At 72.3% G+C, this 54,797-nt stretch carries 52 protein-coding genes, 1 other RNA gene and 2 pseudogenes; 28 read left to right on the plus strand and 27 right to left on the minus strand.

The annotated features are described in order from the left end of the window. Window positions 1–378: 378 nt before the first annotated feature. Window positions 379–1,077, minus strand: coding sequence for a M48 family metallopeptidase (locus DRV84_RS09285; RefSeq protein ID WP_115979609.1), 699 nt, complete (start codon window positions 1,075–1,077; stop codon window positions 379–381). A gap of 150 nt (window positions 1,078–1,227) precedes the next feature. Between DRV84_RS09285 and DRV84_RS09290 the strand changes: the two genes are divergently transcribed. Further along, the gene (locus DRV84_RS09290; protein WP_115979610.1) at window positions 1,228–1,695 is read left to right on the plus strand and encodes a GyrI-like domain-containing protein; all 468 of its coding nucleotides are present in this window, start codon (window positions 1,228–1,230) and stop codon (window positions 1,693–1,695) included. 3 nt (window positions 1,696–1,698) lie between these two features. On the opposite strand, the gene DRV84_RS09295 is transcribed toward DRV84_RS09290, so the two are convergent. From DRV84_RS09295 to DRV84_RS09315, 6 genes are all read right to left on the minus strand, one after another. Continuing rightward, the gene (locus DRV84_RS09295; protein WP_115979611.1) at window positions 1,699–2,304 is read right to left on the minus strand and encodes a DedA family protein; all 606 of its coding nucleotides are present in this window, start codon (window positions 2,302–2,304) and stop codon (window positions 1,699–1,701) included. Beyond that, the gene (locus DRV84_RS09300) at window positions 2,301–2,645 is read right to left on the minus strand and encodes a hypothetical protein (protein WP_115979613.1); all 345 of its coding nucleotides are present in this window, start codon (window positions 2,643–2,645) and stop codon (window positions 2,301–2,303) included. The genes DRV84_RS09295 and DRV84_RS09300 overlap by 4 nt, the downstream gene beginning before the upstream one ends. 103 nt (window positions 2,646–2,748) lie before the next feature. Then, window positions 2,749–3,933 (minus strand): vWA domain-containing protein, encoded by a 1,185-nt coding sequence (locus tag DRV84_RS09305; protein WP_115979616.1) that lies wholly within the window; start codon window positions 3,931–3,933, stop codon window positions 2,749–2,751. A gap of 4 nt (window positions 3,934–3,937) precedes the next feature. Further along, complete coding sequence (locus DRV84_RS15785) at window positions 3,938–4,105, minus strand: hypothetical protein (RefSeq protein WP_192881411.1); 168 nt, start codon at window positions 4,103–4,105, stop codon at window positions 3,938–3,940. 4 nt (window positions 4,106–4,109) lie between these two features. Beyond that, complete coding sequence (locus DRV84_RS09310; protein ID WP_115979618.1) at window positions 4,110–5,342, minus strand: DUF2927 domain-containing protein; 1,233 nt, start codon at window positions 5,340–5,342, stop codon at window positions 4,110–4,112. Between the two features lie 223 nt (window positions 5,343–5,565). Beyond that, window positions 5,566–6,405, minus strand: a complete 840-nt coding sequence (locus DRV84_RS09315; RefSeq protein ID WP_115979621.1) for an AAA family ATPase — start codon at window positions 6,403–6,405, stop codon at window positions 5,566–5,568. A 276-nt stretch (window positions 6,406–6,681) separates the two neighbouring features. Between DRV84_RS09315 and dksA the strand changes: the two genes are divergently transcribed. Then, window positions 6,682–7,104 carry an RNA polymerase-binding protein DksA gene (gene dksA, locus DRV84_RS09320; protein WP_115979798.1) on the plus strand — a complete coding sequence of 141 codons (423 nt, stop codon included), beginning with the start codon at window positions 6,682–6,684 and terminating at the stop codon, window positions 7,102–7,104. Window positions 7,105–7,182: 78 nt separating this feature from the next. Then, window positions 7,183–8,358 carry an FAD-dependent monooxygenase gene (locus tag DRV84_RS09325; RefSeq protein ID WP_115979624.1) on the plus strand — a complete coding sequence of 392 codons (1,176 nt, stop codon included), beginning with the start codon at window positions 7,183–7,185 and terminating at the stop codon, window positions 8,356–8,358. Window positions 8,359–8,985: 627 nt separating this feature from the next. Here the strand turns inward: DRV84_RS09325 and xth are convergent. Together xth and DRV84_RS09335 are read right to left on the minus strand one after the other, a co-directional pair. Beyond that, entirely contained in the window at window positions 8,986–9,768 is a 783-nt protein-coding gene (gene xth / locus DRV84_RS09330) for an exodeoxyribonuclease III (protein ID WP_115979626.1), read from the minus strand. A gap of 1 nt (window position 9,769) precedes the next feature. Continuing rightward, window positions 9,770–11,446, minus strand: coding sequence for an NAD+ synthase (locus DRV84_RS09335; protein ID WP_115979629.1), 1,677 nt, complete (start codon window positions 11,444–11,446; stop codon window positions 9,770–9,772). Between the two features lie 150 nt (window positions 11,447–11,596). Here DRV84_RS09335 and DRV84_RS09340 point away from each other — a divergent pair, with 150 nt between their 5' ends. The 3 genes from DRV84_RS09340 (at window position 11,597) to DRV84_RS09350 (ending at window position 15,276) form a co-directional block, all read left to right on the plus strand. Continuing rightward, window positions 11,597–13,048 carry an MORN repeat-containing protein gene (locus tag DRV84_RS09340; RefSeq protein WP_115979632.1) on the plus strand — a complete coding sequence of 484 codons (1,452 nt, stop codon included), beginning with the start codon at window positions 11,597–11,599 and terminating at the stop codon, window positions 13,046–13,048. Beyond that, window positions 13,003–14,328, plus strand: a complete 1,326-nt coding sequence (locus tag DRV84_RS16160) for a PhnD/SsuA/transferrin family substrate-binding protein (RefSeq protein WP_115979635.1) — start codon at window positions 13,003–13,005, stop codon at window positions 14,326–14,328. The genes DRV84_RS09340 and DRV84_RS16160 overlap by 46 nt, the downstream gene beginning before the upstream one ends. Before the next feature lie 477 nt (window positions 14,329–14,805). Continuing rightward, window positions 14,806–15,276: a DsrE family protein gene (locus DRV84_RS09350; protein WP_115979637.1), complete on the plus strand. Its 471-nt coding sequence runs from the start codon at window positions 14,806–14,808 to the stop codon at window positions 15,274–15,276. A gap of 35 nt (window positions 15,277–15,311) precedes the next feature. On the opposite strand, the gene DRV84_RS09355 is transcribed toward DRV84_RS09350, so the two are convergent. Both DRV84_RS09355 and DRV84_RS09360 read right to left on the minus strand, forming a co-directional pair. Further along, window positions 15,312–16,838 (minus strand): cryptochrome/photolyase family protein, encoded by a 1,527-nt coding sequence (locus DRV84_RS09355; RefSeq protein WP_192881412.1) that lies wholly within the window; start codon window positions 16,836–16,838, stop codon window positions 15,312–15,314. Then, window positions 16,835–17,500 carry an SDR family NAD(P)-dependent oxidoreductase gene (locus DRV84_RS09360; RefSeq protein WP_115979642.1) on the minus strand — a complete coding sequence of 222 codons (666 nt, stop codon included), beginning with the start codon at window positions 17,498–17,500 and terminating at the stop codon, window positions 16,835–16,837. Before DRV84_RS09360 ends, DRV84_RS09355 begins: the two co-directional genes overlap by 4 nt. Window positions 17,501–17,761: 261 nt before the next feature. On the opposite strand from DRV84_RS09360, the gene DRV84_RS09365 reads away from it, so the two are divergent. Beyond that, window positions 17,762–19,330 (plus strand): 2-isopropylmalate synthase, encoded by a 1,569-nt coding sequence (locus DRV84_RS09365; RefSeq protein ID WP_115979645.1) that lies wholly within the window; start codon window positions 17,762–17,764, stop codon window positions 19,328–19,330. A gap of 90 nt (window positions 19,331–19,420) precedes the next feature. Here the strand turns inward: DRV84_RS09365 and DRV84_RS09370 are convergent, their stop codons facing one another. The 3 genes and pseudogenes from DRV84_RS09370 to DRV84_RS09380 form a co-directional block, all read right to left on the minus strand. Continuing rightward, window positions 19,421–20,518: a THUMP domain-containing class I SAM-dependent RNA methyltransferase gene (locus DRV84_RS09370; RefSeq protein WP_115979647.1), complete on the minus strand. Its 1,098-nt coding sequence runs from the start codon at window positions 20,516–20,518 to the stop codon at window positions 19,421–19,423. Window positions 20,519–20,552: 34 nt separating this feature from the next. After that, window positions 20,553–20,759: pseudogene (locus DRV84_RS09375) on the minus strand (D-glycerate dehydrogenase); the annotation flags it as partial. A 142-nt stretch (window positions 20,760–20,901) separates the two neighbouring features. Continuing rightward, a pseudogene (locus tag DRV84_RS09380) lies at window positions 20,902–21,889 on the minus strand (2-hydroxyacid dehydrogenase). Between the two features lie 111 nt (window positions 21,890–22,000). On the opposite strand from DRV84_RS09380, the gene DRV84_RS09385 reads away from it, so the two are divergent. The 5 genes from DRV84_RS09385 to DRV84_RS09405 all read left to right on the plus strand — a co-directional run bounded on the left by DRV84_RS09385 (window position 22,001) and on the right by DRV84_RS09405 (window position 26,896). Further along, window positions 22,001–22,507 (plus strand): SH3 domain-containing protein, encoded by a 507-nt coding sequence (locus DRV84_RS09385; RefSeq protein WP_115979649.1) that lies wholly within the window; start codon window positions 22,001–22,003, stop codon window positions 22,505–22,507. Window positions 22,508–22,682: 175 nt separating this feature from the next. Then, window positions 22,683–23,999, plus strand: coding sequence for a sn-glycerol-3-phosphate ABC transporter substrate-binding protein UgpB (gene ugpB / locus DRV84_RS09390; protein ID WP_115979652.1), 1,317 nt, complete (start codon window positions 22,683–22,685; stop codon window positions 23,997–23,999). Between the two features lie 62 nt (window positions 24,000–24,061). Then, window positions 24,062–24,940 (plus strand): sn-glycerol-3-phosphate ABC transporter permease UgpA, encoded by an 879-nt coding sequence (gene ugpA / locus DRV84_RS09395; protein ID WP_115979655.1) that lies wholly within the window; start codon window positions 24,062–24,064, stop codon window positions 24,938–24,940. Then, window positions 24,940–25,788 (plus strand): sn-glycerol-3-phosphate ABC transporter permease UgpE, encoded by an 849-nt coding sequence (gene ugpE, locus DRV84_RS09400; protein WP_115979658.1) that lies wholly within the window; start codon window positions 24,940–24,942, stop codon window positions 25,786–25,788. Before ugpA ends, ugpE begins: the two co-directional genes overlap by 1 nt. Window positions 25,789–25,792: 4 nt before the next feature. Then, window positions 25,793–26,896, plus strand: a complete 1,104-nt coding sequence (locus tag DRV84_RS09405; protein ID WP_115979661.1) for an ABC transporter ATP-binding protein — start codon at window positions 25,793–25,795, stop codon at window positions 26,894–26,896. On the opposite strand, the gene guaD is transcribed toward DRV84_RS09405, so the two are convergent. The 5 genes from guaD to DRV84_RS09430 all read right to left on the minus strand — a co-directional run bounded on the left by guaD (window position 26,857) and on the right by DRV84_RS09430 (window position 33,378). Beyond that, on the minus strand, window positions 26,857–28,158 hold the full coding sequence (gene guaD, locus DRV84_RS09410) for a guanine deaminase (protein ID WP_115979663.1): 1,302 nt from the start codon (window positions 28,156–28,158) through the stop codon (window positions 26,857–26,859). The two genes, DRV84_RS09405 and guaD, sit on opposite strands and share 40 nt — an antisense overlap. Further along, a complete protein-coding gene (locus DRV84_RS09415; protein WP_115979667.1) occupies window positions 28,151–28,549 on the minus strand; it encodes a PaaI family thioesterase in 399 nt (132 codons plus the stop codon). The genes guaD and DRV84_RS09415 overlap by 8 nt, the downstream gene beginning before the upstream one ends. Before the next feature lie 132 nt (window positions 28,550–28,681). Next, window positions 28,682–30,313 carry a long-chain-fatty-acid--CoA ligase gene (locus DRV84_RS09420; RefSeq protein WP_115979670.1) on the minus strand — a complete coding sequence of 544 codons (1,632 nt, stop codon included), beginning with the start codon at window positions 30,311–30,313 and terminating at the stop codon, window positions 28,682–28,684. 290 nt (window positions 30,314–30,603) lie between these two features. Then, complete coding sequence (locus tag DRV84_RS09425; RefSeq protein WP_115979801.1) at window positions 30,604–32,127, minus strand: ATP-dependent DNA helicase; 1,524 nt, start codon at window positions 32,125–32,127, stop codon at window positions 30,604–30,606. 72 nt (window positions 32,128–32,199) lie between these two features. Beyond that, on the minus strand, window positions 32,200–33,378 hold the full coding sequence (locus DRV84_RS09430) for a deoxyguanosinetriphosphate triphosphohydrolase (protein ID WP_115979673.1): 1,179 nt from the start codon (window positions 33,376–33,378) through the stop codon (window positions 32,200–32,202). A 138-nt stretch (window positions 33,379–33,516) separates the two neighbouring features. On the opposite strand from DRV84_RS09430, the gene DRV84_RS09435 reads away from it, so the two are divergent. Then, complete coding sequence (locus tag DRV84_RS09435) at window positions 33,517–33,840, plus strand: HesB/IscA family protein (protein WP_115979676.1); 324 nt, start codon at window positions 33,517–33,519, stop codon at window positions 33,838–33,840. A gap of 237 nt (window positions 33,841–34,077) precedes the next feature. On the opposite strand, the gene DRV84_RS09440 is transcribed toward DRV84_RS09435, so the two are convergent. Then, window positions 34,078–34,470 carry a metallopeptidase family protein gene (locus DRV84_RS09440; protein ID WP_115979679.1) on the minus strand — a complete coding sequence of 131 codons (393 nt, stop codon included), beginning with the start codon at window positions 34,468–34,470 and terminating at the stop codon, window positions 34,078–34,080. Between the two features lie 135 nt (window positions 34,471–34,605). Here DRV84_RS09440 and wrbA point away from each other — a divergent pair, with 135 nt between their 5' ends. After that, window positions 34,606–35,199 (plus strand): NAD(P)H:quinone oxidoreductase, encoded by a 594-nt coding sequence (wrbA, locus tag DRV84_RS09445; protein ID WP_115979682.1) that lies wholly within the window; start codon window positions 34,606–34,608, stop codon window positions 35,197–35,199. 111 nt (window positions 35,200–35,310) lie between these two features. On the opposite strand, the gene DRV84_RS09450 is transcribed toward wrbA, so the two are convergent. From DRV84_RS09450 to DRV84_RS09470, 5 genes are all read right to left on the minus strand, one after another. Beyond that, the gene (locus DRV84_RS09450) at window positions 35,311–37,131 is read right to left on the minus strand and encodes a M3 family oligoendopeptidase (RefSeq protein ID WP_115979684.1); all 1,821 of its coding nucleotides are present in this window, start codon (window positions 37,129–37,131) and stop codon (window positions 35,311–35,313) included. A gap of 64 nt (window positions 37,132–37,195) precedes the next feature. Then, window positions 37,196–38,785, minus strand: coding sequence for an ATP-dependent DNA ligase (locus DRV84_RS09455; RefSeq protein ID WP_115979687.1), 1,590 nt, complete (start codon window positions 38,783–38,785; stop codon window positions 37,196–37,198). A gap of 111 nt (window positions 38,786–38,896) precedes the next feature. Continuing rightward, window positions 38,897–39,910, minus strand: coding sequence for a ligase-associated DNA damage response exonuclease (locus tag DRV84_RS09460; RefSeq protein WP_115979690.1), 1,014 nt, complete (start codon window positions 39,908–39,910; stop codon window positions 38,897–38,899). A 36-nt stretch (window positions 39,911–39,946) separates the two neighbouring features. Continuing rightward, entirely contained in the window at window positions 39,947–40,882 is a 936-nt protein-coding gene (locus tag DRV84_RS09465; protein WP_115979693.1) for an alpha/beta fold hydrolase, read from the minus strand. A gap of 10 nt (window positions 40,883–40,892) precedes the next feature. Then, the gene (locus DRV84_RS09470) at window positions 40,893–41,177 is read right to left on the minus strand and encodes an SCP2 sterol-binding domain-containing protein (RefSeq protein WP_115979697.1); all 285 of its coding nucleotides are present in this window, start codon (window positions 41,175–41,177) and stop codon (window positions 40,893–40,895) included. A gap of 69 nt (window positions 41,178–41,246) precedes the next feature. Between DRV84_RS09470 and DRV84_RS09475 the strand changes: the two genes are divergently transcribed. The 5 genes from DRV84_RS09475 to DRV84_RS09495 all read left to right on the plus strand — a co-directional run bounded on the left by DRV84_RS09475 (window position 41,247) and on the right by DRV84_RS09495 (window position 46,402). Beyond that, a complete protein-coding gene (locus DRV84_RS09475) occupies window positions 41,247–41,807 on the plus strand; it encodes a tetratricopeptide repeat protein (RefSeq protein WP_115979700.1) in 561 nt (186 codons plus the stop codon). A gap of 46 nt (window positions 41,808–41,853) precedes the next feature. Further along, window positions 41,854–44,850: a helicase-related protein gene (locus tag DRV84_RS09480; RefSeq protein WP_115979704.1), complete on the plus strand. Its 2,997-nt coding sequence runs from the start codon at window positions 41,854–41,856 to the stop codon at window positions 44,848–44,850. Next, window positions 44,847–45,233 (plus strand): RNA-binding S4 domain-containing protein, encoded by a 387-nt coding sequence (locus DRV84_RS09485; protein WP_115979708.1) that lies wholly within the window; start codon window positions 44,847–44,849, stop codon window positions 45,231–45,233. Before DRV84_RS09480 ends, DRV84_RS09485 begins: the two co-directional genes overlap by 4 nt. A gap of 51 nt (window positions 45,234–45,284) precedes the next feature. Then, window positions 45,285–45,623 carry a ferredoxin FdxA gene (gene fdxA, locus DRV84_RS09490; protein WP_115979711.1) on the plus strand — a complete coding sequence of 113 codons (339 nt, stop codon included), beginning with the start codon at window positions 45,285–45,287 and terminating at the stop codon, window positions 45,621–45,623. 269 nt (window positions 45,624–45,892) lie between these two features. Then, entirely contained in the window at window positions 45,893–46,402 is a 510-nt protein-coding gene (locus DRV84_RS09495; RefSeq protein ID WP_115979714.1) for a CarD family transcriptional regulator, read from the plus strand. A gap of 57 nt (window positions 46,403–46,459) precedes the next feature. On the opposite strand, the gene DRV84_RS09500 is transcribed toward DRV84_RS09495, so the two are convergent. After that, the gene (locus tag DRV84_RS09500; RefSeq protein ID WP_115979717.1) at window positions 46,460–46,915 is read right to left on the minus strand and encodes an Lrp/AsnC family transcriptional regulator; all 456 of its coding nucleotides are present in this window, start codon (window positions 46,913–46,915) and stop codon (window positions 46,460–46,462) included. 139 nt (window positions 46,916–47,054) lie between these two features. Between DRV84_RS09500 and hppD the strand changes: the two genes are divergently transcribed. Then, window positions 47,055–48,155 carry a 4-hydroxyphenylpyruvate dioxygenase gene (gene hppD, locus DRV84_RS09505; RefSeq protein ID WP_115979720.1) on the plus strand — a complete coding sequence of 367 codons (1,101 nt, stop codon included), beginning with the start codon at window positions 47,055–47,057 and terminating at the stop codon, window positions 48,153–48,155. Between the two features lie 90 nt (window positions 48,156–48,245). On the opposite strand, the gene DRV84_RS09510 is transcribed toward hppD, so the two are convergent. Then, a complete protein-coding gene (locus DRV84_RS09510) occupies window positions 48,246–48,941 on the minus strand; it encodes a metal-dependent hydrolase (RefSeq protein ID WP_115979722.1) in 696 nt (231 codons plus the stop codon). Window positions 48,942–49,149: 208 nt separating this feature from the next. Between DRV84_RS09510 and DRV84_RS09515 the strand changes: the two genes are divergently transcribed. The 8 genes from DRV84_RS09515 to DRV84_RS09550 all read left to right on the plus strand — a co-directional run bounded on the left by DRV84_RS09515 (window position 49,150) and on the right by DRV84_RS09550 (window position 54,681). Continuing rightward, the gene (locus DRV84_RS09515; protein ID WP_115979725.1) at window positions 49,150–49,812 is read left to right on the plus strand and encodes a ceramidase domain-containing protein; all 663 of its coding nucleotides are present in this window, start codon (window positions 49,150–49,152) and stop codon (window positions 49,810–49,812) included. Between the two features lie 35 nt (window positions 49,813–49,847). Then, entirely contained in the window at window positions 49,848–50,135 is a 288-nt protein-coding gene (gene gatC, locus DRV84_RS09520; protein WP_115979728.1) for an Asp-tRNA(Asn)/Glu-tRNA(Gln) amidotransferase subunit GatC, read from the plus strand. Beyond that, window positions 50,132–51,613 carry an Asp-tRNA(Asn)/Glu-tRNA(Gln) amidotransferase subunit GatA gene (gatA, locus tag DRV84_RS09525; protein WP_115979730.1) on the plus strand — a complete coding sequence of 494 codons (1,482 nt, stop codon included), beginning with the start codon at window positions 50,132–50,134 and terminating at the stop codon, window positions 51,611–51,613. Before gatC ends, gatA begins: the two co-directional genes overlap by 4 nt. Before the next feature lie 37 nt (window positions 51,614–51,650). Then, the gene (locus DRV84_RS09530) at window positions 51,651–52,361 is read left to right on the plus strand and encodes a hypothetical protein (RefSeq protein WP_115979732.1); all 711 of its coding nucleotides are present in this window, start codon (window positions 51,651–51,653) and stop codon (window positions 52,359–52,361) included. Beyond that, entirely contained in the window at window positions 52,358–53,050 is a 693-nt protein-coding gene (locus DRV84_RS09535; protein WP_275668749.1) for an N-acetylmuramoyl-L-alanine amidase, read from the plus strand. Before DRV84_RS09530 ends, DRV84_RS09535 begins: the two co-directional genes overlap by 4 nt. Window positions 53,051–53,148: 98 nt before the next feature. Beyond that, window positions 53,149–53,529, plus strand: an RNA gene (gene rnpB / locus DRV84_RS09540) — RNase P RNA component class A. A 214-nt stretch (window positions 53,530–53,743) separates the two neighbouring features. Beyond that, a complete protein-coding gene (rpmG, locus tag DRV84_RS09545; protein WP_005856346.1) occupies window positions 53,744–53,911 on the plus strand; it encodes a 50S ribosomal protein L33 in 168 nt (55 codons plus the stop codon). 80 nt (window positions 53,912–53,991) lie between these two features. Continuing rightward, window positions 53,992–54,681: a VIT1/CCC1 transporter family protein gene (locus tag DRV84_RS09550; protein ID WP_115979737.1), complete on the plus strand. Its 690-nt coding sequence runs from the start codon at window positions 53,992–53,994 to the stop codon at window positions 54,679–54,681. The last annotated feature ends 116 nt before the right edge of the window (window positions 54,682–54,797 follow it).

A 54,797-nucleotide genomic window follows, 5' to 3' on the forward strand; every position in this document is an offset into this window, starting at 1 on the left:
CGTCTCCGCAGACGGCGGATGCGTGGTCACCCCGGTTTCGTCGCTGTCCCTCATGCGAGCCTCCTCTGCATCGCCTCGCAGGGCGCATGTCGCCCTGCTGTCCCGGCGGCACTGTATCATTTATGGAAAATGAGAAAACAAATACCTGATAAGGCATGTTTTTCGTGTCAACGATTTTGCAGAGAGAGGCGCAGGCTGTAAAAATCGCCGCCGGCCTGCCGTCAAGGCACCGTCAGGGGACGGCGACACCTGTCAAGAACGACGGACGGTCGCGCCGATTTCGGCATGCAATCGCATACCGCCCGCGTGTCCCGGCGACATCCGGGGGTCGGGCGCGCAGGGGACGGGGCGCGCCGCCGCGGCCACGATTCGCGCGCCTCAGCGCGGCGTGTCGAGTCGCTGCCAGCGCGCCTCGAGGCGCTCGAGCGCGGCGATGCGGTCGGCGGTCTTCGGGTGGCTCATCAGCCAGGCGGGCATGACGCCCGCGCGCGCCTCGGTCAGCTTCTCGAGCTTCTCGAACATCGATTTCTGCGGGGCGACGCCGATGCCGGCCTTCGTCAGGAGCGCCGCGGCGTAGGCGTCGGCTTCGTATTCATCGCCGCGCGAGAGCCGCGCGGACAGAAGCGTCGTCACCCCGTTGGCGATCCAGACGCCGATGCCCGGCAGAAAGCGCGACAGCACCATGGCGAGGGCCGTGCGCAGCGCGTTCTGCCCGGAAAAGTCGATCATCCGCCGCCGGGCGTGGCCGAGCGCGACATGGCCGAGTTCGTGCGCGATCACGCTCGCCATCTCCTCGGCCGAGACCTCGCCGCTCTGGTACTTCCGGTAGAAGCCGCGAGTGACGAAGATGCGCCCGTCCGGCGCGGCGAGCCCGTTCACCGGGTCGATCTCGTAGATGTGCACCCGGATTCGATCGACGCCGAGCGCCTCGGCCATGCGGTCGGTCAGCCGCTTGAGCCGCGCATCGGCGAGCTCGGTCGAGCGCGCGTCGAGCTCGCGTTTCGTCCGCCACATGGAGAAGCGGTAAATCACCAGCGCGTAGAGCACCGCGAGCAGGATCGGCGTGATCTTGATCATGGGGGAAATATGGGGCGCCGCGCGCCGGTCGGCAATGTATCGCCGGCGGCCTCGGCGCGGCGCGTCGGCGATAACGCCCGTCAATGTGCGCGCCGCCGTCCCCCGCGAGTGTCGCAGGCGTGAGTCGCATCAAAAGGGGGGAGCGTCGTCATGTCCGACTACCACGTCACCGAGACCGAACCGCGGCCGTATCTCTACGCCGCCCGCATCTGCGGCATGGACCCGGCCGATGTCGCCGACGCCATGGCCGGGGCCTTCGCCGAGGTGAGGGCCTTCATGGAGCGCCACGGCATCGCGCCGGCCGGCCCGCCGCTCACGGTCTTCGAGGGCGACGATCCGGCGCTCGTCCATTTCCGGGCCGGCGTCTTCGTCTCCGAGGCCGACGCGGCGCGCGCGGGCGAGGGGGTCGCCGCCGGCTGGACGCCGGGCGGGCGGGCGCTGCACTTCACCCATGCGGGGCCATGCGCGCTGCTCGGCGCGCACGAGGCCGCCGCGATGGCCCGCGTCGGGCGGCGCGGGCTGCGGCCCGAGGCGCCGACCTGGGAGGTCTATCCGGACGCGCCGGTGGCGGCGGCCCGGCGCGGCGAGCGGGCGGAGGTCTACTGCGCGCTCGGCTGAGGCTCACTTGCGGCGGCGGCGTTCCCGGCGGAGCGCCGCGCGCAGCCAGAGCGCGAGGCCGAGCGCGACCACCGTGCCGGCGAGGATGCCCGAGACGTCGGCGGCGATCTCGGCGACGGCGTCGATGTATTCGGCGAAGGCCCGGCCGAGCCCGACGTAGAGCGCCACCCAGACGCATTCGCCCGCCACGGCCCAGAGCGTGAAGCGCGCGCGGTTCATCTCGGCCGCGCCGGCCACGAGGTTGACCCATGGGCCGAGGGGGCTGACGAGCCAGCGGCTGAGGAACACGCCCGCGCCGCCGCGCTCCTCGACCAGCCCGCGCGCGCGGGCGAGCGCGGCGGCCCGGCGCGGCCTCGCGGCGATGCGGGGCGCGAGCGCCGCGCCGCCCCGCCAGCCGAGCGAATAGCCCGCCTGATCGCCGAGCACCGCGCCGGCGAGCGCGCCCCCGGCCACCGCCCAGAGCGCCAGATCGCCGGTCGCCGTGAAGGCGCCCCCGGTCAGCATCACCATGGAGGCCGGGACGGGCAGGGCGAGGCAGCTGAGGAACGTCGTGAGCGCGATCACCGCCACGCCCCAGTCCGCCACGAGGCCGGGAAGCCAGTCGGTCATTCGGGGGCCTGCGCGTCGATGAGCCGGCGCACCTCGTCGAGGACCACCTCCACCGGCACCTCGCGGCGCCGCGCGATCTCGGCCAGCGTCGGCCGCCGGTCGGGGCGGTCGGCCACGCCGAGGGCGCGCATGACCTCGCCCGGGGGAATGTCCCAGGCGAGGGAGATGTAGCGCGGCGTCATCCAGGCCTGCGGCGGCTGGCGGCGGTGGTCCGGGTCCGCCCAGTAGAGCGAGAAGGCCACGAAGCGCGCGACGAAGAAGGCCACGACCGCGAGCGCGACGACGAGCCCCACGAGCGCGGGGCGGTGCCGGGTCCAGAGATGGCGCAGCGCGCCGCGCATCACGTCTCCCTCGTCTCGAGCGGCGCCCCCGCCCGCGTCGTTCATGCCCCGCCGCACGGGGCGCGCCGCCCCGGCCGCATCGCCCGGGCGCCGCGCGGCCGCGCTAGCGCACCAGCTCGCGCATGCCGCGTTCGAGCCCCTCGAGCGTCATCGGCACCATGCGGTCCGCGAAGATCTCGCGGATCATCTGGATCGACTGCGTGTAGCGCCAGTGCCGCTCGCGCACCGGGTTGATCCAGAGGTTGTCGGGCCACTGATCCCGCGCGCGTTCGAGCCAGACCTGCCCCGCCTCGGCGTTCCAGTGTTCGTTCGCGCCGCCCGGAAAGGCGATCTCGTAGGGCGACATGCTCGCGTCGCCCACGAAGATGCACTTGTAGTCCGATCCGTAGGTGTGCAGCACCTCCCAGGTGGGCGTGACCTCGTCCCACCGCCGGCGGTTGTCGCGCCAGACGCCCTCGTAGAGGCAGTTGTGGAAGTAGTAATATTCGAGGTGCTTGAACTCCGCCCGCGCCGCGGAGAAGAGCTCCTCGACCACGCGGATGTGCGGGTCCATGCTGCCGCCCACGTCGAGAAACAGGAGCACCTTGACGGCGTTGCGTCGCTCCGGCCTCGTCTTGACGTCGAGATAGCCCTGCTCGGCGGTGGAGCGGATCGTGCCGTCGAGGTCGAGCTCCTCGTGCGCGCCGTCGCGCGCCCATTGCCGCAGCCGCTTGAGCGCGAGCTTGATGTTGCGCGTGCCGAGCTCGACCGAGTCGTCGAGGTTGCGGAACTCCCGCTTGTCCCAGACCTTCACCGCGCGGCGGTGGCGGCTTTCGTCCTGCCCGATGCGCACGCCTTCCGGGTTGTAGCCGTAGGCGCCGAAGGGCGAGGTGCCGGCGGTGCCGATCCACTTCGAGCCGCCCTGGTGGCGCTTTTCCTGTTCCTTCAGCCGTTCGCGCAGCGTCTCCATCAGCTTGTCGAAACCGCCCATCGACTCGATCTCGGCCTTCTCCGCCTCGGAGAGGTGCTTTTCGGCCATCTTCTCGAGCCAGTCGCGCGGGATTTCGGCCTGCTCCAGCATCTCGCCCACGCTCAGATGTTCGAGCCCGGAGAACGCCTCGGCGAAGGCGCGGTCGAACTTGTCGAGGTTGCGCTCGTCCTTCACCATCGCCGCGCGGGCGAGGTAATAGAAGCCGTCCACGTCGTAGGTGACGAGATCTGCGCGCATCGCCTCGAGAAAGGCGAGATACTCCCGGAGCGAGACCGGCACCCCCGTCCGCCGCAGCGCGTCGAAGAAGGGCAGGAACATCGCGCTACCCCGAGAGCCGGTCGATCGCGATGGTCGCCACCAGCCCGAGGAGCGTGAAGGCGATGCCGTAGACCGCGCCGTAATGCAGGACGTCCGCGCCCGTCCCCTTGCGCCGGCGGGCGGTGACGACGCCGAGGGTGATGCCCAGAAGGGCGCCGAGAAGGACGATCATGCGGTCAGCCTCCGGAAGCCGAGGGGTCGAGGGCGGCGATCTCGCGCAGCTTGGCGCGCACCGCCCCATCGGGGCCGAATCCGTAGCGCGCCCGGTCGAGGCTGTCCAGCCGCGCCGCCCGCGCCTCCGCGCGCCGCCCCTGCATCTCGAGTGCCTGCGCGCGCAGCATCAGCAGCGTCGCCTCGAGCATCGCGTTCCCGTGGCGCGCGGCCACCGGCAGATGCGCGGCAGCGATCGCGCGCACGCGGTCCGGGTCGCCGTCGGCCAGCGCGTAGGCGGCCAGCTGCGCGCCGACGAAGGCGCGGTGGAGCGCCGTGCCCGTGGAGGCGGCGTAGATCCGGTCGGCCCGCCGGAACGCGGCGCGCGCCTCGCCCGGCGCGCCGGCCTGCGCGACGCGCCCCAGCGCGAAATACGCGAAGGCGAGGCGGTGGTCGCGCCAGCCCTCCGCCTCGGCGATCCGCACCGCCCGCGCGGCCGCCGCGCGGCGCGCGGCGGGCCGCGCCCCCGGCCCGAGCGCGGTCTTTATCGCCTCGACCCAGGGGGCGGGCGTGGGCGGCAGCGGGGCCGGGGCCACCGCCTCGCCCGCCGGATTGAGCCGCGCGAGGATCGCCGGCAGGCGGGCCGCCACCTCGGCCCGCGACATGCCGTTGGCGAGCTCGGGGGCGTAATGCGCGCGCAGGACCAGCATGTCGAAGCCGGTCAGCACCGTGTGCATGTTGTCGTCGTTGAACACGCTGTCGGGCAGGCGGTAGAGATCGTTGAGCGGCCCGAGGGCCTGCGCGAGCTCCTCGTGCAGGCAGTCGCGCGTCTCCTGCGGGCTCGTGTCCATCGGCACGAAGACCGCGACGCGCGTCCGCCGCGCCAGATCGGCCCAGCGGGTCACGCCGCCGCGGCGTCGTGCGGCGCGGTAGTCCGAGAGGCTCGAGACCTCGGGCACGACGAAGCAGGCCGCCTGCGGCAGGACGCGGCGGATGCGCGCGCGGGGCACCGCCTCCACCGTGACGGCGGCGCGCCCCGCGGCGACGCGGCGGATGTCGAGCCCCGCCTCCGCGCGCAGCCGCGCGAGCAGACGGTCGAGATCGGCCGCGAGCCCCGGCGTCGGCCGACCCGTCAGGCGCAGGGTGATCGGCGCCTCGAACCGGGTGAGCACCGGCAGCCGCCGGCCGCTTTCCAGCCGGAAGGCGAGATCGAGGACATCCCGCGCGATGTCGGCGTTGGCACGCGCCGGCGGCGGCATCGGGCGGACGGAGGCACCGCGTGCCGGCGGCGCCCCGGCGGCCCCGGTGGCGAGACGCTGCGCCGAAGGCGGCGCGGGCGCGCCCGCGCACCCCGCCAGCCCCGCGAGCGCCACGAGCGCCGCGCAGAGCCGCAGGGCAGGGGCCCGCGGGTTTTTCGTACGAAAAACCCGCGGGCCGCGCGCCGCGCCCCGCGGGCGATTTTTCGTACGAAAAATCGCCACGCTAGCGCTGACGGCGCGCCATGAAGGCGAGGCGTTCGAAGAGATGCACGTCCTGCTCGTTCTTCAGAAGCGCGCCGTGCAGCTTCGGCAGCGCGCTCGCCCCGTCACGCTTGAGATCCTCAGGCGAGAGATCCTCGGCCAGGAGGAGCTTCAGCCAGTCGAGCACCTCGGAGGTCGAGGGTTTCTTCTTCAGCCCCTGCTGCTCGCGCAGCTCGTAGAACTGCGTCAGCGCCGTGGCGAGCAGGTCCTGCTTGATGCCCGGGAAATGCACCTCGACGATGCGCTTCATAGTCTCCGGGTCGGGGAAGCGGATGTAGTGGAAGAAGCAGCGCCGCAGGAAGGCGTCGGGCAGCTCCTTCTCGTTGTTGGAGGTGATGATGACGATCGGGCGCTGCGTGGCGCGCACGGTCTCGCCGGTCTCGTAGACGAAGAACTCCATCCGGTCGAGCTCCTGCAGGAGGTCGTTCGGGAACTCGATGTCGGCCTTGTCGATCTCGTCGATCAGCAGCACCGTCCGCGTCTCGGCGGTGAAGGCCTCCCAGAGCTTGCCCTTGCGGATGTAGTTGCTCACGTCGTTGACCCGGTCGTCGCCGAGCTGGCTGTCGCGCAGGCGCGAGACGGCGTCGTATTCGTAAAGCCCCTGCTGCGCGCGGGTCGTGGACTTGATCGACCACTCGATGATCGGCAGCCCGAGCGCGCCGGCCACCTGCCGCGCGAGCTCGGTCTTGCCGGTGCCCGGCTCGCCCTTGACGAGGAGCGGCCGCTCCAGCGTCACCGCGGCGTTGACCGCCACCGTCAGGTCCTCGGTCGCGACGTAGCTCTCGGTGCCGGTGAAACGCATGGGGTCCTCTTCGTCTGCGGGGTCGGGCGGAGGGTAACATCCCCGTCCGCGGCGGCAACGGCTTTCGCCGCGCCGCGGCGGGCGCGCGCGGCGCCCTGGCGGCTTGCGCGAATCGCCGGCGTCGCGGCGGGCGGCGGCCTCCCGCATGCGGCGCAAGCGCTTTCCTCGCGTGACAACAAGCCGCTGTTCGGCTAAGCGAGCGGCGGGGGTGGCCGGATGAGCGAAATGCAGGACGACCGTTTCCAGCTCGAGCCCGGTCCCGAAAAGGGGAACACGATGAAAGCCGAGACCTTTCTGCCGGAAGATTACCGTCCCGCCGAAGACGAGCCTTTCATGAACGAGCGTCAGCTCGAGTACTTCCGCCGCAAGCTGCTCGCCTGGAAGGCCGAGCTGCTCGCCGAAAGCCGGGAAACCCTCGAGGGATTGCAGGACAACAGCCGCAACATCCCCGACGTCGCCGACCGCGCCAGCGAGGAGACCGACCGCGCGATCGAGCTCCGGACCCGCGACCGGCAGCGCAAGCTCGTCGCCAAGATCGACGCCGCGCTGCGCCGGATCGAGGAGGGCGAATACGGCTACTGCGAGGTCACGGGCGACCCGATCAGCCTCAAGCGCCTCGACGCGCGGCCGATCGCCACCATGAGCCTCGAGGCGCAGGAAAAGCACGAGCGCCGCGAGAAGGTGCACCGCGACGACTGACCCCGCGCCGCCCGCGGCCGGATCGAGGGCGCCGGGCCACGCGCTCCGGCGCCCGGTCCGACGGCTCATGGAGAAACGATGCAGCTCGACGGCTTCGAGGTTCTCGTCGCGGGCGGCGGGGTCGCCGGCCTCTCCGCCGCGCTCGCCTTCGCCCGGCGCGGCGCCTCGGTCACCCTGCTCGAGCAGGCCGGCGAGATCGCCGAGGTGGGCGCGGGCCTGCAGATCAGCCCCAACGGCTTCGCCGTGCTCGACGCGCTGGGCCTCGGCGAGGCGGTCGCGGCGCGCGGCGTCGCCGCCCGCGCCGTCAGCCTGCGCCGCCACGAGGACGGAGCGGAGGTCACGCGGCTGGACCTCGCGCGCCACGCGCCCGGTCGGCGCTACCTGTTCCTGCACCGCGCCGATCTGATCGACGCGCTCGCCGCGGCGGTGCGCGCGGTCGGCGTGCAGCTGCGCCTCCTGCAGCAGGTCGCGGAGGTCGCGCAAGGCGCGCGCCCCGCGCTCGTCACCGCGCAGGGCGCGCGCCTCGAGGCGGACCTGGTGATCGGCGCGGACGGGCTGCACTCGCGCCTGCGGCCCGCGCTGAACGGCGCCGCCGCCCCGCGCTTCACCGGGCAGGTCGCCTGGCGCGCGCTGGTGCCCGGCCCGGCGGACCACCCGCCGGAGGCCTGGGTGCACATGGGGCCGGGGCGCCACCTCGTCAGCTATCCGCTGCGCGGCGGCGCGCTCGTCAACGTCGTCGCGGTCGAGGAGCGCCGCAGCTGGGCCGAGGAGGGCTGGCACCACCGCGACGATCCGGCCAACCTGCGCGCCGCCTTCGCGGCCTTCGGGGGCGACGTGCCGCGCCTGCTCGGGGCGGTGGAGGACGTGCACCTCTGGGGGCTCTTCCGCCACCCGGTCGCCGCGCGCTGGCACGGCGCCGGGGTCGCGATCCTCGGGGACGCCGCGCATCCCACGCTGCCCTTCCTCGCGCAGGGCGCCAATCTCGCGCTGGAGGACGCCTGGGTGCTCGCCGACGCCGTGGCGCGGGCGGAGACGCGGGACGCCGGCCTCGCCGCTTACCAGGCGCGCCGCCGCGCGCGCGCGGCGCGGACCGTCGAGACCGCCAGCCGGAACGCCTGGAAATACCACCTGCGGCCGGGACCGGTCCGCCTCGCCGGGCACGCGGCGCTGGGCCTCGCGGGGCGCCTCGCGCCGGGCGCGCTCCTCGCGGGCTTCGACTGGCTCTACGGCCACGACGTCACCCGGGAGGGCTAACCGGAGGCCGCATCGGCCGCGCCCCGTCCGCTCGCCGGAAAGCCCCACGGCGTGAGGCCCGGCGCGCGCCGAAGTGGCAGACAGCGCTCGCCTCAGCGCCCCGGGTCGCGCCACCCCGCGCGCCGCGCGGCCACGAGAGCACCCGACCGCCTCGGCCGCCCTTTCCTCGCCACGCCGGAGGAGGACGAGGCCACCTGTCGGGCACAGGACATGGCCGCCCCGAGCGAGATGCGCCTCGACCGCGTTAACGCCGGCTGAGCACCCGGCCCATCATCTTGGCTCAAATACTCTCGGGGGGTGAATTGGCCGAAGGCCAAGAGGGGGGCAGACAGCCCCCCTGACCCGGCCCGCCGCCCGGCGCACCGCCGGGGATCGCCGCGAGACGCTCGGCCCCGTCCGGCACGGGCGCAACCGCCCGCGCCGCGCGGCCACGAGAGCCCCCGGCCGCCCCCGGCCGCCCCGGACCTTCTTCTTGGCGAAAATATCCTCGGGGGGTGAATTGGCCGAAGGCCAAGAGGGGGGCAGACAGCCCCCCTTGATCCGGCCCGCCGCCGGGCGCACCGCCGGGGATCGCCGCGATAGGGCCGGCCCCGTCCAGAACGGGCGCCACCGCCCGCGCCGCGGCGTTCAGGCGTCGAGGTCGATCCAGACGGGCACGTGGTCGGAGGGCTTCTCGCGCCCGCGCAGCGCCGCCTCGATGCCGGCGCCGGTCAGCCGGTCCGCCGCCTCGGGCGAGAGCAGGTGGTGGTCGATGCGGATGCCGTTGTTCCGGCCCCAGGCGTTGCCCTGGTAGTCCCAGAAGGAATAATGCCCGCCGCCCTGCACCCGGGCGCGGAAGGCCTCGGTGTAGCCGAGGTGCAGGAGCCGCCGGAAGGCCGCGCGCGTCCCGGGCAGGGCGAGGGCGTCGTCGCTCCACGCCTCGGGCTTCGCGGCGTCCTCGTCCTGCGGGATCACGTTGTAGTCGCCGCCGAGCACCACGGGCTCCTCCAGCGTCAGAAGCTCCGCCGCGCGGGCCTTCATCCGCTCCATCCAGGCGAGCTTGTAGTCGTATTTCGGCCCCGGCGCCGGGTTGCCGTTGGGCAGGTAGAGGCTGACCACGCGCACCGCCGCCGTCTCGCCGATCACCGTGCCCTCGATCCAGCGCGCCTGATCGTCGCTCTCGTCGCCGGGCAGGCCGCGGGTCACGTCCTCGAGCGGCAGGCGCGAGAGGATGGCGACGCCGTTGAAGCTCTTCTGCCCGTGCGTCTCGACGCGGTAGCCGCGCTCCTCGAAGAGCTCGCGCGGGACCGCCTCGTCCTGCGACTTGAGCTCCTGCAGGAGCACGACCTCCGGCCCCGCCTCGTCGAGCCAGTCGCAGAGCGCCTGGTGGCGGGCCTTGATGCCGTTGATGTTGAAGGTGGCGATCCGCATGTCAGGCTCCTCCGCTCTCGGACGCGGCGTCGCGCCACCGGTTGACGATGGGATAGCGCCGGTCGAGCCAGAAGGCCCGCTTCGAGAGCCGCGTGCCCGGCGCCGACTGAAAGCGCTTGTATTCGCTGACGTAGATCAGGTGCTCGATCCGCGCGGCCTCGGCCCGGTCGAAGCCCGCGGCGACGCAGTCCTCGATGGAGCCGTCGCGGTCCACGAGGATTTCGAGCATCGCGTCGAGGTGTTCGTAATCGGGCAGCGAGTCGCTGTCGCGCTGGTCGGCGCGCAGCTCGGCCGAGGGCGGCTTGGAGATGATGCGCGACGGGATCACCGCGCCCGCGGGCCCCTTCATCCAGTCGCGGTGGTTCGCGTTGCGCCAGCGCGCGGCGGCGAAGACGCGGGTCTTGTAGAGATCCTTGAGCGGATTGTAGCCGCCGGACATGTCGCCGTAGATCGTGGCGTAGCCCACCGCGACCTCGGACTTGTTGCCGGTGGTCAGCAGCATCTCGCCGAACTTGTTCGAGAGCGCCATCAGCAACAGCCCGCGCAGGCGCGACTGCACGTTCTCCTCGGTGACGTCGGGGGGCAGGTCGCCGAAGAGCGGCGCGAGCGCCTCGGTCACCGCTGCGCGCGGGCCCGAGATCGGCAGCTCGTCGAGCCGGGTGCCGAGCGCCCCGGCGACGCTGGCCGCGTCCTCGAGCGAGTCGGGCGAGGTGTATTCCGAGGGGAGCATCACGCAGCGCAGGTTCCCGGGCCCGAGCGCGTCGGCGGCCACGACCGCGACCATCGCGCTGTCGATCCCGCCCGACAGCCCGACGAGCGCCTTTTCGAAGCCCGACTTGCGCATGTAGTCGCGGAGCGCGACGACCATCGCGTGATAGTCCTGTTCGAGCGCGTCGGGGATCTGCGCCCGCGTGCCGGGACGCGCGCGCCAGCCCTCGGCCCCGCGCTCGAAATCGACGTGCGCGAGCGCCTCCTCCATCACCGGGAGCTGCACGACGAGCTCGCCGCCGGGGTTGAGCACGAAGCTCGCCCCGTCGAAAACCTGATCGTCCTGCCCGCCCACCATGTTGAGATAGACGAGCGGCAGCTCGGTCTCGACCACGCGGGCGACCATGTGGTTGAGCCGCACCTCCATCTTGTCGCGGTAGTAGGGCGAGCCGTTGGGGACCAGCAGCATCTCGGCGCCCGTCTCGGCCTGCGTCTCGGCCACGTCGGGAAACCACGCATCCTCGCAGACCGGCGTGCCGATGCGGACGGGGCCCACGGCATAGGGCCCCGAGACGGGCCCGGAGGCGAAGGTGCGCTTCTCGTCGAAGACGAGGTAGTTCGGCAGGTGGTGCTTGAGCATCACCGCCGCGATCCGCCCCCCCTGCAGGACGAACCACGCGTTGTGGAGCTGCGCGCCCTCGCGCCAGAGCCCGCCGATGCCGAGCGCCGGACCCTCGGCGCAGTCCTGCGCGAGCGCCTCGATCGCGCGCATCGCGTCGGCCTGGAAGGCCGGGCGCAGCACCAGGTCCTGCGGATTGTAGCCGATCAGGAACATCTCCGGCAGCGCGACCATGTCCGCGCCGGCGGTGCGCCCCTGCGCCCACGCCTCGCGCGCGCGGGCGGCGTTGCCTTCGATATCGCCCATCACCGGGTTCAACTGCGCGAGCGTGAGGCGAAAGCGGTCGGTCATCGCGGTGCGGGGCTCCTGCAACTCGACGCCCCATCTAGCAGATCGGCTGCCGAGGGAAAGCCGGTCGCGGGGAAAGGCGTTGTCTCGGTACCGGCGCTCCATTACGCTCATCTTGAGGGCAGATCCATGCGCGCAGAGCGGAATCCGATCATGAGCGAGACGAGCAGGCGCCTTGCGGCGCTCGTGGCGGGCGTGGTCCTGACCGCGGGCCTCGCCGCGGCGCAGGAGAGCGGCGGCGACGCCGTCCGCACCAAACAGTACGACGACGGCGGCGTCTACGAGGGCACCTTCCGCGACGGGCTGCAGCACGGGCAGGGCACCTATCGCCTGCCGAACGGCTACGAATACACCGGCGAATGGGTCGACGGCGAGATCCGCGGCGAGGGCGTCGCGCGCTTTCCGAACGGCTCGGTCTACGAGGGCAGCTTCGCCAAGGGCAAGCCCGACGGCGTGGGAAAGATCACCTTCGCCGACGGCTCCACCTACGAGGGCACCTGGGTCGAGGGCGAGATCACCGGGCAGGGCGTCGCGATCTACGCCGACGGCACCCGCTACGAGGGCGCCTTCCGCAACGCCGAGCATCACGGTCGCGGCACCATGACCGCGCCCAACGGCTACGTCTACGAGGGCGACTGGGTGAACGGCGTCAAGGAGGGGCAGGCGACGATCACCTATCCCGACGGCGCCGTCTACGAGGGCGCCGTCGTGCGCGGCACGCGCGAGGGGATGGGCACGCTCACCATGCCCGACGGCCTGATCTACGAGGGCCTCTGGAAGGACGGGCAGATCCACGGCGAGGGCACGCTCACGCAGCCCAACGGCGACGTCTACGAGGGCGAGCTCGCCGACGGCCGCCGCTCCGGGCAGGGTAAGGTCACCTACGCCAACGGCGACGTCTACGAGGGGGCTTTCGAGGACGACAAGCGCCACGGGCAGGGCACCTTCATCGGCGCCGACGGCTACCGCTACGAGGGCTCCTGGGTCGCCGGCGAGATCGAGGGCGAGGGCGAGGTCACCTATCCCGACGGCTCGGTCTACACAGGCGCGTTCCGCGACGGCCTCGCGCATGGCGAGGGGAAGATCACCTATCCCGACGGTTCCACCTACGAGGGCGACTGGGTCGACGGCGTCATTCAGGGCGAGGGGCGCGCGACCTATCCCGACGGCCTCGTCTACGAGGGCGAGTTCGAGAACGCCCGCAATCACGGGCAGGGGGTGATGACCTACCCCGACGGCTACCGCTACGAGGGCGAATGGCGGGACGGCCAGCGCCACGGGCAGGGCACCGCGACCTATCCCGACGGTACCGTTTACGTGGGCCGGTTCGTCGACGGCGAGCGCCACGGCGAGGGTCGCATCGAGATGCCGGACGGCTTCGTCTACGAGGGCGCGTGGACCGAGGGCCGCATCGAGGGCGAGGGCGTCGCCCGCTACCCGCGCCGCGACGACGCGGGAGAGATCACCGGCTACGACGTCTACGAGGGCGCCTTCGTGGACGGGCGCCGGCAGGGCGAGGGCACCATGCGCTACGCCAGCGGGGAGGAGGAGAGCGGCGAATGGGTCAACGGCGCCCTGACCCGGGAGGAGGCCGCGGCCGACTGAACGAGGCGACGCAGACCCGCCGCGCCCGGACGGGAAGCCGGCCGCGGCGGATCCTGCCGGCGCTCTGCGCGGCGCTCGTCGCGTGGCCGCTTTCCGCGCAGACGCCCGAGTTCGGTGCGGGCGTGCAGCGCCCGGCCGAGGTGCGCATCGGCGTGCTCGCGCACCGCGGCTGGGGCCGGGAGGCGGCGGCCTGGGACCCGCTCGCGGCCTATCTCGAGGCGCGGCTGCCGGGCCGGTCCGTGCGCCTCGTCCCCGTCACGCTGAGTTCGGCGGGCCCGCTCATCGACCGGGGCGGGCTGCATTTCCTGATCACCAACCCGGGCCACTACGTCGCCCTCGACCGGGAGCACCGGCTGAGCCCGATCGCCACGCGCCTGCGGCGTCTCTCCGACGGACGCCGCGCGACCGAGTTCGGCAGCGCGCTCGTTGTCCGCGCCGACAGCCCTCTCGAGACGCTGGAGGACACCGCCGGCGCGCGCGCCGCGGCCGTCGATCCGCGCGCTTTCGGGGGCTACCGCCTCGCGTGGCGGGCGCTCACCGAGCGCGGCGTCGATCCGGCGCGCGACTTCGCCGAGCTCGCCTTCCTCGGCTTCCCGCAGGACCGCATCGTCGAGGCCGTGCTCCAAGGCGAGGCAGATCTCGGCATCGTGCGCAGCGGCCTTCTGGAGCGGATGGAGGCCGAGGGCGCGGTGCCCGAGGGCGCGCTCCGCGTGCTCAACGCCAATGTCACCTACACCTATCCGGACGCGGTCAGCACAAGGCTCTATCCCGAGTGGCCCTTCCTCGCCATGGCCGGCACCGAGCGGGCGCTGCGCGACCGGGTGGCGGTGGCGCTGCTCTCGGCCGGGCCGGAGCTCGCCGTGCGGTGGAGCGCGCCGGTCAGCTACCGCGACGCGCGGGTGCTGCACGCGGGCTTCGCGGCCCCGCCGCCACCGGACGCCCCGCCGGGCCGCGCGTGGATCGCCGGGACGGCGGCGCTCGCCGCGCTCCTCGCGCTCGCGGCGCTCTGGCGCGGGCGGCCCGTCCGCCGCGTCGCGCCGGCGCCGCCGGAGGCCGGCGCGGACCCGATGGCGGGGCTCACCCGGCGGGAGCGGCAGGTGCTCGACCGCATCGCCGAGGGCGGCTCCACCAAGGAGATCGCGCAGGCGCTGGGCATCAGCCCCAAGACGGTGGAGTTCCACCGCTCCAACCTCCTGAAAAAGTTCGACGCCCGCAATTCCGCGCAACTGGTGGCCACCCTTCGAGCGCGGGGGGCGGCGACGGCGTCTTCTGCCACCTAATCGCGTCGCGGCCCGCTTGGGCAGGGCGCGCGCGGCCGCAGGGGGAAGACCGCCCGCGGCGCGGTGACGGGACCGGGGCGCATGGCCCGGCGGTCGCGACGGGAGGCACGGCGCCCGAAATAAGACCTGCCGTTTTCCCCGTGCCCGGCGCCTCGGGCCGACGGTCCGCGCACGTGCGCCGTGCCGGACGGGCGTTCCCGGCCCTGCGCGCGATCCGCGACGGCGTCCGCCCGGCGCGGGGCCGCGCGGGCGGGGCCGGGTTTGCCTTCGCCGCCTCCGGCGCCGATCTGGCGGGGCGCGACAGCACAGGAGGCCAGCATGCACGCATCTGCCCGGCCAGGGCCGACCCTCGGGAATTCCCCGGGGCGATCCCCGGGCGAAACAGAGGAGCCGCCGGAGCGGCGCTTTGTCGCAGCGCGCTCTAGGCTCAGACCCGCCGGAGCCCGCTCCGGCCACATCACCAAGGGAGGACGATCGATGACCCGTATCACGACCCTGCTCGGGCGCCTGCGCGGCGCCGCGCTCGCGCTCGCCGCGGCGACGCTCATGGCCGGCGGCGCGGCCGCCGAGGGCTACGCCCCGCAGAAGGTGGTCTATCACGTGAACTACACCGGCGGCGAGGAGCACCGCGCCTATCGCGGCGCGATGCGCAACATCCAGAACCACATCAACGCCGTGGGCGCCGAGAACCTCGTCACGCGCGTCATGCTGCACGGCGACGGCGTGGGGCTCCTGAAGGCGGCGAACGCCGACGACCGGCTGCAGACCACCGTCGCCTCGCTCAAGTCGCAGGGCGTGAGCTTCCACGTCTGCGCCAACACGCTCCGCGGGCGCGAGATCGACCCCGATGCCGATCTCTACGACGTCTGGGAGGAGGACATCGTGCCCTCCGGCGTCGCGCATCTCGCGCATCTGCAGGCCGAGGGCTACACCTACATCAAGCCCTGAGGCCCGCGCGGCGGGCGGCGCGCGCCGCCCGCCGGCTAAACCGTCTCGCCCGCCTCCATGCGGTCGAGGAAATCCTGCGCCTCGCGGAGCACCGTCGCGCGCCGGTCCGCGTCCATCCGGTCCCATGTGCGATACATCTGGGCCATGCGCGGGTTGCCCGCGAAGCGGTCGCGGTGGCGGTCGAGGAAGTGCCAGAAGAGCAGGTTGAAGGGGCAGGCCCCCGGCCCCGTCTTCTTCGTCACCGAATAGGCGCAGGCGCCGCAGTGGTCCGACATGCGGCTGATGTAGGCGCCCGAGCTCACGTAGGGTTTCGAGGCGATGATGCCGCCGTCGGCGAACTGGCTCATGCCGATGACGTTGGGCGCCTCGACCCATTCATAGGCGTCGGCGTAAACGGCGAGGTACCATTCGTGCACCTCGTGCGGATCGACGCCGGCCAGCAGCGCGAAGTTCCCCGTCACCATCAGCCGCTGGATGTGGTGGGCGTAGGCCTCGTCTCGCGTCTGCTCCACCGCCTTCGCCACGCAGCGCATCCGCGTCTCGGCGCCCCAGTAGAAGGCGGGCAGGGCGCGGTCCTGTCCGAGTGCGTTTCGGCGCACGTAATCCGGCCCCTCGCGGAAGTAGATGCCGCGCACGTATTCCCGCCAGCCGAGGATCTGGCGGATGAAGCCCTCCACCGCGTTGATCGGCGCGTGACCCGCGCGCCAGGCGGCCTCCGCCGCCTCGCAGACCTCGCGCGGGGCGAGGAGCCCGGCGTTCAGGTAGAGCGAGATCACCGCGTGATAGAGGAAGCGGTCCCCGTCGAGCATCGCGTCCTGATAGTCGCCGAAGCGGGGCAGGGCGTCGACCACGAAGTGATCGAGCGCCGCGCGCGCCTGATCCCGGTCGGTGGCGAACCAGAAGGGGCGCGCGCGCCCGAAGTTCGACGGAAACTCCCGCTCGACCAGATCGAGCACCGCCTCGACGGTCGCGTCCGGCGCGAAGCGCAGCGGGCCGTCGGTCGTCACCTCGTCGGGCGCGGGCTTGCGGTTCTCGTGGTCGAAGTTCCACTTGCCGCCGGCGGGCTCGCGCCCCTCTATCAGGAGGCCCGTCTCGCGGCGCATCTCGCGGTAGAAATACTCCATCCGGAGCGCCTTGCGCCCCTCGGCCCAGCGGTCGAAGCGCGCGTGGCTGGCGAGAAAGCGGTCGTCCTCCAGCATGCGCAGCTTGAGCGGGCAGTTGCGCAGCGCCTCGATCAGGCGCCACTCGCCGGGCTCGGTGGCGATCACCTCCGCCGCGCCGGTCTCCTCGGCCCGGCGGAGCAGTTCGCCGCAGATGCTGCCGGCGTTCGCGGGATCGTCGAGGGCGGTGTAGCGCACCTCCCACCCGGCCGCGCGCAGGCGCTCGGCGAACTTGCGCATGGCGGCGAAGACGAAGGCGATCTTCTTCGGGTGGTGGCGGACGTAGGCCGCCTCGTCCCGCACCTCGGCCATGACCACCACGTCGCGCGCCGGGTCGCCCGCCTGCAGCGCCGCCATGTCGTCGGAAAGCTGGTCCCCGAGCACGAGGATCAGCCGGCTCACCACGGGATCTCCCGCCCAGCGTAGTCGTAGAAGCCGCCCGATTGCTCGGGCGTGAGCCGCTCCATCACGTCGCAGAGGTTGCGCGCGCTTTCCTCCGGCGCGTCCTTGCCGTGCGGCGGATCGAAGCCCTCGGTAAAGGGCGTGTCCACCGTGCCGGGGTGCAGCGCGGCCACGATCGCGTCGCGGCGCGAGCGGCCGAGCTCCACCGCCGCGCCGTGCACGATCTGGTTCAGCGCGGCCTTGGAGGCGCGGTAGGAATACCAGCCGCCCATTCGGTTGTCGCCGATGGAGCCCACGCGCGCCGTCAGCACCCCGGTGACCGAGCGCCCGCGCCGGGGCAGGAGGCCCGGCAGCCAGGACAGCACATGCGCGACGCCGATGGTGTTGACGGCGAAGACGCGGCGCATCTCCTCCGGGTCGATGGCGGAGAGCTGCTTCTCCGGCGCGCCGCCCTCGGGCGCGAGGATACCGACCGAGACGAAGATCGTCTGGAACGGCCCCTCGAGCGCGCCCATGACGCGGCGCACCGCGTCAGGGTCGGTCACGTCGAGCCCGTCCTCGGCGCGCGACAGCGTCGTGACGTTGCCGCCGCGCGCTTTCATTTCCCGGGCGACGGCGCGGCCGATGCCGCCCGAGGCCCCGATCACCAGTGCATCGATCATTCCGGGCGAATTAAGCCGCCGCTCCGGCCGGTCAACGCGCCCCCGGCGCCACGCCGGGGGTTTTCCCCGGCGCCCGGACCGGGTACAAGGACGGCATGCATATCGAAGGCCACACCGGGACCACCGCACGCGCGCCCCTCGCGCCGGCGCTCGGCCTTCTGCTGCTCCTTAGCCGCCTCTGAGCGTGCCGGTCGGCGCGAGCGCTCAGAGGTGACCCCGCCGCGCCGGACGAGCTAAGGACCACGAGAGAGACCCAGAGCCATGACCGACACGACCGAACAGGACCGCGTCCTGATCTTCGACACGACCCTGCGCGACGGCGAACAGTCGCCCGGCGCCACCATGTCCCACGCCGAGAAGCTGGAGATCGCCGGGCTTCTCGACGAGATGGGCGTCGACATCATCGAGGCGGGCTTCCCCGTCGCCTCCGAGGGCGATTTCCGCGCCGTGAAGGAGATCGCCGAGCGCTCGCAGGACTCGGTGATCTGCGGCCTCGCCCGCGCCAATCCCGGCGACATCGACCGCTGCTGGGAGGCGGTGCGCCACGCCGCGCGCCCCCGCATACATACCTTCATCGGCACCTCGCCGCTGCACCGCGCCATCCCGAACCTCACGCAGGACGAGATGGCCGAGCGCATCCACGAGACGGTGAGCCACGCGCGCAACCTCTGCGACAACGTGCAGTGGTCGCCGATGGACGCGACGCGGACCGAGTGGGATTACCTCAAGCGCGTGGTCGAGATCGCGATCAAGGCCGGCGCCACGACGATCAACATCCCCGACACCGTGGGCTACACGGCGCCGGTCGAATCGGCCGACCTGATCCGCCGGCTGATCGCCGAGGTGCCCGGCGCGGACGAGATCGTCTTCGCCACGCACTGCCACAACGACCTCGGCATGGCGACGGCGAACGCGCTCGCCGCCGTGGCCGGCGGCGCGCGCCAGATCGAGTGCACGATCAACGGCCTCGGCGAGCGGGCGGGCAACACCGCGCTCGAGGAGGTGGTGATGGCGCTGAAGGTGCGCGGCGACATCATGCCGTGGACGACGCGCGTCGACAGCACGAAGATCATGAACATCTCGCGCAAGGTCGCCACGGTCTCGGGCTTCCCGGTGCAGTACAACAAGGCGATCGTCGGCAAGAACGCCTTCGCGCACGAATCGGGCATCCACCAGGACGGGATGCTCAAGAACGCCGAGACCTTCGAGATCATGCGCCCCGAGGACGTGGGCCTCGCCGCGACGAGCCTCGTGCTCGGCAAGCACTCGGGCCGCGCCGCGCTGCGCGCCAAGCTCGAGGAGCTCGGCTACAAGCTCGCCGAGAACCAGCTCGGCGACGTCTTCGTGCGCTTCAAGGAACTCGCCGACCGCAAGAAGGAAGTCTACGACGAGGACATCATCGCGCTGATGCGCGCGGGCGAGGACGCGGCGAACGACCACCTCGTCGTGCAGTCCCTGCGCGTGGTCTGCGGCACCGGCGCGCCCGCCGAGGCCGAGCTCGCGATGACCGTGGGCGGCGAGACGCGGCAGGCGACCGCGACGGGCGACGGCCCGGTGGACGCCACCTTCAAGGCGGTGCGCGAGATCTGGCCCAACGACGCGCGCCTCGAGCTCTACCAGGTGCACGCGGTGACGGAAGGCACCGACGCGCAGGCCACCGTCAGCGTGCGGCTGGAGGAGGAGGGCAACATCGCCACCGGGCAGTCGGCCGATACCGACACGGTGCTCGCCTCCGCCAAGGCCTATGTCAACGCGCTCAACCGCCTGATCGTGCGCCGCGGCCGGCTCGGCGAGGACCGCAAGGAGGTCAGCTACAAGGACGTCAGCTGATCGGGGGGCCAAGCGGCTTCGAAGCCGCTTGGCCCCGGGCCGCCGCGCCGCGGCGGCCCGGGCAAGGGCCTTGCAAGGCCCTTGCCCCGCTCAGAGCGGCCCGCTCTGGTAGAGGTGGACCTTCAGCCCGCCGTGCGGCACCGGCGGGCCGGGGTCCAGCGACAGGCCCGTGGCCCGCGCGAGCGCCGCGTCGGAGGTGACGAGCCCGACGCGCCAGCCGGCGAAGCGCTCCCGCAGGACCGTGCCGAGCGCGCCGTAGAGGGCGAAGAGCGCCTTCGCCTCGCCCACGCGCCCGCCGTAGGGCGGGTTCACCATGACGAGCCCGGGCGGCCCCGCGGGGAGGGCGAGATCGCTCACCGCCTGCCGCGCGAAGCGGGCGACGCCCTCGACCCCGGCGCGCGCGGCGTTCTCCGTGGCCATGCGCACCGCCCCCGCGTCGCGGTCGGAGCCGTGAAACCGCAGCTCCGTCTCGCCCGGGCGCTGCGCCGCCTTCAGCGCGGCCCAGCCCTCGGCGTCGAAGCCGGCGAGCCGTTCGAAGGCGAAGGCGCGCCCGCGGCCCGGCGCGCGGCCCGTCGCCATCTCCGCCGCCTCGATCACGAAGGTGCCGGAGCCGCACATCGGGTCGACGACGGGCTCGGCGCCGGCGAAGCCGCAGGCGCGCAGGAAGAGCGCCGCCATCGTCTCGCGCAGGGGCGCCTTGCCGACGGCCTGCTTGTGGCCGCGCCGGTGGAGCGGCGCGCCGGAGGTGTCCACGCTCAGCGTGCAGAAATTGGCCTCGATCCGGGCGGAGAGGCGGACGCCGCCGTCGCCGAGGGGCACGCCCGCCGCTTCCAGCGCGCCGGCGATGCGTGCGGCGGCCGCGCGGTCGTGGTAGACCTTCGAGCGGCGGCAGACGGTCTCCACCTTCACCGGAACATCGGTGCGGAAGACGGCGCGCCAGTCGATCTTCCGCGCGCGCTTGTCGAGCTGCGCGAGGTGAAAGACCGGAAAGCCCCCGATCCGCGCCAGCACCCGGCTCGCGCCGCGCAGCTCCAGGTTGGCGCGCTGCACCTCCGCCCAGCCACCGCGCAGGGCGACGCCGCCCGGCTGCACCTCGGGCAGCGGCAGGCCGGCGGCGCGCGCCTCCTCCGCGAGGACCGGCTCGAGGCCGGGCGGCGCGGCGAGAAAGATGTCGAAGCTTCGGTCCACCGCCGCCTCCTCGGCGCCCGCCGGGGCGCGGGTGTCAGAGCATCGCGGGGACGACCTGATCCGGCGGGCGGTGGCCGTCGGCGAAGGTCTTGACGTTCAGGATCACCTTCTCGCCCATCTCGAGGCGGCCCTCGCGGGTGGCCGAGCCCATGTGCGGCAGGAGGACGACGTTGCGCAACTCGCGCAGGCGCGGGTTCACGTCGGTGCCGCGCTCGTAGACGTCGAGCCCCGCGCCNGCAACCCCTCTCTCCGCTGTCGCCTGCTGCCCCGCCAGTCGGGGCGCGAGCGTCCGGGGCTCTCCCGCCCGGTGCGCCTCTGTGGCGGGTGCGTGCAGAGCACGCACCCTACGGCCCGGACGACAGGTGACGGGTCGGGTCGCCGGGTCAGAGCATCGCCGGCACCACCTGATCGGGCGGGCGGTGGCCGTCTGCGAAGGTCTTGACGTTGAGGATCACCTTCTCGCCCATCTCGATGCGTCCCTCGCGGGTGGCCGAGCCCATATGCGGCAGAAGGACCACGTTCTTCNAACTCGCGCAGGCGCGGGTTCACGTCGGTGCCGCGCTCGTAGACGTCGAGCCCCGCGCCGGCGAGTTCGCCCGCGCGCAGCATCCGGGTCAGCGCGTTCTCGTCGATCACCTCCCCGCGCGAGGTGTTCACGATCACCGCTTCGGGCTTCATCAGCTTCAGCCGGCGCGCGTTGACGAGATGGAAGGTCGAGGGCGTGTGCGGGCAGTTGATCGAGAGGATGTCCACCCGCGCGAGCATCTGGTCGAGGCTCTCCCAGTAGCGCGCGCCGAGGTCGGCCTCGGTTTCGGGGCGCAGGCGGCGGCGGTTGTGGTAGTGCACCTCGCAGTCGAAGGCCGCGGCGCGGCGCGCCACCGCCTGACCGATGCGGCCCATCCCGAGGATGCCGAGGCGGCGCCCGGCGAGCCGCCCGCCGAGAAATGCGGTGGGCGCCCAGCCGTCCCATTCGCCCGCCTGCATGGTGGCGAGGCCCTCGGGGATGCGGCGCGTGACGGCGAGGATCAGCGCCATGGTCATGTCGGCGGTGTCCTCGGTCACGACGCCGGGCGTGTTCGAGACGAGGACGCCGCGCGAGCGCGCCGTCTCGACGTCGATGTGATCGACCCCGGCGCCGTAGTTGGCGATCAGCCGCAGCCGCTCGCCCGCCTGCCCGATGAGGCCCGCGTCGATGCGGTCGGTGATGGTGGGCACGAGGACGTCGGCCTCGCGCATCGCGGCGGCGAGCGCCTCGCGGCTCATCGGCGTGTCGTCCTGGCGCAGGCGCACGTCGAAGAGCTCGCCCATGCGGGCTTCCACCTGCGCGGGCAGGCGTCGCGTCACGACCACAGTCGGGCGCTCGGGTGCCATGTGGGTCCTCCTCCTGCTTCCCTCTCCGGGGCGGTGGTGGCACAGTGCCGCGCGAGAGGCCGGGGCACAAGAACCCCGCCCGACGAAAGCGCATCCGAGGCTGTCGAGACAGTGACCTTCTTCCGCCGCATCCTGTGCCGGGCCGGGCTGGCGCTGGCCCTCGCGACCGCCGCCGCGGCCGCGGCCGAGGAGCGGGGCCCGGTCACCAATCTGCCCCTGCCGCGCTACGTCTCGCTCAAGGCGTCGGAGGCCAACGTGCGGCGCGGGCCGTCGCTGACGCATCGCATCGACTGGGTCTTCGTGCGCCGCAACCTGCCGCTGCGGATCACGGCCGAGCACGGGCACTGGCGGCGCGTGCAGGACCGCGACGGCGCGGGCGGCTGGGTGCATTACTCGCTCCTGTCCGGCGTGCGCACCGTCGTGGTCGAGGAAGAGCGCGTCGCGCTCCGCGCCCGGCCCGAGGAGGGCGCACCGGCGATCGCGGAGCTCGAGGCGGGCGTGATCGCGCGCCTCGGCGCCTGCCGCCCCGACTGGTGCCGGCTGACGGCGGGCGGCTACCGGGGCTGGGCGCGCAAGGCCGGTCTCTGGGGCGTGGCGCCGGACGAGCTGCGCGACTGACGGCGCGGGTTTGCGCGATTATCGTAAAGTCATGCTCGCGCGCTTTCGTTCGCCCGTCATATAACGTTCATCCGACTGTCATGGAGGAGGGCTAGGCGCCGCGTTACGGACCGCGCCCGACGGCGCGACGCTGAACCGCAGATGCCCGCGGCGCCGCGGGCCGAGGGAGAGACGCATGCAGACCAAGACGATTCTCGCGGCCGCTCTGATGAGCAGCACGGCCGTCACACCGGTCGTCGCGCAGGAGCGCACGCAGGTGAACTTCTGGCACGCGATGGGCGGCCAGCTGGGCGAGATCACCGACGGCTTCGCCGAGGAGTTCAACGCCCGGCAGGATGCCTGCCAGATCAACTCGATCTACAAGGGCAACTACACCGAGACGATGACGCAGGCGATCGCCGCCTTCCGCGCCGGCGAGCAGCCGCACATCGTGCAGGTCTTCGAGGTGGGCACCGCCACCATGATGGCCGCGGAGGACAACGGCGCCGTCTACCCGGTCCACCAGCTGATGGAGGACGCGGGCGTCGCCTTCGACGAGAGCGATTACCTGCCGGCGGTGATCTCGTATTACACCGACACCGACGGCAACCTGCTCTCGCTGCCCTTCAACAGCTCGACCCCGGTGATGTGGTACAACGCCACCGCCTTCGAGGAGGCCGGCGTCGAGGTGCCGACCACCTGGGACGAAGTGGTCGAGGCCGCGCGCGCGCTCAAGGCGAACGGCGTCGAAGCGCCCTTCGGCTTCGGCTGGCAGAGCTGGACGCAGATCGAGACCTTCTCGGCCTGGCACGACCTGCCGCTCGGCACCGAGGAGAACGGCTTCGCCGGGCTCGAGGCCGAGTTCACCTTCAACAACGACGCCGTCGAGACCCACATCGCGCGCATCGCCGAGATGGGCGAGGAGGGCCTCTTCTCGTACGGCGGGCGCCGGGGCGACTCGCGGTCCATGTTCGTGAACGGCGATACCGCGATGTGGATCAACTCCTCGGCCTACTACGGCGGCTTCGCCTCCGACATCGAGGACTTCGAGTTCGGTCAGGCCATGCTGCCGCTCGACACCGACCTCGCCGAGGAACCGCAGAACTCGATCATCGGCGGCGCGACGCTCTGGGTGCTGCAGGGCCACGAGAGCCCCGAGTACACCTGCACGGCGGAGTTCTTCTCCTTCCTCTCCGAGCCCGAGCAGCAGGCGATGTGGCATCAGGAAACGGGCTACGTCCCGATCACCACCGCCGCCTACGAACTCAGCCAGGAGCAGGGCTTCTACGAGGAGGCGCCGGGCACCGACACCGCGATCAAGCAGCTGTCGCTGAACGAGCCGACGCCCAACTCCAAGGGCCTGCGTTTCGGCAACTTCGTGCAGATCCGCGACATCATCAACGAGGAGCTCGAGGCGGTCTGGTCCGGCGACAAGTCGGCCGAGGAGGCGCTCGACGCCGCGGTCGAGCGCGGCAACGACCTTCTGCGCCGCTTCGAAGCGTCCAACAGCTGATCTCGTGACACGTCCCGGCCCGGCCCCCGCGCGGGGCCGGGCCATCCTTTCGCGGAGCCCTCATGAAGCGCGTCGTCTTCCGGTCCAGGTGGCTGCCCTATGCGCTGCTCGCGCCGCAGATCGCGGTCACGCTGATCTTCTTCTTCTGGCCGGCGCTGCGCGCAATCGAGAGCTCCTTCTTCATCGAGGACGCCTTCGGCTTCGCGCGCGAGTTCGTGGCCTTCGAGAATTACGCGCGCCTCTTCGCCGACGCGGGCTATCTCAAGAGCTTCCGCACGACGCTGATCTTCGGCGTGGGCGTCACCGCGCTCGCCATGTCGATCGCGCTCGCCCTCGCGGTGGCCGCGAACCGGGTGCTGCAGGCGACGACGCTCTACCGCACGCTCATCATCTGGCCCTACGCGGTGGCGCCGGCGCTCGCCGGGGTGATCTGGTTCTTCCTGATGAACCCCTCGCTCGGGATCGTGGCCTACTGGCTCGATCTCCTGGGCTACGACTGGAACCACTACCAGAACGGCGATCAGGCGCTTCTGATGGTGATCGTCGCCGCGGCCTGGAAGCAGATCAGCTACAATTTCCTCTTCTTCCTCGCGGGCCTGCAGTCGATCCCGAAATCCATGATGGAGGCGGCGGCGATCGACCGCGCCGGGCCGTGGCGGCGCTTCTGGACGATCACCTTTCCGCTCCTGTCGCCGACGACCTTCTTCCTGCTGGTGATCAACTTCGTCTACGCCTTCTTCGAGACCTTCGCGCTGATCCACGCCACGACGAGCGGGGGGCCGTCGGATTCGACCTCCATCCTCGTCTTCCGCGTCTATCAGACGGGCTTCGTGGGGCAGGACTACGGCAGCTCCGCCGCGCAGTCGGTGATCCTGATGGCGCTCGTGATCGGGCTCACGGTGATCCAGTTCCGCTACGTCGAACGCCGGGTGAATTACTGATGGTCGAGAACCGCCCCCTAGCCACCTTCGTCACGCATGCGGTGCTGATCGCGGGCGTGGTCTTCCTCTGCTTTCCGGTCTGGATGGCGCTCGTCGCCTCGACCCACGGGCCGGAGGCGCTCTCGAAGGCGCCGATCCCGCTCTGGTTCGGCGATCAGGGCTGGCAGAACTACCGCGACCTGCTGACCACCGGCCTGCCGGAGGCGGGCGGCGTGCCCGTGGGGCTGATGATGCTCAACAGCCTGATCATGGCGCTCGGCATCACCATCGGAAAGATCGCCATCTCGCTCATCGCGGCCTATGCGATCGTTTATTTCCGCTTCCCGTTCCGCATGGGCTTCTTCTGGATGATCTTCATCACGCTCATGCTGCCGGTGGAGGTGCGCATCCTGCCCACCTTCGACGTGATCACCCGGCTCGACATGCTCAACACCTATCACGGGCTGATCATCCCGCTCATCGCCTCGGCGACGGCGACCTTCCTCTTCCGGCAGTTCTTCCTGACGATCCCGGACGAGCTGGTGGAGGCCGCGCGCATCGACGGGGCGGGGCCGCTGAAGTTCTTCCGCGACATCCTGCTGCCGCTCTCGCGGACGAACATCGCGGCGCTCTTCATCATCCTCTTCATCTACGGCTGGAACCAGTATCTCTGGCCGCTCATCGTGACGACGGAGGAAAACCTCTACACCGTCGTCATGGGAATTCAGCGCATGGCCAACTCGGGCGAGTCGCTGCCGGTCTGGCACTACATCATGGGGACCGCGATGCTCGCGCTGATCCCGCCGGTGGTGGTGGTGCTGGCCATGCAGCGGCTCTTCGTGAAGGGCCTCGTCGAAAGCGAGAAGTGAGACCATGGCGACAGTTGACCTCGAGGGCCTGGGCAAGAGCTATCAGGGCGGCGTGCGCGCCGTCGAAGGCGTGGACCTCTCCATCGCCGACGGCGAGTTCATCGTGCTCGTCGGCCCCTCGGGCTGCGGCAAGTCCACGATCCTGCGCATGATCGCCGGGCTCGAGACCGTGAGCGACGGCGAGGTGCGGATCGGCGGCGCGGTGGTCAACCGGCTCGAGCCGGGCGAGCGCGACATCGCCATGGTGTTTCAGAACTACGCGCTCTACCCGCACATGAGCGTGCGCGCCAACATGGCCTACGGGCTGAAGAACCAGGGCACGCCGAAGGACGAGATCGCGCGCCGCATCGCGGAGGCCGCGCGGACGCTGCAGCTCGAGGCCTACCTCGACCGCAAGCCGCGCCAGCTGTCGGGCGGGCAGCGCCAGCGCGTCGCCATGGGCCGCGCCATCGTGCGCGACCCGAAGGCCTTCCTCTTCGACGAGCCGCTCTCGAACCTTGACGCCAAGCTCCGCTCGGAGCTGCGCACCGAGATCAAGTCGCTGCACCGCCGCCTCGGCGCGACCTTCATCTACGTCACCCACGACCAGGTGGAGGCGATGTCGCTCGCCGACCGGATCGTGCTGATGAACGGCGGCCGGATCGAGCAGATCGGCACGCCGATGGACCTCTACGCCCGGCCCGCGAGCCGCTTCGTCGCCGAGTTCATCGGCACGCCGCCGATGAACATCCTGCCCGCCGAGAGCCCGGCGGGCCGTGCGCTCGCCGCGGGCGCGCGCCTGCCCGCGGGCACCGAATGGCTCGGCGTGCGGCCCGAGGCGCTGGCGCCCGCGCGCACGGGCGGCCTCACGGGGCAGGCGGGCCTGATCGAGGCGCTCGGCGCCGACATGCTCGTGCACCTGATCGCCGAGGGCCACGACCACCCGGTCGTCCTGCGGCTGCACGGCGCGGCGGAGGTGCGCGAGGGCGAGCGCCTGACCGTCGCGCCCGAGCCCGGCAGCCTGCGCGCCTTCGACGGGGAGGGCCGCGCCCTCGCCGCGGCCAAGACGTTTGCGAAACGTCTTGGCGCTCAGCCCCGGGCGGTGTCCTGCGGGCGGCCGGCGACGTAGGTCGCGGCGACCGCGTCGCGCCCGCCCATCACCTGCAGCACGAAGAGCTCCTCGGCGAGCGTCTCGGCGCGGTCCATCCTGAGCCGCATCGCCGGCGTGGCGCGTGCGTCGAGCACCACGAGGTCGGCCTCGTAGTCCGGCGCGAGCCGCCCGATCCGGTCGGCGAGGCCCATGGCCTCCGCGTTGCCGCGCGTCGCCCAGTGGAACGCCTCGAAGGGATGCAGCCGCTCGCCGCGCAGCGCGAGCGCCTTGTAGCCCTCGGCGAGCGTGTCGAGCATCGACCAGCTCGTGCCGCCGCCGATGTCCGTGGCGATCGCCGTGGTCACGCCTGCGCCCTGGAGCCCCTGCCGGTCGAAGAGACCCGAGCCCAGAAAGAGGTTCGACGTCGGGCAGAAGACCGCGCGGCTTTCGCTCTCGGCGATGCGTGCCACCTCGCGCGCGGAGAGGTGCAGGCAGTGCCCGAAGAGCATCTGCGGACCCAGAAGCCCCGCCCGGTCGTAGGTGTCGAGATAATCGCGCGCCTCGGGGAAGAGGCGCGCGACCGCCGCGATCTCGGCGTGGTTTTCCGCGATATGCGTCTGCCGGTGGCAGCCGGGGTGCTCGGCCGCGAGCGCGCCCGCCGCGGCCAGTTGTTCGGCCGAGGAGGTCACCGAGAAGCGCGGCGAGATCGCGTAGCCGAGCCGCCCGCGCCCGTGCCAGCGCGCGATGAGCGCCGCGCTGTCGTCGTAGGCCGCCTGCGCCGTGTCGCGCACGCCCTCGGGGCAGTTGCGGTCCATCATCACCTTGCCTGCGACGAGGCGCATGTCCCGCCGCGCGGCCTCTTGGAAGAGCGCCTCGGCCGAGGCCGCGTGTGCGGAGCAATAGACCGCGGCGGTGGTCGTCCCGTGCTCCACCAGCCGGTCGAGGAAGGGCCCGGCCATCGCGCGGGCGTGCGCCGGGTCGGCGAAGGCGGCCTCGGCCGGGAAGGTGTAGCGCTCCAGCCAGTCGAGCAGCTCCGCGCCCCAGGAGGCGACCACCTGAAGCTGCGGGAAATGGATGTGCGGATCGACGAAGCCCGGCAGGATCAGGTGCGGGCGGTGGTCGATGACCTCCGCCTCGGGCGCCGCACTCCGCACCGCGGCGAAATCGCCCGCGGCGGCGATGCGCCCGCCCCGGAGCAGGAGCCCGCCGTCGGCCTCGTAATCGAGCGCGCCCGCGTCCTCCGGCCCCTCGGGGCGCCGGCGGAAGCTCAGGAGCCGCCCGCGCAGCAGCCGCTCAGCCATCGAGATACCGGAAGACGCCCGTGGCCGAGGCCAGAAGCACGCCGTCCTGGTCGTGCACCTCGCCCGCGGCGTAGAAGATGCGCCGCCCGCCGCCCGTCTTGCGCGCCTCCGCGACGAGGCGCCGGCCCGACGAGCGGCCTTGGTAGTTCACCGTGAGCGAGAGCGTCAGCGCCAGTTGCCGGCGCTCCGGATCGCCCGTCCAGCAGCCGGCGTAGCCCATCGCCGTGTCGAGGAGCGTCGCGTGCACGCCCCCGTGCAGCGCGCCGTGCCGGTTGGCGAGATGCGCCGCCACGGGCTGCGCGACGCGCGCGTAGCCCTCGCGCCAGTCGGCGATCTCGAAGCCGAGATGCGCCTGGAACGGGTAGGGGCCCTCGCGGAGCGTCTCATCCATGGTCACGCCTCGTCTCGCAGTGCATCGGTGCGGGCCTCCCTTTCGCGCGCGCAGTCGGCGCCAGCCTCCCCTCGTAGCGCATGCGCCCCGCGCGCGACAGGGTGCGTCGCGCGCGGCCCATGCGCCGCGCCGTCAGCCCGCGTCGGGCAGCGCGTAGTCGCGGAACCGGTCGCGCAGCGTCAGCTTCGAGACCTTGCCCGTCGCGGTGAGCGGCAGCGCGTCGAGGTATTCCACCGCGTCCGGCAGCTGCCAGCGCGCGAAATGCTCGAGAAGCAGCGCGTCGAGCGCCTCCTTCGGCGGGCGCTTGCCCTCCTCCGGCACGACGATCAGCAGCGGGCGCTCGTCCCACTTCGGGTGCGGCACGGCGATCACCGCGCAGGCGGCCACGTCCGGATGGCTCGTCACCACGTTCTCGAGGTCGATCGAGCTGATCCATTCGCCGCCCGACTTTATGAGGTCCTTCGCCCGGTCCTGAATCGTCAGAAACCCCTTGTCGTCGATCGTGGCGATGTCGCCGGTGCCGAACCAGCCCTCCGCGTCCATCGCGGCCTCGGTCGCCGCCGGGTCGGCGTAATAGCCCGAGATGATGGAGTTGCCGCGCACGTGGAGCTCGCCCCGGGCGGTGCCGTCGTGGGGCTGCGGCCGGCCGTTCTCGTCCACGATCTTGAGCTCCACGCCGAAGAGGCGCCGGCCCTGCTTCTGCTTGACGTCCATGCGCCGCTCGAAGGGCGCGTCCTCATGCCCCGCCGGCAGATGCCCCTGCGTGCCCACCGGGCTCATCTCTGTCATGCCCCAGGCGTGGCACACGGTGACGCCGCTCGTCTCGAAGCTCTCGATCATCGCCCGCGGCGCCGCCGAGCCGCCGACGACCACATGCCCGAAGCCCGCCGGGTTTCGCCCGCGCGCCCGGATCTCCCCCTGAAGCCCCTGCCAGACCGTCGGCACGCCCCAGGCGGAATACACGCCCTCCGCCTCCATCAGCTCGAAGAGCGACCCCCCGTCGAGCGCGGGGCCCGGAAAGACGAGGCTCGCGCCGGTGAGCGGCGCGGCATAGGGCAGCCCCCAGGCGTTGACGTGAAAGAGCGGCACCACCGGCAGCACGCGCCGCCCTTCCCGCAGCGCCTCGCCGAGCGCCACCGCCACCGAGAAGGCGTGCAGCACCGTCGAACGGTGCGAGTAGAGCGCGCCCTTCGGGTTGCCGGTGGTCCCGGAGGTGTAGCAGAGCCCGGCCGCGGTATTCTCGTCGAGCTCGGGCCAGTCGTAGGTCTCCGGGCGCCCCTCCAGAAGCTCCTCGTAGCACAAGAGGTCGAGCGCGCTTTCGGGCATGTGCGCGCGGTCGGTCATCACGACGACGCGCAGACCCGCGGGCAGCTCGGCCGCCATCGCCTCCACGAGCGGCACGAAGGTCGCGTCGACGAAGAGCAGCCGGTCCTCCGCGTGATGCATGATGTAGGCGAGCTGCTCGGCCGGAAGGCGCGGGTTGATGGTGTGACAGACCGCGCCCATGCCGGAGACGGCGTAGTAGAGTTCGAAATGGCGATAGCCGTTCCACGCGAGGGTCGCCACACGGTCGCCCTCGGCCACGCCGAGCGCGGCGAGCGCATGGGCGAGCTGGCCCGCGCGCGCGTAGGCCTCCGGATAGGTGTAGCGGTGCACGTCCCCCTCCACCCGGCGCGAGACGATCTCGCCGGTGGGGTAGCTCTCGGCGGCGAACTTCAGAATGTCGATGATGGCCAGCGGCCGGTGCATCATCATGCCCTGCATGGGGGTCCTCCTCCCTCGCCCCGGATCTCAACGGGGCCCTTCGCGACTGCCCCCGACTGTGCCGGGAGGTCCGCACGGTTGCAAAGGCGAAGTCGCGGACTGCGGGACGATGGCGGCAAGCCGGGACGCCGCGCATGCCGCGGGCGTCCGGCGGCGAGGGGCGCTGCCCCTCGCGCTCCCCGGAGTATTTCCGCCAAGATGATGGGAGGGCGCCGGTCCATCATCTTGGTGCAAATACTCTCGGGGGGTGAATTGGCCGAAGGCCAAGAGGGGGGCAGACAGCCCCCCTCCTACCCCTCTCCCTCGAGCCCGAGCGGCGCCGGCCGCGCGTCGAGGTCGTCGGTCGCGAGCGGTGCGGAGGGCCGGGCGAGGCGGTTCCGCACGACCCAGATCAGCCGCCCCTCGGCGCGCGTGATGGCGACGTAGGCGAGGCGCTTCCAGAGGGGCTGGCCGGCCTCGGTGCGCCCGGCGCGCGCGGCGGCCCAGAGGTCGGGGGCGAAGACCTGCACCGTGTCCCACTGGCTGCCCTGCGCCTTGTGGATCGTCACCGCCGCGCCGTGCAGGAAGACGGCGCCCATGCCGGCGGCGAAGGGGATGAAGGGCTCCTCCTCGCCCGGTTTCTCGATCCTGACGATCGAGGCGGCCGAGACGCGCGGGTCCTCGGCGCCGACGACATGGAGCCGCGAGAAGCCGGGTTTCTTGCCGGGGCCGAGCCAGATCGTCTGCGCGCCCTTGATGAGCCCGCGCGCCTCGAGGTCGAGGCGGCGCTTGCGGTGCTTGAGCGGCAGTTCGATGCCGTCGCAGATGAGCGGCTCGCCGGGCAGGAGCCCGTCCTCGGGCGCCTCGTGCACGCGGCGGAAGGCGTCGATCAGGCGCACCCGCGTCGCGTTGCGCCAGACGAGCACCGGGCTGCGGGCCATGAGGTCCACCTCGACCCGCTCGGACCAGACGACGCGGTCGTCGCGCGCCGCGGCGTCGCGCACGAGGCCCTCGAAGGCCGCGAAGTCGACGTCGGGGTCGGCGAGCGCGTGGGCGAGGTCGAGGATCGGGTTGTCGGCCGCCTGCCGGTGCACGCGCCCGAGGGCGAGGCGGCGCTCCTCGGGCAGCTGGTCGAAGACCATGCCGCCCGGCGCGTTGACGGGCGCGAGCTGCGCGGGATCGCCGAAGAGGACGAGGGAGGGGAAGATCTCCTGCAGGTCCTCGAGCTGGCGCGCGTCGAGCATCGAGGCCTCGTCCACGAGCCCGACGTCGAGTTCCTCGTCGCGGCGTTTCCAGCCGGTGATGAAATCCGAGCCCTTGAGCCCCGCCGCCATCAGCGCGCCGGGGATCGAGGCCTGGCGCGCGTAGAAGGCCGCGGCGCGGTCGAGCGCCTCCTCGCTCAGCCCCTCGATCGCGGGGCGCTCGCCGCTGCCGGCGAGCCAGTCGGCGATCTTCTCGTACTGCGGGTCGTAGACCGGCGTGTAGAGGATGCGGTGGATCGTCGTGGCCGGCACGCCGCGGTGGCGCAGCACGCTCGCGGCCTTGTTGGTGGGCGCGAGCACGGCGAGGGTGCGCCGGTCCCGGCGCTTGCGCCCCTCCCAGTCGCCCGAGATCGTCTCGACCCCGGCGGCGTCGAGCGCGCGGAAGAGCTCGGCCAGGAGGAGCGTCTTGCCCGAGCCGGCCTTGCCCGTCACGGCGAGCACGCGGCCCGCGGCCTTGCCGGGCGGGCCGAGCGCGCCGCCCGCGAGGTCCACGCCGGCCTCGCCCAGGAAGCCGGAGAGCCGGTCCCAGGCGGCGGCCTGATCCTCGGAGAACTGGAGCGCGGGCAGCGTCATGCCCGCCTCATAGCGGCCCCGCCCCGCGCGCGCCAGCATCCGTCGGCGCGCTTCGGCGCCCGGCCGCCCGCGTCAGCGCGGCACCGCGAGCGCCGGGCGCGCGCCGCCCACGAGGCGCTCGTGCTGCTGCAGCGCGAAGCGGTCGGTCATGCCGGCGATGTAATCCGCGACGATCCGGGCGAGCCCGGTCTCGCCGCCGGCGGCGGCGACGTCGGCCTGCCAGCGCTCGGGCAGGAGGGCGGGATCGGCCATGTAGAGCGGGAAGAGATCGCGCACGACGTCCATGACCGCGGCGCGCATCTCCATCACCCGGGGCGCGCGGTACATGCGGTGAAAGAGGAAATGCCGGATCGTGCGGATGTCGCGCCACACGGGATCGGAGAAGCGCACCATCATGCGTCCGGCGTGGCGGATGTCGGCGGCCTGCGCGGGCGCGAGCTGCGCGAGGCGCGCGCGCGTCTCGGCCACCACGTCCTCGACGAGACGGCCGAAGAAGCGCCGCAGCGCCTCGTGCCGGCGGCGGTGCGCGTCGAGCCCGGGCCAGAGCCGGTCCACCTCGGCCACGCAGTCGGCCACCAGCGGCAGCTCGGCAATCTCGTCGAGGGTGAAGAGATCCGCGCGCAGCCCGTCGTGCAGGTCGTGGTGGTTGTAGGCGATGTCGTCGGAGAGCGCGGCGACCTGCGCCTCGAGCCCCGCATGGGTGGCGAGTTCGAGGTCGTGGCGCGCGTCGTAATCGGCGAGCGCGTAGGGCAGCGGCGGCAGCTTAGGGCCGGCGACGGGGCCGTTGTGCTTGGCGATGCCCTCCAGCGTCTCCCAGGTCAGGTTGAGCCCGTCGAAGCCGGCGTAGTGGCGCTCCAGCCGGGTGACGATGCGGATCGCCTGCGCGTTGTGGTCGAAGCCGCCGTAGGGCGCCATCAGCGCGTCGAGCGCGTCCTCGCCGGCGTGGCCGAAGGGCGTGTGGCCGAGATCGTGGGCGAGCGCCACCGCTTCGGCGAGGTCGAAGTCGAGGCCGAGCGCCCGCGCGATCGTGCGCGCCACCTGCGCGACCTCCAGCGAATGGGTGAGCCGCGTGCGGTAGTAATCGCCCTCGTGCTCGACGAAGACCTGCGTCTTGTGCTTGAGCCGCCGGAAGGCCGAGGCGTGGATGATCCGGTCGCGGTCGCGCTGAAAGGCGGAGCGCAGGGCGCTCTCCTCCTCGGGCGTGAGCCGCCCGCGGCTCGTCGCGGGATCGGACGCGTAGGCTGCGCGCATCGGGGCCCTCCTCGCCGGCCTGTCTCGCGCCCCGCTATACAGGCTTCGGCGCGCGGGGGCAGGGGGGCGGCTTGCGGGAAACCGGCGCGGGGCCTATCTTTTGCGGAGGTTTCAGGCAGACGGACGAGGACCGAGACGATGCAGCTTCCTCCGAAGGTGACCGAGCGCGCCTTCGCGCGCCTCGCGGAGATCGGCGCCGCCGACCAGGGCCAGGCGCTGCGCGTCGCGGTGGAGGGCGGCGGCTGTTCGGGCTTTCAGTACGACATCCGCCTCGACGCGCCCGCCGACGACGACCTCGTGATCGAGGGGCAGGGCCAGAAGGTGATCGTGGACGAGATCTCGCTGCCCTTCCTCGAGAACGCGGTGATCGACTTCACCGAGGAGCTGATCGGCGCGCGCTTTACCATCGAGAACCCGAACGCCACCAGTTCCTGCGGCTGCGGCACGTCCTTCGCCATGTGAGGCGCGCGGGCCCGGTCGGCCGCGCCCCGGCACGACACGTCGCGCGGCGGTGGCAGCGTGGCGGCGCTGGAACAGGCCGTCGCGGCCCGACGCTCACGAGCTCCGCGCCATGCACTCGCGACAAGGGGGCAAGCGCCGCGCCCGCGATCTCCGCCGCGCCTGCTTGGCTGTCCCGGTCGCCCCTCTCCGCAGCCCCCGCAGATCAGGGCCGCGACGCCGGGGCCGGTACGCGCCGCGCTACTCCCACCAGCGGTCGATGCGCGCGATGTCGGCGTCCGACCAGCCGAAGTGATGCGCGAGCTCGTGGACGACGATGTGCCGGACGAGATCCCCGAGCGCGACGTCGCCCCGGTGCGCCCATTCGTCGAGGATCGGGCGCCGGAAGAGCCGGATCGTGTCCGGGCCCTGCGGCTGGTCGAGCACCGATTTCTCGGTGAGCGGCACGCCCTCGTAGAGCCCCGTCAGCTCGAAGGGATCGTCGATGCCGAGCTCGTCGAGCAGGCGCTCGCTCGGAAACTCCTCGATCCGCAGCGCCACCTCCTCCGCCAGGGGGCGGAAGGCCTCGGGCAGGGCGGCGAGCGCCGCGCGGGCGAGGCGCTCGATCTCGGTGGCGTCGGGAGCGTGGCTCATGTGCGCGACCCTCGCGCGCGCCGCGCGCCGACGCAAGCGCCGTGCACGCCCGCACAGCCCCTCTCGCATCCCCGCGCGTGGTCACGCCGGCGCGGGGCGCTTAGGTCGAGCCAATAACAGTGAAGGAGCGAGACCATGGCAGATCCGAAAATCGCCGTCATCTTCTACTCGACCTACGGCGCCAACCAGCAGGTGGCCGAAGCCGCCGCCGAGGCCGCCCGCGCCGCCGGCGCGGAGGTGCGCCTGCGCCGCGCGCCCGAGACCGCGCCGCGCGAGGTGGTCGAGGCGCAGGACGCCTGGAAGGCGCAGCTCGAGGCGATGGCCGACATCCCCGAGGCCACGGCCGAGGAAATGGACTGGGCCGACGGCTACTTCTTCGCCGCGCCCACCCGCTTCGGCGTGGTGGCGAGCCAGATGCGCGCCTTCATCGACACGCTCGGCCCGCTCTGGATGGAGGGCAAGCTCGCCGACAAGACCTTCACCGCGACGACGAGCACGCAGAGCCCGCACGGCGGGCAGGAGACGACGCTCCTGTCGCTCTACACGACCGCGATGCACTGGGGCTGCGTGGTGGTCGCGCCGGGCTACACGGATCAGAGCGTCTTCGACGCCGGCGGCAACCCCTACGGCGCGGCGATCACCGCGGGCACGGTCGACGCGCCTAAGCGCGCCGCCGTCGCCCACCAAGCGACGCGCCTCGTGCAGATGACGGCGAAACTGCGCGCCTGAGCCGCGCGCCCCGGGAACGATCGGGCCGGAAATTTTTCGTACGAAAAATTTCCGGCCCCGCGCCGCCCGTGGAGAGAGATTTTTCGTACGAAAAATCTCCCAGCCGGGGGCTCACGCCTCCATCGCCTCGAGCTCGTCGATGAAGCGCTCGATCATCGAGAGCCCCTTGTCCCAGAAGGCCGGGTCCGACGCGTCGAGCCCGAAGGGCGCGAGCAGCGCGCTGTGGTGCTTCGAGCCGCCCGCGCGGAGCATGTCGAAATACTTCGCCTCGAAGCCCTCCGGCGCCTCCTCGTAGGCGGCGTAGAGCGCGTTCACCAGCCCGTCGCCGAAGGCGTAGGCATAGACGTAGAAGGGCGAATGCACGAAGTGCGGGATGTAGGCCCAGAAGGTCTCGTAGCCCTCCATGAACTCGAAGGCCGGCCCGAGGCTCTCGCCCTGCACGCTCATCCAGAGCGCGTTGATGTCGTCGGGCGTGAGCTCGCCGCCGCGCCGCGCGGCGTGGAGCTTGCACTCGAAATCGTAGAAGGCGATCTGCCGCACGACCGTGTTGAGCATGTCCTCCACCTTGCCGGCGAGCAGGACGCGCTTTTCGTTGGCGTCGGCGGCGTTCGCCAGCATCCGGCGGAAGGTCAGCATCTCGCCGAAGACGCTCGCCGTCTCGGCCAGCGTGAGCGGCGTGCGCGAGAGCATCTCGCCCTGCCCGGCGGCGAGGCGCTGGTGCACGCCGTGCCCGAGCTCGTGGGCGAGCGTCATCACGTCGCGCGGCTTGCCGAGGTAGTTGAGCAGAATGTAGGGGTGCGCGTCCGTCACCGTGGGATGGGCGAAGGCGCCGGGCGCCTTGCCGGGCGTGACGCCCGCGTCGATCCAGCCATTGTCGAAGAAGGGCTCGGCGAGGGTGGCGAGCTCGGGCGAGAAGCCCTCGTAGGCCCGCAGCACCGTCTCGCGCGCCTCGGTCCAGGGCACGGTGCGGTCGGCCTGCATCGGCAGCGGCGCGTTGCGGTCCCAGACCTGCAGCTTGTCGAGCCCCATCCACTTGCGCTTGAGCTCGTAGTAGCGGTGGCTGAGCCGCGGATAGGCGGCGACCACCGCGTCGCGCAGCGCCTCGACGACCTCGGGCTCCACGTCGTTGGCGAGGTGCCGGCCAGTCTGCGGCGTGGGCATGCCGCGCCAGCGGTCGATCACCTCCTTTTCCTTGGCCTGCGTGTTGTGCACGCGGGCGAAGAGGCGGATGTTCGCGCCGAAGACCCGGGCCAGCGCGCGCGCGCCCGCCTCGCGCTTCGCGCGGTCACGGTCGGTCAGCAGGTTGAGCGTCGCCTCCAGCCCGAGCGTCTCGCCGTCCACCTCGAAGGTGAGCCCCGCGATCGTCTCGTCGAAGAGCCGCTCCCAGGCGTCGCCGACCACGCCCGTGTCGTGCAGGAACTTTTCCAGCTCGTCGGAAAGCTGATAGGGCTTCATCTTGCGGATGCGGTCGAAGACCGGCTTGTAGCGCGCGAGCGCCGCGTTCTCCGCGAAGAGCGCGTCGAGGTGATCCTCCGGCAGGCGGTTGATCTCCAGCGTGAAGAAGACGAGCGGCGTCGTGTCGTCGGTGATCTTCTCCTGCACGTCCGAGAGGAACTTCGCCCGGTCCGCGTCGGTCGTGTCCTGGTAATAGCGCAGCCCCGCGAAGGACATCAGCCGCCCGGCCACGCGCTCGATCGCCTCGTTGCGCTCCACGCAGCGCAGGAGCCCTGCGGCGTCGAGCCCGGCGAGCTTGCCCTCGTAGTCGGCGGCGAAGGCGCGGCACTCCGCCTTCAGCCAGTCGAGATCGCGCGCGACCTCCGGCGCGTCGGGCGCGGCGTAGAGATCGGTGAGGTCCCATTCGGGCAGATCGCCCAGCGGCGCGGCGCCCTGATCGGTCGCGGCGTCGAGGGCGGGGCGGAAGGTGTCCGGCATGGGGTCTCTCCTGTTGTCCAGTCGGGGTCGAGATAAGGCCCGCGGGGCGGCCGGCGCAAGGCGCTCAGCCGTAGGCGGCGAGCATCGCCTTCAGCTCGTCGAGCGTGCCGGCCTCCTCGGGTGGCTTGTCCTCGCGCCAGCGGCTCATCCGCGGGAAGCGCAGCGCGACGCCCGACTTGTGGCGCGGGCTTTCGTGCAGCCCCTCGAAGGCGATCTCGAAGACCTGGTGTGGCGTCACCTGTCGGACGGGGCCGAAGCGCTGCTGCGTGTTCCGGCGCACCCAGGCGGTGATGCGGCGGAACTCGGCGTCGGTCAGCCCCGAGTAGGCCTTGGTGAAGGGCACGAGGGCGCCGCCGTCCCAGACGGCGAAGGTGAAGTCGGTGAAGAGGTTGGCCCGCCGTCCGTGACCGGCCTGCGCGTAGATCATCACCGCGTCGATCACCAGCGGATCGAGCTTCCATTTCCACCAGTCCCCGCGCTTGCGCCCGACGTGGTAGGGGCTGTCGGCGCGCTTGAGCATCAGCCCCTCGGCGGCGTGGTCGCGCGCCGTGGCGCGCGTCGCGGCGAGCGTCGCCCAGTCCGCGAAGGCCACGAGCGGCGGCAGCACCAGCGGCGCCTCCGGCGGCAGCTCAGCGAGGCGCTGCGCGAGCCGCGCGCGGCGCGCGTCGAAGGGCAGGGCGCGGATGTCCTCGCCCGCGTCCTCCAGCAGGTCGTAGGCGGCGAGCGCGACCGGCGCCTCCTTCAGGAGCTTCGCCGGCACCGTCTTGCGCCCGATCCGCTTCTGCAGCGCGTTGAAGGGGAGCGGCCCGTCCCGCCAGGCGAGGAGTTCGCCGTCGATCACCGTGCCGGGCGGGAGAAAGTCGCGCGCGCGGGCGAGTTCGGGGAAGCGGTCGGTCATCAGCTCCTCGCCGCGCGACCAGACGAAATGCTGCCCCTCGCGCAGGATCAGCTGCCCGCGGATGCCGTCCCACTTCCACTCCGCGCGCCAGTCCTCGGGCCGGCCGAGGCTCTCCGGGCCGTCGTCGAGCTGATGGGCGAGGCAGAAGGGATAGGGGCGCGAGAGGTCGGCCGCCGCGTCCTCCGCCTCGATCAGCGCGTGCCAGGTGGTCGTCGCGGGCTCCCAGGCGCCCATCAGGCGGTGCGCCATCTCGGCCTCTGTCCGGCCGGTCGCGCGGGCGAGCGTGCGGGTCATCAGCTTCTGGCTGACGCCGATCCGCCAGCCGCCCGTCAGGAGCTTGTTGAAGATGAAGCGCTCGGAGGCGTCGAGCGCGTCCCAGGCGGCGAGCACCTCGGCCTTGCGCACCTCGGGGGGCATGTCGCGCAACCCGCGCAGGAGCGCGATCCACTCGGCGAGGCTGCGGTCCGACCCGCGCGAAGGCGGCGGCAGGATGAGCGCGATCGTTTCGGCGAGGTCGCCTACGACCGGATAGCTCTCCTCCACGAGCCAGAGCGGCAGCCCCGCGCGCTCGGCCACCCATTCGCGCAGCTCGGTCGTCGTGATCGCGCGGCGCGGGCGGCGCCCGGAAAAGAGCGCGACGGTCCAGAGCCGGTCGTCGTCCGAGGCGCGCGCGAAGTAGTCGGCGAGCGCCTCGGTCTTGGCCGAGGTGCGCGTCGTCTGGTCGATGCGCGCGACGAGGGCCGCGAAGTCCTTCATGTGCTCTGTCCGAAATGGCGCGTAGTGAGCTGATAAACGGCGATTCCCCGCGGTGACGGCGTCCATGTCGCGCCACGCGCGTGACCGCCCCGGCGGGATGTCGCCACCCGCTCAGCCCGCATCGCCCTCGTCCTCCGTCTCGCCGCCGAACTCGGTGGGCACGATCGCCGCGTCCCAGCCCTCGGCGTTCAGCGACCGGCTGAAGATTTCCGTGTAACCATGCGTGACGAAAACCTTTTCCGCCCCGGTCGCCCGGATCGCGGAGAGCAGGCCGGGCCAGTCGGCGTGGTCCGAGATCACGAAGCCCCGGTCCGCCGCCCGCCGCCGGCGCACCCCGCGCAGGCGCATCCAGCCGCTCGCGTGGCCGGTGGAGACCGCGCCGAAGCGCCGCGCCCATTTCGAGCCGAGCGCCGAGGGCGGCGCGAGGACGAGCGCGCCGGGGTGCGCCTTCGGGTCGAGCTCGGGCGTCACGCGGATCGTCTCGGGCAGGGGCAGCCCCTGCGCGCGCAGCACCGCCGTCGTCTCCTCCACCGCGCCGTGGGTGAGCACCGGGCCGATGGAAGGATCGAGCATCGTGAGCAGCCGCTGCGCCTTGCCGAGCGCGTAGGCGGCGAGCATCGGCGTGCGCCCCTCCGCCACGCTCGCCGCCCACCAGCCGTTGATCTCGGCGGCCACCGCCGCCTGCGGCGCCCATTCGAAGACCGGCAGGCCGAAGGTGCATTCGCTGACGAAGACGTGGCAGCGCACCGGCTCGAAGGGCTCGGAGAGGCCGTCGGGCACGGTCTTGTAATCGCCCGAGACCACCCAGACCTCGCCGCCCACCTCGACGCGGATCTGCGCCGAGCCGGGGACGTGGCCCGCCGGGTGAAAGCTCACCCGCGCGTCGCCGATGCGCTGCACGGCGCCGTAGTCCGCCGCCTCCAGCCGGATGTCGCCGAGGCGGTGGCGCAGGACCGGCCCGGCGGCCGGCGTGGCGAGATAGGCGCCGTGGCCGGGCCGCGCGTGATCGGCGTGCCCGTGGGTGACGAGCGCGCGGTCCACCGGGCGCCACGGGTCGATGTGGAAACCGCCCGCGGGGCAGTAGATGCCGCGCTCGGTGAAGGTGAGGACAGGATCGGCCGCCATGCCCGACAGGATAGCGCCGCCCGGCCGCCGCGCCAGTCAGGCCGCGTGTGCGCGCATGTGGGCGAGGGTGCCCTCCACCACCTGCGCGCGCAGCGCCGGGCGCTCCATCAGAAGCTCGTGCTCGGCGCCCTCGACGCGCGCCAGCCGCGCGGCGGGCCAGCTTTCGGCGCGGGCGGCGATGCGCGCGGGATCGACGATCCGCTCGCGCGTGCCGAGCCAGACGAGCGTGGGCACCGCGGGCGCGGGCGCCCGGCCGAGCGCGGCGCATTCCACGAGCGCCTCGTGCAGCCACGCGAGGCTCGGCCCGCCCACCTGAAGCTCCGGCGTCGCGGTGAGCTGGCCCTGAAGATAGGCGAAGCCGTCGGGGCAGGTGGTCAGCGTGTTGTCCGCGAAGGGGGCGGTCGCGGCGTAGCATCCGGGCACCGCCCCCGGCGCGACGCGATGGCCGAGGCCCGTGCGCTTGCCCGCCCAGCTCACCGCCCAGGCGGCCGGGCGCAGGTGCGGCGCGATGACGATACCCCACATCGGCGCGGTGAAGACGGCCGAGGCCACGTCGAGCCCGCGGGTGAGCGCGCGCAGCCCGATGGCGCCGCCCATGGAGTGCCCGAGCAGGTGGAAGGGCCGGGGAAAGCCCTGCGCCTTGGCGACCTCCAGCATCGCGGCCACGTCGCGCTGGTAGTCGGCGAAGGCGCGGACGTGCCCGGCGAAGGGCGCCCGCGGCAGGCGATCCGCCATGCCCTGCCCGCGCCAGTCCACGGCGAGCACGGCGAGCCCCGCGTCGAGGAAATCGCGCGCCGGGCGGCCGTATTTCTCGACGTACTCGGTGCGGCCCGGAAAGATCAACACCGTGCCCGCCGCGCGCGCGGGTCGCCAGCCGCCGACCCTGAGGCGCAGGCCGTCGGCGGCGCGCACCCACCACGCCGCGCCGGGTGGCGCCTCGGTGATCGCGTCGAGAAAGGGGGCCGGCGTCATCGCGCCGCGCTCAGGAGAGCGCGCCCGCGAGCTTCATCGCCTGGCCCATGTCGCCGTCCACGGAAAGCTTGCCGCTCATGAAGGCCGAGGTCGGGTCGAGATCGCCGTCGAGGATCGCCTCGAAGGTGTCCTGATCGGCGGTCAGCGTCACCTCCGCCGCGTCGTCGGAGACGCGCGCGCCCTGCGAATCGAGCAGGATCGCCCCCTCGCCCTCGATCACGAATTTCACCGAGCCGTCGAAACCGCCCTGCACCTTCTCGTTGATGGCCGACACGGCCTTCTCCATCATGCTCATCCGTCGTCCTCCGGCTGATGCGTCTCGCGGCTGGAAATATCGCAGTCTTGCGTTACCTTCGGTAGTGTCATGGAACGCTTTCGCACCGCAATCAGACGCAACGTCACGACGCTCGTCGCATTGGTGGCGCTCCCGCTCGCCGCCGCGGCGGAGGGCGACCGCGTCGACACGCTCTTCGAGAAGCTGCAGGGCGCCGAGGGGCGCGAGGCGGCGCGCCTCGCCGGGCAGATCCGCGCCGAGTGGTCGAAATCCGGCTCGGCGGCGATGGATCTCCTCCTGCGCCGCGGCAAGGAGGCGATCGAGGCGGAGGAGTTCTCCAAGGCGGTCGAGCATCTGACCGCGCTCACCGACCACGCCCCGGAGTTCGCGGAGGGCTGGGCCGCGCGCGGCCTCGCCTTTTACCGGCAGGGGGAATACATGCTCGCGCTCGCCGATCTGGAGCGCGCGCTCGCGCTCGAGCCGCGGCATTTCGGGGCGCTCCGGGGCGTCGGCGCCGTCATGCAGCAGCTCGACCGGCCGGAGCTCGCCTGGCGCGCCTACCGGGAGGTGCTTGCGCTCTACCCGGAAAACGCCCAAGTCCGGGAGGCGATGGAGCCGCTCGAGCCGGAGGTGCTCGGACGCGCGCTCTGAGCCGCGGCCGGCGCCGCGCATCGCCCGGACCGGGCAAGGGGGGCACATGGCGAGCGAGGGCAGGATCGTCGCGGTCCTCGGGCCCACCAACACCGGCAAGACCCATTACGCCATCGAGCGGATGCTGGGCCACCGGACGGGGGTGATCGGCCTGCCGCTGCGCCTTCTCGCGCGGGAGGTTTACGACCGCATCGTCGCCGCGCGCGGGCCGTCGGTCGTGGCGCTCCTGACCGGCGAGGAGCGGATCGTGCCGCCGCGCGCGCAATACTGGGTCTGCACGGTCGAGGCGATGCCCGAGGGGATGGGCGCCGATTTCGTCGCCATCGACGAGGTGCAGCTCTGCGCCGATCCGGACCGGGGCCACGTCTTCACCGACCGGCTGCTGCGGATGCGGGGCCAGCACGAGACGCTCTTCATGGGCGCCGACACGATGCGCGGGCCGATCCGCGCGCTGGTGCCGGAGGCGCAGTTCCTCGGCCGCGACCGCATGTCCGAGCTCGCCTTCACCGGGCAGCGCAAGATCAGCCGGATGCGCCCGCGCTCGGCGATCGTCGCCTTCTCGGTCGAGAGCGTCTACGCCATCGCGGAACTGATTCGCCGGCAGAAGGGCGGCGCGGCCGTCGTCATGGGCGCGCTGAGCCCGCGCACGCGCAACGCGCAGGTGGAGCTCTATCAGAACGGCGACGTGGATTACCTCGTCGCCACCGACGCGATCGGGATGGGGCTCAACCTCGACATCGATCACGTCGCCTTCGCGGGGCTGCGCAAGTTCGACGGCCGCAAGATGCGCCAGCTCGCGCCGAACGAGCTCGGCCAGATCGCGGGGCGCGCCGGGCGCGGCATGGCCAACGGCACCTTCGGCACCACCGGGGAGTCCCCGCCCATCGACGAGGAGGTGGCCGAGGCGATCGCCAACCACCGCTTCGCGCCGGTCTCGCGGCTGCAGTGGCGCAACGCGCGCCTGTCCTTCGGCACGCCCGAGGCGCTGATCGCCTCGCTCGAGGAGGCGCCGCCCGCGCCGCTTCTCACCCGCGGGCGCGAGGCGGACGACCTGCGCGCGCTCCGGATGCTCGCGGCGGAGCCGGAGGTGCGCGCGCGGGCGACGGACGGGCGGGCGGTGCGCCTTCTCTGGGACGTCTGCCGCATCCCCGACTTCCGCGGCATCAGCCACGCCGAGCACGCCGAGATGCTCGAGACGATCTTCACCCATCTCCACGACCGCGGCCGCGTGCCCGAGGACTGGATCGCCAAGCAGGTCGCGCGCATCGACCGGACGGAGGGCGACATCGACACGCTGTCGCGCCGGCTCTCCTTCATCCGGACCTGGACCTACGTCGCGCAGCGCCCCGGCTGGATCGAGGCGGAAAGCCATTGGCGCGACGAGACGCGCGCGGTAGAAGACCGGCTGTCGGACGCGCTGCACGCCAAGCTCACGCAGCGCTTCGTGGATCGGCGCACGTCCGTCCTGCAGCGGCGGCTGAAGCAGAAGGAGGCCCTCTTGGCCGAGGTGAGCGACAACGGAGAGGTCCGCGTCGAGGGCGAGTTCGTCGGCCGGCTGGAAGGCTTCCGCTTCCGCCGCGACACGCAGGCCGCGGGACAGGAGGCGCGCACGATCGAGTCCGCCGCGCTGCAGGCGCTCGCGCCGCATTTCCACCTGCGCGCGGACCGGTTCTACAACGCCCCCGACACCGAGATCGACGTCACCGAGCAGGGCGGCCTCATGTGGGGCGAGCAGGCGGTGGGCAAGCTCACTGCCTCCGACGATCCGCTGAAGCCGCGGGTCGAGGTCTTCGTCGACGACGAGGCCGGCCCGGACGTCGCCGAGAAGGTGCGCCGCCGGCTCGGGCACTTCATGGACCGCAAGGTGGCCGCGCTCTTCGAGCCGCTCCTGGCGCTGCGCCGCGACGAGGCGCTGACCGGCCGCGCGAAGGGCTTCGCCTTCCGCCTCGTGGAGGGCTTCGGCGTCCTGCCGCGCGGCGGCGAGGTGGCCGAGGAGGTGCGCGCCCTCGATCAGGAGGCGCGCGGCGCGCTCCGCAAGCACGGCGTGCGCTTCGGGCAGTTCACGGTGTTCCTGCCCGCCCTGCTGAAGCCCGCGCCGACGCGGCTGCGCCTCGTGCTCTGGAGCCTCGCGCAGGGGCTCGACACCTTCCCCGAGGCGCCGCCGCCGGGACTCGTCACCGTGCCGATGGAGCCGGGCGCGCCGAAGGGCTACGCGGCGATGGCCGGCTACCGCGCCGCGGGCGCGCGGGCGATCCGCATCGACATGCTCGAGCGCCTCGCCGACATGCTGCGCGCCGAGGACACGCGCGGCGGCTTCGAGGCGACGCCCGACATGCTCTCGATCACCGGCATGACGCTCGAGCAGTTCGCGGAGCTGATGCAGGGGCTCGGCTACCGCGCCGAGCGCGGCGAGCGGGCGAAGGTGCGCCCCGCCGCGCCGGAGGCCGGCCCGCCGACCTCCGAGGCGACGCCCGCCGCCGATCCGGCGCCCGCCGACGCCGCCCCGACCGCCGGAGCGGAGGAGGGGCCGGAGGTCGCCCCCGCCGCGCCGCAGCCGCCGCAGGACGCGGCCGGGGAGGGGGCGGGCGCCCCGGCGCCGGATGGCGACGCACCGTCGGCGCTTGCCGCAGAGGGCACGCACCCCGCGCCCGCGACGGAGGATGTGGAGAGCGGTGCCGAGGCGGGGCCGGGAACGGCCGGCGCCGAGACCGAGGCGCAGCCCCAGACCGAGGCGCAACCCGAAGCCGAGGCCCAGCCCGAGACTGAAGCGCAACCCGAAACCGAGGTTTTCTACACCTTCACCTGGGCCGGTCGCGCCCGTGGTCAGCAGGGCCGCGGCAAGCCGCGCAAGGGCGCCGAGGGCGCGCCGCGCGGCGAGGCGCGCAAGCCGAAGGGCAAGGGCCGGCCGAAGGGCGCCAAGCCCCCGCGCGAGGACAAGGCCAAGACCTTCTCCGCCGGCCCCGAGCGCGGCAAGGGCCGCGACCGGATCGACCCCGACAACCCCTTCGCCGCCGCGCTCATGGGGCTGAAGGACAAGGAGTGACCGAGGCCCCGGCCCGCCCGACCCAGCGCCTCGACAAGTGGCTCTGGCAGGCGCGCTTCTTCAAGACCCGCGGTCTCGCGGCGAAGCAGGTCTCCGCCGGCCAGTGCCGCGTCAACGGGACGCGGGTGACGAAGCCCGCCACCGCCGTCGGCGCGGGCGACGTGCTGACCTTCGCGCAGGGCCGGCGCGTGCGCGTCGTGCGCGTCACGGGCCTGCCCGAGCGGCGCGGCCCCGCGCCCGAGGCGCAAGGGCATTACGAGGATCTCGCCCCGCCGGAGCCCGCCCCCGCGCCGTCGCCAGCGCCCGATCCCGCCCCCGGCGGACGGCCCACCAAGCGCGATCGTCGCGTCCTCGACGCGGCGCGTCGGCGGGCGCTTGAATGATCCGGGCGGCTGGACTAGCTACGGGTGCGCCACAAAAATCCGGACCCCTCCATGACCTACGTCGTCACCGATAACTGCATCGCCTGCAAGTACACCGACTGCGTCGAAGTCTGCCCGGTCGACTGCTTCTACGAGGGCGAGACCATGCTGGTGATCCATCCCGACGAGTGCATCGACTGCGGCGTCTGCGAGCCGGAGTGCCCGGCCGACGCGATCCGGCCGGACACCGAGCCCGACATGGAGAAATGGGTGGAGTTCAACCGGAAGTACTCCGAGATGTGGCCCGTCATCATCACCAAGAAGGACCCGCTGCCGGAGGCCGACGCGCGCGACGGCGAGACCGGCAAGCTCGACAAGTACTTCACGGAGACGCCGGGCGACGGCGGCTGAGCGCCCCCGATTCGCCCGCCTCCGGGGCAGGCAGGACAGGCCAAGTGCCTGTTTCCGAACGCGGTTCGTTGTGTCGCCGGAGCGGGTGCTGGAAACGGTCCGTCAAGTCTGCTATGTTGTTTATATGACAAGAACTGCATGACGCCCGGGAAGGAGGCTGCCGCCCGGGCTTTTCTGTCGGATGGTGACAGTGACGGGGCCGGCGTGCGGACGCCCGCCCGATCGCGTGTGCCGCCCGGGGCTCCGGGCGGCGACCAAGGAAGGATCGCATGACGAAGACCAAGAAAACCGAATTCCGTCCGAACGATTACGTCGTCTACCCGGCGCACGGCGTGGGGCAGATCGTGTCCATCGAGGAGCAGGAGATCGCGGGCATCGCGATGGAGCTCTTCGTGATCTCCTTCGAGAAGGACAAGATGACCCTGCGGGTGCCGACGGCGAAGGCGACGGAGATCGGCATGCGCTCGCTCTCGACGCCGGACGTGGTGTCGAAGGCGATGTCCACCCTCAAGGGCAAGGCCAAGGTGAAGCGCGCCATGTGGTCGCGCCGGGCGCAGGAATACGAGCAGAAGATCAACTCGGGCGACCTGATCGCCATCGCCGAGGTGGTCCGCGACCTGCACCGCGCCGACGACCAGCGCGAACAGAGCTATTCCGAGCGCCAGCTCTACGAAGCCGCGCTGGAACGCCTCACGCGCGAGATCGCCGCCGTCGACGGCAGCGACGAGGTCGCCGCGGCCAAGCAGGTCGACGAGGTGCTCGTCTCGCGCGCGGCCTGATCCGCGCGGGCCGCCACCGTTCGGGCCGTCCTTCGGGGCGGCCCTTTTTCGTGGGCGTCAGAGGGGCAGCGGCGCGTCGCGCTTGAACTGGTCCATCACGATCTGGCTCTGCACCCGCGCCACCGCCGGATGCGGCAGCAGCACCTCGTGGACGAGCCGGTGCAGCGCGCGCAGGTCGGTGCAGTAGACGCGCAGCAGGTAGTCCGCCTCCCCCGTCAGGGTCCATGCGCTGACGATCTCGGGGCGCAGCTCGACGAGGCGGGCGAACTCGGCCGCCTGAGTCGGCCCGTGCGTGCCGAGCTGCACCTGCACGAAGGCCTGCACCTTGAGGCCCAGCGTCTCGGCGTCGAGGCGCGCGGCGTAATGGGTGATGTAGCCCTCCGCCTCGAGGCGCTGGCGCCGGCGTCCGGCCTGGCTCGGCGAGAGGTTGAGGATCTCGCCGAGCGCCTGCGCCGTGAGATGCGCGTCGCCCTGAAGCGCGGCGAGCAGGCGGCGGTCGATCTCGTCGGGCATCTGCGGCCTCTTCGCGTGATCCGGGGGATGAATGCGCGACCCACGCATCCCGGGGCCGAACCATGCCGCAGAATGCGCGGATTCACCATCCCCAAAGGCGTATTCTCGACTCAGCAACACGCAGAGGAGGAGACGCGCCATGGGACCCTTCCCGCACGACGCGCCGAAAGCGAAGATCACCGAGGAGAACCCCGCCGGCACCGACGGCTTCGAGTTCGTGGAGTTCGCGCATCCCGACCCCGCGGCGCTGCGCGATCTCTTCTCGAGGATGGGCTACGCGCGCGTCGGCCGGCACAAGACGAAGCCCGGCATCGAGCTCTGGCAGCAGGGCGACATCACCTACATCGTCAACGCCGAGCCCGGCAGTTTCGCGTCGCGCTTCGTGGAAGAGCACGGCCCCTGCGCGCCCGCGATGGGCTGGCGCGTGGTGGACGCGCAGCATGCCTTCGACCACGCGGTGAAGATGGGCGCGGAGCCGTACGAGGGCGACGACAAGACGATGGACGTCCCCGCGATCAAGGGCATCGGCGGCTCGCTCATCTACTTCATCGAGGACTACTACGAGACCTCGCCCTACAACGCGGAGTTCGAGTGGCTCGCGCAGTCGAAGCCGGAGGGCGTCGGCTTCTACTACCTCGACCACCTGACCCACAACGTCTACCGCGGCAACATGGACACGTGGTTCGGGTTCTACGGCAAGCTCTTCAACTTCCGCGAGATCCGCTTCTTCGACATCGAGGGCAAGTACACCGGCCTCTACAGCCGCGCGCTGACCTCGCCGGACGGCAAGATCCGCATCCCGATCAACGAGGACCGGGGCGAGACCGGGCAGATCGTCTCCTACCTGGAGAAGTACAACGGCGAGGGCATCCAGCACATCGCGGTGGGCACGGAGACCATCTACGACTCGACCGACGCCATCGCCGGGCGCGGCATCCGCTTCATGCCGCCGCCGCCGGAGACCTACTACGAGCTGAGCAAGACCCGCGTGCAGGGCCACGAAGAGCCGATCGACCGGATGAAGACGCACGGAATCCTGATCGACGGCGAGGGCGTCGTGGACGGGGGCGAGACGAAGATCCTGCTGCAGATCTTCTCCAAGACCGTGATCGGCCCGATCTTCTTCGAGTTCATCCAGAGGAAGGGCGACGACGGCTTCGGCGAGGGCAACTTCAAGGCGCTCTTCGAATCGATCGAGCAGGAACAGATCGACAGCGGCGAGATCTCGGCCGCGGAGTGACGCGGCGCGGCGACGGGCGGCGCGCGGCCCGTGCGGCCGCGCCTGCCTGCGCCGCGACGTCCGCGGCGCCTCCCCGCGCCGCGGGCGCGCTCAGAGCTCCATCGGCTGCATCACCTCCGGCTCCACCACGTTCACGCCGGGCAGCTCGGCGATCAGCTTCTCGGCCGATTGCTCGAGGAAGGGGAACGTCTTGTAGTGGCAGGGGATGACCGTCTTGAAGTCGAAGAAGGTCTTCGCGGCGTAGGCGGCGCGCGCCATGTCCATGGTGAAATGCCCCCCGGCGCAGAGGATGCCGATCTCGGGCGCGTGCAGGTCGTTGAAGACCTTCATGTCGGCCATCACGTCGGTGTCGCCCGAGACGTAGATCGTGCGCCCGCCGTGGGCGATCATGAAGCCGGCCTCGGTGCCGGTGTAGACCGGGCGGCCGTCGTCGTCGGAGAGCGCCGAGGAATGCGTGGCGTTGACCATGGTCACCGCGACGTCGCCGAGCGTGACCGTGCCTCCCTTGTTGAAGCCCATGGTCTCGACCCCGTCGCGTTTCTCGAGCCAGCCGGCGAGGTCGAAGATCGTGACCACGGGGATTCCGAGCTCCTTCGCGATCGCGGGCGCGTCGTTGACGTGGTCGAAATGGCCATGGGTGACGAGCACCGCGGTGGCGCCGGCGATCGCCTCGCCGCGGCGCGCCTCGGGAAACACCGGGTTGCCGGTTACCCAGGGGTCCACCAGCAGGATCTGGTCGCCGATCTCGATGCGGAAGCCGGCGTGGCCGAGAAAGGTGAGTTTCATGCGCGTCCTCCTCGCTTGGGTGTGCGCGGGGAGCCTAGCATCGCGCGCGCCGCGGGCCAGCCCGGGAAAGCGGAGCGGCCTGACGGCCGCGCGCTGTCCGCCGTGGCGGGGGCGCTGCCCCCGCACCCCCGGAGTATTTGGGCCAAGATGATGGGCGCTGGACCCGGGGGGCGCGGCGCTTAGATGTCGGGTCGGCCGGGGAGGGGACATGGACTGGACGCGCGAGATCGACAGCTACTGCGAGCGGCTGGACGCGGGCTACTGGGCCGAGCCGGTCAACGCGCTCACCAACGCCGCCTTTCTGATCGCGGCGGCGGTGATGGGGTGGCGGGTGCGCGGCGCGGGGCTGCCGCTCGCCACGGCGCTCGTCTGGGTGCTCGCGGCGATCGGGGTGGGGAGCTATCTCTTTCACACCCACGCGCAGGTCTGGTCGGCGCTCGCGGACGTGGGGCCGATCCTTCTGTTCATCCTGATCTACATCTACGCGGCGAACCGGCATTTCTGGGGGTTGTCGCGGCTCTGGTCGGGGCTCGGGGTGGCGGCCTTCTTTCCCTACGCCGCGGCTTTGGTGCCGCTTTTCCAGATGGTGCCGGGGCTCGGGAGTTCGGCGGGCTACGCGCCGGTGCCGCTCCTGATCCTCGGCTATGCGGCGGCGCTTCGGCGGCGTCTGCCGGAGGTGGCGCGCGGGCTCGCCATCGGGGCGGGGCTGCTGATCGCCTCGCTCGCCTTCCGCACGCTGGACGGGCCGCTCTGCGGGGTGGTGCCGGTCGGGACGCATTTCATGTGGCACGTGCTGAACGGCGCGATGCTCGGCTGGATGATCGAGGTCTACCGCCGGCACATGGTTGCGAGCGGGCGGCGGGGGCGCTAGATCGGCGGCGTTCCGAGGCAAGGAGGCCCGAGGCCATGTCGATCGACACGAGCACCGCGGCGCATGTCGCGCATCTCGCGCGGATCCGCGTCGAGGAGGAAGAGCTGCCGGCGCTCGCCGAGGAGTTCAACCGCATCCTCGGCTTCGTCGAGCAGTTGACGGAGGTGGACGTGGAGGGCGTCGAGCCGATGGTCAGCGTCACGCCGATGCGGCTGAAGCGCCGCGAGGACGCGGTGACCGACGGCGGCATGCCCGAGACGGTGCTTTCGAACGCGCCCGATGCGCGCGAGGGCTTCTTCGCCGTGCCGAAGGTGGTGGAATGACCGAGCTCGCCTCCCTGACGATCTCCGCGGCGCGCGACGCGCTCGACGCGGGCGAGACCACCAGCGTCGCGCTGACCGAGGCCTGCCTCGCGGCGGTGGAGGGCGCGGGCGCGCTCGGCGCCTTCGCGCATGTCACGCCGGAGCTCGCGCTGGAGCGGGCGCGCGCGGCCGACGCGGCGCGCGCGGGTGGCGACGCGGGGCCGATGTGCGGCATCCCGGTCGGCATCAAGGACCTCTTCTGCACCGAGGGCGTGGCGAGCCAGGCGGCCTCGCGCATCCTCGAGGGCTTCCGCTCGCCCTACGAGAGCACGGTGAGCGCGCAGCTGCGCGACGCGGGCGCGGTGATGCTCGGCAAGCTCAACATGGACGAGTTCGCCATGGGCTCGTCGAACGAAACCAGCGTCTACGGACCCGCCGTCAATCCGTGGAAGGTGGACGACCGGAGCCTCACGCCCGGGGGCTCCTCGGGGGGCTCGGCGGCGGCGGTGGCGGCCGACCTCTGCCTCGCGGCGACGGGCACGGACACGGGCGGCTCGATCCGCCAGCCGGCGGCCTTCACCGGGACCGTCGGGCTGAAGCCCACCTACGGGCGCTGTTCGCGCTTGGGCATCGTGGCCTTCGCCTCCTCGCTCGATCAGGCGGGGCCGATGACCAAGACGGTGCGCGACGCGGCGATCATGCTGCGGGCGATGGCCGGGCACGATCCGAAGGACTCGACCTCCGCCGATCTGCCGGTGCCGGATTTCGAGGCGATGCTCTCGGGCGACATCCGGGGCAAGCGCATCGGCATCCCGCGCGAGTACCGCCTCGAGGGCACGCCGGACGAGATCCTCGCGCTCTGGGACCGGGGCGCCGAGATGCTGCGCGACGCGGGCGCCGAGATCGTGGACATCTCGCTGCCGCACACGCGATACGCGCTGCCGGCCTATTACGTGATCGCGCCGGCGGAGGCGTCGTCGAACCTCGCGCGGTACGACGGGGTGCGCTACGGCTATCGCGCGCCGCTCTCGCAGGGCGACGGCATCGTGGAGATGTACGAGAAGACCCGCGCCGAGGGCTTCGGCGCCGAGGTCAAGCGCCGGGTGATGGTGGGGACCTATGTCCTCTCGGCCGGTTTCTACGACGCCTATTACAACCGCGCGCGCAAGGTGCGCACGCTCATCAAGCGCGACTTCGAGCAGGTGTTCGATCAGGGCGTCGACGCGATCCTGACGCCGGCGACGCCCTCGGCGGCCTTCGGCCTCGGCGAGAAGGGGCAGGCGGACCCGGTGGAGATGTATCTCAACGACGTCTTCACCGTGCCGGTGAACCTCGCCGGGCTGCCGGGCATCTCCGTGCCGGCGGGCCTCGACCGGCAGGGGCTGCCGCTCGGGCTGCAGCTCGTCGGGCGGCCGTGGGAGGAGGGCGCGCTCCTCGACGTGGCCGAGGTGCTGGAGCGTGCCGCAGGCTTCGTGGCGAAGCCCGCGAAATGGTGGTAAGAGAAGCGCGACAGGGTTTCCGAGAGGGTCGGACCGGATGACATCGCGCGCACTCGGCATCCTCGCGGCCTGCGTCGCGCTCGCGGCCTGCGCGCCGCCGGTGCCCGACAGCGGGCCGGGCTTCAGCGACTACACCGAGTATCAGGCGGCCCGCGCCGCGCGGGACGCGGAGCTCGCCGGGTCGGCGCCGGCGTCCTCGGGCGGCGGGGGCGCGCCGATGGCCACCGTCGCCGGCGAGGCGACCGGGGCGGCGGACGACGCGCTCGCACAGGCGCGCGCGGCGCTCGAGGGGCCGGAGGGGGCCGCGGCCGCGCCCGGCGCAGCGCCGGCCGATCCGGGCGCGCCGGGCGATCCCGCGGCCCTGTCGAACGAGCAGGACTTCGAGGCGGTGTCCGAGGAGCGCGGGATCGAGGGCGACGCCGAACGCCTCGCCGAGGCCCGGGCGCAGTACCGGGTGGTGCCCCCGGCGCCGCTTCCCGAGCGTGGCGCGCGGCAGGGCATGACGCCCGTGGAATTCGCGCTCTCCACCGAGCACGCGGTCGGGCAGGAGGTCTACCGCCGCTCGCCCTTCGGCAGCGTGGCGCGGGCGGAGCGCAACTGCGCGCGCTACCCGACGCCCGACCGTGCGCAGGCGGCCTTCCTCGCCGAGGGCGGGCCGGAGCGCGACGGCCTCGGCCTCGACCCGGACGGGGACGGCTTCGTCTGCGGCTGGAGCCCGGCGCCGTTCCGGGCCGCGGTGAACCGCTGAGCGCGGGCACGCCCGATTATCCGCACCGGCGCGCCTCGCCCAACCACGGGCCGCGCCGGGGCGGCGCCCGGCCGCGGCTGATCCTCCTGCACTACACGGCGATGGAGAGCGCCGAGGCGGCGCTCGCGCGGCTCTGCGACCCGGCGGCGGAGGTTTCGGCGCATTACCTGATCGGGACCGAGGGCACCGTCTGGCAACTCGTGGCCGAGGCCCGTCGCGCGTGGCACGCCGGCGCCGGGGCCTGGGGCGGGATCGCGGACGTGAACTCCGCCTCCATCGGGATCGAGTTACAGAACCGGGGCGACCACCCCTTCCCCGCGCCGCAGATGCAGGCGCTGGAGCGGCTCCTGCAGGGCGTCATGGCGCGCTGGGAGATCGGCGCCGCGGGCGTGATCGGGCATTCGGACACGGCCGTCGGGCGCAAGCGCGATCCGGGCCCGCGCTTCGACTGGCGGGGGCTGGCGCGCGCGGGGGGGGCGGTCTGGCCCGATCCGGCGCCGCCGGGCGCCTTCCTCGCGGACGCGGCGCGGGCCGGCTGGCGCGCGCCCGCGGAGGCCGCGGACCCGGAGGCGGCGGTGCTCGCCGCGGTGCGGCTGCGGCTGCGGCCGTGGGGGAGCGGGCCGGTCGCGGCCGCCGAGCGCGCCCTCGTCGCCGGGCTCGCCGCGCGCTGGCCCGCGCCCGAGGGATGAGCCGGGCGACGCGCCTTGGAAAGGCGCGTGCAAGATCCTTGCAAGGATCTTGCGCCCGGCATTGACCGGGGGCGCCCGGGCGTCCATATCCGGCGCGCGCGGAGGGCCGGATGGCCGCGGCGGTCGCACGCCGAGGAAAGTCCGGACTCCAGGGAGCGACGGTGCCGGGTAACGCCCGGGCGGAGAGATCCGACGGAAAGCGCCGCAGAAAACAGACCGCCCGCGCCGCGCGCGGGTCAGGGTGAAACGGTGGGGTAAGAGCCCACCGGGGTCCCGGCGACGGGACCCGCACGGCAAGCCCCACCGGGAGCAATGCCGAATAGGGACCTCGCGCGGGGCGCCGCCCCGCAGGGCCGCTCCCGCCCGAGAGGTCCGGGTTGGCAGCGTGAGCGCCGGAGCGATCCGGCGCCCAGACGAATGGTCATCCAGGGGGCGTGCGCGTCCCCGGACAGGATCCGGCTTACAGGCCCTCCGCGCAATCGCCGTCCGACGCCGCGCGCGGCGCCCCGCCCGTCGCGCCGTCCCCTGCGCCGCGCATCGGGACAGCGCAGCGCGCGACGGCTTCGTCGTCTGCGGCTGGACGCTTTGAGGCCGCGCGCCGCGCCATCCGCTTGACAGCCGCGCCGCGACGCGTAAGACGGCGGCTCAAGACATTCCGCGGGTGCCGCGCGCGCCCGGTGCAGGAGAGCGAGCATGGCCAAACCGACCACGATCAAGATCCGCCTCAACTCCACCGCGGGCACGGGGCATTTCTACGTCACCAAGAAGAACGCGCGCACGATGACCGAGAAGATGACCATCCGGAAGTTCGACCCGGTCGCGCGCAAGCACGTCGAGTACAAGGAAGGCAAGATCAAGTGATCTGAGCCGGACGCTCGATACGGAGGGGCCACGCCGGCGGCGTGGCCTTTCGTTTTCGGGCCTCCGGGGGCGGGCCGCGGATGCCGAAGGAAGGACACTACGTCACCCGCACCGGCTGGCTTCGTGCCGCGGTGCTCGGCGCGAACGACGGGATCGTCTCGACCTCCAGCCTTCTGGCCGGCGTTCTCGCCGCGGGGATGGAGCGGCCCGTGGTGCTTCTCACCGGGCTCGCGGCGCTGGTCGCGGGCGCGTTCTCGATGGCCTCGGGCGAATACGTCTCCGTCGCCGCGCAGTCCGATTCGGAGAGCGCGGATCTCGAGCTGGAGCGTCGCGCGCTCGAGGAGGACCCGGACTACGAACTCGACGAGCTGACCTCCGGTCTCGTGGAGCGCGGCGTCTCGCCGCCGCTCGCGCGCGCGGCGGCGCGCGAGATGACGGCGCACGACGCGCTCGACGCCCATGCGCGCGAGGAACTGGGCCTGACCGAGACAGGCGCGGCGGCACCGATGCAGGCGGCGCTCGCCTCGGCGGCGGCCTTCGCCACGGGCGCGGCGCTGCCGCTCGCCGGGGCGGCGCTCGGCCCGGCGGGGCCGGCCGGGGTCCTTCCGGTGGCGGCGCTGTCGCTCGCCGCGCTCGGCGGTCTGGGGCTGACGGGGGCGCGGCTCGGCGGGGCGCCGGCGGGTCGCGCCGCGGCGCGCGCGCTCCTCTGGGGCGGCGCGGCGATGGGGGCGACGGCGCTGGTGGGCCGGCTCTTCGACGTGGCGGTCTGAGGGGCGGCGGCCCGAGGCGGTCCCGAAAAGGGTGCGACCCGAGGCGTGGCGCTCCGAGACCAGCCGATCCGCGGCGGGACGCTCCGGGGCGCGACCTGCGGCGAGGCACTCCAAGC

It is taken from the genome of Rhodosalinus sediminis (assembly GCF_003385555.1).
Lineage (GTDB): Bacteria > Pseudomonadota > Alphaproteobacteria > Rhodobacterales > Rhodobacteraceae > Rhodosalinus > Rhodosalinus sediminis.

Coding starts and splice junctions, on each gene's coding strand:
- DRV84_RS09285 (WP_115979609.1), bottom strand. CDS start 1,077: ATGATCAAGATCACGCCGATCCTGCTCGCGGTGCTCTACGCGCTGGTG.
- DRV84_RS09290 (WP_115979610.1), top strand. CDS start 1,228: ATGTCCGACTACCACGTCACCGAGACCGAACCGCGGCCGTATCTCTAC.
- DRV84_RS09295 (WP_115979611.1), bottom strand. CDS start 2,304: ATGACCGACTGGCTTCCCGGCCTCGTGGCGGACTGGGGCGTGGCGGTG.
- DRV84_RS09300 (WP_115979613.1), bottom strand. CDS start 2,645: ATGCGCGGCGCGCTGCGCCATCTCTGGACCCGGCACCGCCCCGCGCTC.
- DRV84_RS09305 (WP_115979616.1), bottom strand. CDS start 3,933: ATGTTCCTGCCCTTCTTCGACGCGCTGCGGCGGACGGGGGTGCCGGTC.
- DRV84_RS15785 (WP_192881411.1), bottom strand. CDS start 4,105: ATGATCGTCCTTCTCGGCGCCCTTCTGGGCATCACCCTCGGCGTCGTC.
- DRV84_RS09310 (WP_115979618.1), bottom strand. CDS start 5,342: ATGCCGCCGCCGGCGCGTGCCAACGCCGACATCGCGCGGGATGTCCTC.
- DRV84_RS09315 (WP_115979621.1), bottom strand. CDS start 6,405: ATGCGTTTCACCGGCACCGAGAGCTACGTCGCGACCGAGGACCTGACG.
- dksA (WP_115979798.1), top strand. CDS start 6,682: ATGAAAGCCGAGACCTTTCTGCCGGAAGATTACCGTCCCGCCGAAGAC.
- DRV84_RS09325 (WP_115979624.1), top strand. CDS start 7,183: ATGCAGCTCGACGGCTTCGAGGTTCTCGTCGCGGGCGGCGGGGTCGCC.
- xth (WP_115979626.1), bottom strand. CDS start 9,768: ATGCGGATCGCCACCTTCAACATCAACGGCATCAAGGCCCGCCACCAG.
- DRV84_RS09335 (WP_115979629.1), bottom strand. CDS start 11,446: ATGACCGACCGCTTTCGCCTCACGCTCGCGCAGTTGAACCCGGTGATG.
- DRV84_RS09340 (WP_115979632.1), top strand. CDS start 11,597: ATGAGCGAGACGAGCAGGCGCCTTGCGGCGCTCGTGGCGGGCGTGGTC.
- DRV84_RS16160 (WP_115979635.1), top strand. CDS start 13,003: ATGGGTCAACGGCGCCCTGACCCGGGAGGAGGCCGCGGCCGACTGAAC.
- DRV84_RS09350 (WP_115979637.1), top strand. CDS start 14,806: ATGACCCGTATCACGACCCTGCTCGGGCGCCTGCGCGGCGCCGCGCTC.
- DRV84_RS09360 (WP_115979642.1), bottom strand. CDS start 17,500: ATGATCGATGCACTGGTGATCGGGGCCTCGGGCGGCATCGGCCGCGCC.
- DRV84_RS09365 (WP_115979645.1), top strand. CDS start 17,762: ATGACCGACACGACCGAACAGGACCGCGTCCTGATCTTCGACACGACC.
- ugpB (WP_115979652.1), top strand. CDS start 22,683: ATGCAGACCAAGACGATTCTCGCGGCCGCTCTGATGAGCAGCACGGCC.
- ugpA (WP_115979655.1), top strand. CDS start 24,062: ATGAAGCGCGTCGTCTTCCGGTCCAGGTGGCTGCCCTATGCGCTGCTC.
- ugpE (WP_115979658.1), top strand. CDS start 24,940: ATGGTCGAGAACCGCCCCCTAGCCACCTTCGTCACGCATGCGGTGCTG.
- DRV84_RS09405 (WP_115979661.1), top strand. CDS start 25,793: ATGGCGACAGTTGACCTCGAGGGCCTGGGCAAGAGCTATCAGGGCGGC.
- guaD (WP_115979663.1), bottom strand. CDS start 28,158: ATGGCTGAGCGGCTGCTGCGCGGGCGGCTCCTGAGCTTCCGCCGGCGC.
- DRV84_RS09415 (WP_115979667.1), bottom strand. CDS start 28,549: ATGGATGAGACGCTCCGCGAGGGCCCCTACCCGTTCCAGGCGCATCTC.
- DRV84_RS09420 (WP_115979670.1), bottom strand. CDS start 30,313: ATGCAGGGCATGATGATGCACCGGCCGCTGGCCATCATCGACATTCTG.
- DRV84_RS09425 (WP_115979801.1), bottom strand. CDS start 32,127: ATGACGCTGCCCGCGCTCCAGTTCTCCGAGGATCAGGCCGCCGCCTGG.
- DRV84_RS09430 (WP_115979673.1), bottom strand. CDS start 33,378: ATGCGCGCAGCCTACGCGTCCGATCCCGCGACGAGCCGCGGGCGGCTC.
- DRV84_RS09435 (WP_115979676.1), top strand. CDS start 33,517: ATGCAGCTTCCTCCGAAGGTGACCGAGCGCGCCTTCGCGCGCCTCGCG.
- DRV84_RS09440 (WP_115979679.1), bottom strand. CDS start 34,470: ATGAGCCACGCTCCCGACGCCACCGAGATCGAGCGCCTCGCCCGCGCG.
- wrbA (WP_115979682.1), top strand. CDS start 34,606: ATGGCAGATCCGAAAATCGCCGTCATCTTCTACTCGACCTACGGCGCC.
- DRV84_RS09450 (WP_115979684.1), bottom strand. CDS start 37,131: ATGCCGGACACCTTCCGCCCCGCCCTCGACGCCGCGACCGATCAGGGC.
- DRV84_RS09455 (WP_115979687.1), bottom strand. CDS start 38,785: ATGAAGGACTTCGCGGCCCTCGTCGCGCGCATCGACCAGACGACGCGC.
- DRV84_RS09460 (WP_115979690.1), bottom strand. CDS start 39,910: ATGGCGGCCGATCCTGTCCTCACCTTCACCGAGCGCGGCATCTACTGC.
- DRV84_RS09465 (WP_115979693.1), bottom strand. CDS start 40,882: ATGACGCCGGCCCCCTTTCTCGACGCGATCACCGAGGCGCCACCCGGC.
- DRV84_RS09470 (WP_115979697.1), bottom strand. CDS start 41,177: ATGAGCATGATGGAGAAGGCCGTGTCGGCCATCAACGAGAAGGTGCAG.
- DRV84_RS09475 (WP_115979700.1), top strand. CDS start 41,247: ATGGAACGCTTTCGCACCGCAATCAGACGCAACGTCACGACGCTCGTC.
- DRV84_RS09480 (WP_115979704.1), top strand. CDS start 41,854: ATGGCGAGCGAGGGCAGGATCGTCGCGGTCCTCGGGCCCACCAACACC.
- fdxA (WP_115979711.1), top strand. CDS start 45,285: ATGACCTACGTCGTCACCGATAACTGCATCGCCTGCAAGTACACCGAC.
- DRV84_RS09495 (WP_115979714.1), top strand. CDS start 45,893: ATGACGAAGACCAAGAAAACCGAATTCCGTCCGAACGATTACGTCGTC.
- DRV84_RS09500 (WP_115979717.1), bottom strand. CDS start 46,915: ATGCCCGACGAGATCGACCGCCGCCTGCTCGCCGCGCTTCAGGGCGAC.
- hppD (WP_115979720.1), top strand. CDS start 47,055: ATGGGACCCTTCCCGCACGACGCGCCGAAAGCGAAGATCACCGAGGAG.
- DRV84_RS09510 (WP_115979722.1), bottom strand. CDS start 48,941: ATGAAACTCACCTTTCTCGGCCACGCCGGCTTCCGCATCGAGATCGGC.
- DRV84_RS09515 (WP_115979725.1), top strand. CDS start 49,150: ATGGACTGGACGCGCGAGATCGACAGCTACTGCGAGCGGCTGGACGCG.
- gatC (WP_115979728.1), top strand. CDS start 49,848: ATGTCGATCGACACGAGCACCGCGGCGCATGTCGCGCATCTCGCGCGG.
- gatA (WP_115979730.1), top strand. CDS start 50,132: ATGACCGAGCTCGCCTCCCTGACGATCTCCGCGGCGCGCGACGCGCTC.
- DRV84_RS09530 (WP_115979732.1), top strand. CDS start 51,651: ATGACATCGCGCGCACTCGGCATCCTCGCGGCCTGCGTCGCGCTCGCG.
- rpmG (WP_005856346.1), top strand. CDS start 53,744: ATGGCCAAACCGACCACGATCAAGATCCGCCTCAACTCCACCGCGGGC.
- DRV84_RS09550 (WP_115979737.1), top strand. CDS start 53,992: ATGCCGAAGGAAGGACACTACGTCACCCGCACCGGCTGGCTTCGTGCC.